55 protein-coding genes are annotated in these 54,951 nt (G+C 69.6%); 20 read left to right on the top strand and 35 right to left on the bottom strand.

Going from position 1 to position 54,951, the window contains the following annotated elements; translation table 11 throughout:
- Nucleotides 1–430: LacI family DNA-binding transcriptional regulator (locus AC3A46_RS06405; RefSeq protein ID WP_487664366.1), on the bottom strand; the 430-nt coding region annotated here is incomplete at its 3' end.
- 57 nt (nt 431–487) lie between these two features.
- On the opposite strand from AC3A46_RS06405, the gene AC3A46_RS06400 reads away from it, so the two are divergent.
- Together AC3A46_RS06400 and AC3A46_RS06395 are read left to right on the top strand one after the other, a co-directional pair.
- Nucleotides 488–1,339: an NAD-dependent epimerase/dehydratase family protein gene (locus AC3A46_RS06400; RefSeq protein WP_487664365.1), complete on the top strand. Its 852-nt coding sequence runs from the start codon at nt 488–490 to the stop codon at nt 1,337–1,339.
- A complete protein-coding gene (locus AC3A46_RS06395; RefSeq protein ID WP_487664364.1) occupies nt 1,336–1,932 on the top strand; it encodes a DnaJ family domain-containing protein in 597 nt (198 codons plus the stop codon). Before AC3A46_RS06400 ends, AC3A46_RS06395 begins: the two co-directional genes overlap by 4 nt.
- Nucleotides 1,933–1,954: 22 nt before the next feature.
- Here AC3A46_RS06395 and AC3A46_RS06390 read toward each other — a convergent pair whose 3' ends face one another.
- Together AC3A46_RS06390 and AC3A46_RS06385 are read right to left on the bottom strand one after the other, a co-directional pair.
- Nucleotides 1,955–2,245, bottom strand: a complete 291-nt coding sequence (locus tag AC3A46_RS06390; protein WP_487664363.1) for a DUF4287 domain-containing protein — start codon at nt 2,243–2,245, stop codon at nt 1,955–1,957.
- Nucleotides 2,246–2,255: 10 nt separating this feature from the next.
- The gene (locus tag AC3A46_RS06385) at nt 2,256–2,639 is read right to left on the bottom strand and encodes a cupin domain-containing protein (RefSeq protein ID WP_487664362.1); all 384 of its coding nucleotides are present in this window, start codon (nt 2,637–2,639) and stop codon (nt 2,256–2,258) included.
- 73 nt (nt 2,640–2,712) lie between these two features.
- On the opposite strand from AC3A46_RS06385, the gene AC3A46_RS06380 reads away from it, so the two are divergent.
- Together AC3A46_RS06380 and AC3A46_RS06375 are read left to right on the top strand one after the other, a co-directional pair.
- Nucleotides 2,713–3,702 carry an ArsR/SmtB family transcription factor gene (locus tag AC3A46_RS06380; RefSeq protein ID WP_487664361.1) on the top strand — a complete coding sequence of 330 codons (990 nt, stop codon included), beginning with the start codon at nt 2,713–2,715 and terminating at the stop codon, nt 3,700–3,702.
- A 243-nt stretch (nt 3,703–3,945) separates the two neighbouring features.
- Complete coding sequence (locus AC3A46_RS06375) at nt 3,946–5,193, top strand: MFS transporter (RefSeq protein ID WP_487664360.1); 1,248 nt, start codon at nt 3,946–3,948, stop codon at nt 5,191–5,193.
- 274 nt (nt 5,194–5,467) lie between these two features.
- Here AC3A46_RS06375 and AC3A46_RS06370 read toward each other — a convergent pair whose 3' ends face one another.
- The 7 genes from AC3A46_RS06370 to AC3A46_RS06340 all read right to left on the bottom strand — a co-directional run bounded on the left by AC3A46_RS06370 (nt 5,468) and on the right by AC3A46_RS06340 (nt 13,430).
- The gene (locus AC3A46_RS06370; RefSeq protein WP_056368620.1) at nt 5,468–6,484 is read right to left on the bottom strand and encodes a LacI family DNA-binding transcriptional regulator; all 1,017 of its coding nucleotides are present in this window, start codon (nt 6,482–6,484) and stop codon (nt 5,468–5,470) included.
- 94 nt (nt 6,485–6,578) lie between these two features.
- A complete protein-coding gene (yjfF, locus tag AC3A46_RS06365) occupies nt 6,579–7,616 on the bottom strand; it encodes a galactofuranose ABC transporter, permease protein YjfF (protein WP_487664359.1) in 1,038 nt (345 codons plus the stop codon).
- Entirely contained in the window at nt 7,613–8,659 is a 1,047-nt protein-coding gene (locus AC3A46_RS06360; protein ID WP_487664358.1) for an ABC transporter permease, read from the bottom strand. The genes yjfF and AC3A46_RS06360 overlap by 4 nt, the downstream gene beginning before the upstream one ends.
- On the bottom strand, nt 8,656–10,221 hold the full coding sequence (locus tag AC3A46_RS06355; protein WP_487664357.1) for a sugar ABC transporter ATP-binding protein: 1,566 nt from the start codon (nt 10,219–10,221) through the stop codon (nt 8,656–8,658). Before AC3A46_RS06355 ends, AC3A46_RS06360 begins: the two co-directional genes overlap by 4 nt.
- A gap of 121 nt (nt 10,222–10,342) precedes the next feature.
- Nucleotides 10,343–11,332 (bottom strand): ABC transporter substrate-binding protein, encoded by a 990-nt coding sequence (locus AC3A46_RS06350; RefSeq protein WP_056368612.1) that lies wholly within the window; start codon nt 11,330–11,332, stop codon nt 10,343–10,345.
- 220 nt (nt 11,333–11,552) lie between these two features.
- Nucleotides 11,553–12,587 (bottom strand): potassium channel family protein, encoded by a 1,035-nt coding sequence (locus tag AC3A46_RS06345; RefSeq protein WP_487664356.1) that lies wholly within the window; start codon nt 12,585–12,587, stop codon nt 11,553–11,555.
- A 90-nt stretch (nt 12,588–12,677) separates the two neighbouring features.
- Nucleotides 12,678–13,430 carry a DUF1684 domain-containing protein gene (locus AC3A46_RS06340; protein ID WP_487664355.1) on the bottom strand — a complete coding sequence of 251 codons (753 nt, stop codon included), beginning with the start codon at nt 13,428–13,430 and terminating at the stop codon, nt 12,678–12,680.
- 181 nt (nt 13,431–13,611) lie between these two features.
- Between AC3A46_RS06340 and AC3A46_RS06335 the strand changes: the two genes are divergently transcribed.
- Entirely contained in the window at nt 13,612–13,986 is a 375-nt protein-coding gene (locus AC3A46_RS06335; protein ID WP_378900814.1) for a PadR family transcriptional regulator, read from the top strand.
- 1 nt (nt 13,987) lies between these two features.
- Nucleotides 13,988–15,367, top strand: coding sequence for a permease prefix domain 1-containing protein (locus AC3A46_RS06330; RefSeq protein ID WP_487664354.1), 1,380 nt, complete (start codon nt 13,988–13,990; stop codon nt 15,365–15,367).
- Between the two features lie 44 nt (nt 15,368–15,411).
- On the opposite strand, the gene AC3A46_RS06325 is transcribed toward AC3A46_RS06330, so the two are convergent.
- The 6 genes from AC3A46_RS06325 to AC3A46_RS06300 are packed head-to-tail and all read right to left on the bottom strand — an operon-like array spanning nt 15,412 to nt 22,497.
- Nucleotides 15,412–15,873, bottom strand: coding sequence for a DUF3237 domain-containing protein (locus tag AC3A46_RS06325; protein WP_487664353.1), 462 nt, complete (start codon nt 15,871–15,873; stop codon nt 15,412–15,414).
- Nucleotides 15,870–17,303, bottom strand: a complete 1,434-nt coding sequence (locus AC3A46_RS06320) for an amidase (protein ID WP_487664352.1) — start codon at nt 17,301–17,303, stop codon at nt 15,870–15,872. Before AC3A46_RS06320 ends, AC3A46_RS06325 begins: the two co-directional genes overlap by 4 nt.
- The gene (gene nikE / locus AC3A46_RS06315; protein WP_487664351.1) at nt 17,300–18,991 is read right to left on the bottom strand and encodes a nickel ABC transporter ATP-binding protein NikE; all 1,692 of its coding nucleotides are present in this window, start codon (nt 18,989–18,991) and stop codon (nt 17,300–17,302) included. Before nikE ends, AC3A46_RS06320 begins: the two co-directional genes overlap by 4 nt.
- Nucleotides 18,988–19,851: an ABC transporter permease gene (locus AC3A46_RS06310; protein WP_487664350.1), complete on the bottom strand. Its 864-nt coding sequence runs from the start codon at nt 19,849–19,851 to the stop codon at nt 18,988–18,990. The genes nikE and AC3A46_RS06310 overlap by 4 nt, the downstream gene beginning before the upstream one ends.
- Nucleotides 19,848–20,807: an ABC transporter permease gene (locus tag AC3A46_RS06305; protein ID WP_487664349.1), complete on the bottom strand. Its 960-nt coding sequence runs from the start codon at nt 20,805–20,807 to the stop codon at nt 19,848–19,850. The genes AC3A46_RS06310 and AC3A46_RS06305 overlap by 4 nt, the downstream gene beginning before the upstream one ends.
- A 34-nt stretch (nt 20,808–20,841) precedes the next feature.
- Complete coding sequence (locus AC3A46_RS06300) at nt 20,842–22,497, bottom strand: ABC transporter substrate-binding protein (protein WP_487664348.1); 1,656 nt, start codon at nt 22,495–22,497, stop codon at nt 20,842–20,844.
- Between the two features lie 132 nt (nt 22,498–22,629).
- Between AC3A46_RS06300 and AC3A46_RS06295 the strand changes: the two genes are divergently transcribed.
- Nucleotides 22,630–23,241, top strand: a complete 612-nt coding sequence (locus AC3A46_RS06295; protein ID WP_487664347.1) for a TetR/AcrR family transcriptional regulator — start codon at nt 22,630–22,632, stop codon at nt 23,239–23,241.
- On the opposite strand, the gene AC3A46_RS06290 is transcribed toward AC3A46_RS06295, so the two are convergent.
- Both AC3A46_RS06290 and AC3A46_RS06285 read right to left on the bottom strand, forming a co-directional pair.
- Complete coding sequence (locus AC3A46_RS06290; protein ID WP_487664346.1) at nt 23,226–23,681, bottom strand: DUF3237 domain-containing protein; 456 nt, start codon at nt 23,679–23,681, stop codon at nt 23,226–23,228. The two genes, AC3A46_RS06295 and AC3A46_RS06290, sit on opposite strands and share 16 nt — an antisense overlap.
- Entirely contained in the window at nt 23,678–25,360 is a 1,683-nt protein-coding gene (locus tag AC3A46_RS06285; RefSeq protein ID WP_487664345.1) for a CocE/NonD family hydrolase, read from the bottom strand. The genes AC3A46_RS06290 and AC3A46_RS06285 overlap by 4 nt, the downstream gene beginning before the upstream one ends.
- A gap of 118 nt (nt 25,361–25,478) precedes the next feature.
- On the opposite strand from AC3A46_RS06285, the gene AC3A46_RS06280 reads away from it, so the two are divergent.
- The 3 genes from AC3A46_RS06280 to AC3A46_RS06270 all read left to right on the top strand — a co-directional run bounded on the left by AC3A46_RS06280 (nt 25,479) and on the right by AC3A46_RS06270 (nt 28,534).
- Complete coding sequence (locus AC3A46_RS06280; RefSeq protein WP_487664344.1) at nt 25,479–26,051, top strand: TetR/AcrR family transcriptional regulator; 573 nt, start codon at nt 25,479–25,481, stop codon at nt 26,049–26,051.
- A 270-nt stretch (nt 26,052–26,321) separates the two neighbouring features.
- Nucleotides 26,322–27,413: a DNA polymerase IV gene (locus AC3A46_RS06275; protein WP_487664343.1), complete on the top strand. Its 1,092-nt coding sequence runs from the start codon at nt 26,322–26,324 to the stop codon at nt 27,411–27,413.
- 224 nt (nt 27,414–27,637) lie between these two features.
- Nucleotides 27,638–28,534, top strand: a complete 897-nt coding sequence (locus AC3A46_RS06270) for a helix-turn-helix transcriptional regulator (RefSeq protein ID WP_487664342.1) — start codon at nt 27,638–27,640, stop codon at nt 28,532–28,534.
- A 130-nt stretch (nt 28,535–28,664) separates the two neighbouring features.
- Here the strand turns inward: AC3A46_RS06270 and AC3A46_RS06265 are convergent, their stop codons facing one another.
- The 5 genes from AC3A46_RS06265 to AC3A46_RS06245 form a co-directional block, all read right to left on the bottom strand.
- The gene (locus tag AC3A46_RS06265) at nt 28,665–29,039 is read right to left on the bottom strand and encodes a DUF2255 family protein (protein ID WP_487664341.1); all 375 of its coding nucleotides are present in this window, start codon (nt 29,037–29,039) and stop codon (nt 28,665–28,667) included.
- Nucleotides 29,036–29,455 (bottom strand): (R)-mandelonitrile lyase, encoded by a 420-nt coding sequence (locus tag AC3A46_RS06260; protein WP_487664340.1) that lies wholly within the window; start codon nt 29,453–29,455, stop codon nt 29,036–29,038. Before AC3A46_RS06260 ends, AC3A46_RS06265 begins: the two co-directional genes overlap by 4 nt.
- A gap of 14 nt (nt 29,456–29,469) precedes the next feature.
- The gene (locus AC3A46_RS06255) at nt 29,470–30,450 is read right to left on the bottom strand and encodes an aldo/keto reductase (protein ID WP_487664339.1); all 981 of its coding nucleotides are present in this window, start codon (nt 30,448–30,450) and stop codon (nt 29,470–29,472) included.
- A 115-nt stretch (nt 30,451–30,565) separates the two neighbouring features.
- Nucleotides 30,566–32,218 (bottom strand): FAD-dependent oxidoreductase, encoded by a 1,653-nt coding sequence (locus tag AC3A46_RS06250; RefSeq protein WP_487664338.1) that lies wholly within the window; start codon nt 32,216–32,218, stop codon nt 30,566–30,568.
- A 13-nt stretch (nt 32,219–32,231) separates the two neighbouring features.
- Nucleotides 32,232–32,579, bottom strand: coding sequence for a UBP-type zinc finger domain-containing protein (locus tag AC3A46_RS06245; protein ID WP_487664337.1), 348 nt, complete (start codon nt 32,577–32,579; stop codon nt 32,232–32,234).
- 82 nt (nt 32,580–32,661) lie between these two features.
- On the opposite strand from AC3A46_RS06245, the gene AC3A46_RS06240 reads away from it, so the two are divergent.
- Nucleotides 32,662–33,423 (top strand): MBL fold metallo-hydrolase, encoded by a 762-nt coding sequence (locus AC3A46_RS06240; RefSeq protein ID WP_487664336.1) that lies wholly within the window; start codon nt 32,662–32,664, stop codon nt 33,421–33,423.
- 20 nt (nt 33,424–33,443) lie between these two features.
- On the opposite strand, the gene AC3A46_RS06235 is transcribed toward AC3A46_RS06240, so the two are convergent.
- Genes AC3A46_RS06235 through AC3A46_RS06225 form a run of 3 tightly spaced genes read right to left on the bottom strand, consistent with a single transcriptional unit; the run spans nt 33,444 to nt 36,158 of the window.
- Nucleotides 33,444–34,316, bottom strand: coding sequence for a DUF6999 family protein (locus AC3A46_RS06235; protein ID WP_487664335.1), 873 nt, complete (start codon nt 34,314–34,316; stop codon nt 33,444–33,446).
- A gap of 1 nt (nt 34,317) precedes the next feature.
- Nucleotides 34,318–35,019, bottom strand: coding sequence for an iron-containing redox enzyme family protein (locus AC3A46_RS06230; protein WP_487664334.1), 702 nt, complete (start codon nt 35,017–35,019; stop codon nt 34,318–34,320).
- A complete protein-coding gene (locus AC3A46_RS06225; RefSeq protein ID WP_487664333.1) occupies nt 35,016–36,158 on the bottom strand; it encodes a 3-oxoacyl-[acyl-carrier-protein] synthase III C-terminal domain-containing protein in 1,143 nt (380 codons plus the stop codon). Before AC3A46_RS06225 ends, AC3A46_RS06230 begins: the two co-directional genes overlap by 4 nt.
- A gap of 181 nt (nt 36,159–36,339) precedes the next feature.
- Between AC3A46_RS06225 and AC3A46_RS06220 the strand changes: the two genes are divergently transcribed.
- Both AC3A46_RS06220 and AC3A46_RS06215 read left to right on the top strand, forming a co-directional pair.
- A complete protein-coding gene (locus AC3A46_RS06220; protein WP_311294895.1) occupies nt 36,340–36,786 on the top strand; it encodes a pyridoxamine 5'-phosphate oxidase family protein in 447 nt (148 codons plus the stop codon).
- Nucleotides 36,787–36,835: 49 nt separating this feature from the next.
- Nucleotides 36,836–37,063: an RNA-binding S4 domain-containing protein gene (locus tag AC3A46_RS06215; RefSeq protein WP_487664332.1), complete on the top strand. Its 228-nt coding sequence runs from the start codon at nt 36,836–36,838 to the stop codon at nt 37,061–37,063.
- Nucleotides 37,064–37,093: 30 nt separating this feature from the next.
- Here the strand turns inward: AC3A46_RS06215 and AC3A46_RS06210 are convergent, their stop codons facing one another.
- Entirely contained in the window at nt 37,094–37,963 is an 870-nt protein-coding gene (locus AC3A46_RS06210; protein WP_487664331.1) for a helix-turn-helix transcriptional regulator, read from the bottom strand.
- 190 nt (nt 37,964–38,153) lie between these two features.
- On the opposite strand from AC3A46_RS06210, the gene AC3A46_RS06205 reads away from it, so the two are divergent.
- Both AC3A46_RS06205 and AC3A46_RS06200 read left to right on the top strand, forming a co-directional pair.
- Nucleotides 38,154–39,407: a multidrug effflux MFS transporter gene (locus AC3A46_RS06205; protein WP_487664330.1), complete on the top strand. Its 1,254-nt coding sequence runs from the start codon at nt 38,154–38,156 to the stop codon at nt 39,405–39,407.
- Between the two features lie 55 nt (nt 39,408–39,462).
- Nucleotides 39,463–40,482, top strand: coding sequence for a zinc-dependent alcohol dehydrogenase family protein (locus tag AC3A46_RS06200; protein WP_487664329.1), 1,020 nt, complete (start codon nt 39,463–39,465; stop codon nt 40,480–40,482).
- Nucleotides 40,483–40,631: 149 nt separating this feature from the next.
- Here the strand turns inward: AC3A46_RS06200 and AC3A46_RS06195 are convergent, their stop codons facing one another.
- The 5 genes from AC3A46_RS06195 to AC3A46_RS06175 all read right to left on the bottom strand — a co-directional run bounded on the left by AC3A46_RS06195 (nt 40,632) and on the right by AC3A46_RS06175 (nt 44,686).
- The gene (locus AC3A46_RS06195) at nt 40,632–41,270 is read right to left on the bottom strand and encodes a hypothetical protein (protein ID WP_487664370.1); all 639 of its coding nucleotides are present in this window, start codon (nt 41,268–41,270) and stop codon (nt 40,632–40,634) included.
- Between the two features lie 456 nt (nt 41,271–41,726).
- On the bottom strand, nt 41,727–42,101 hold the full coding sequence (locus AC3A46_RS06190) for a cupin domain-containing protein (RefSeq protein ID WP_487664328.1): 375 nt from the start codon (nt 42,099–42,101) through the stop codon (nt 41,727–41,729).
- Nucleotides 42,102–42,219: 118 nt separating this feature from the next.
- A complete protein-coding gene (locus AC3A46_RS06185; protein ID WP_487664327.1) occupies nt 42,220–42,633 on the bottom strand; it encodes an ester cyclase in 414 nt (137 codons plus the stop codon).
- Entirely contained in the window at nt 42,630–42,935 is a 306-nt protein-coding gene (locus AC3A46_RS06180; protein WP_487664326.1) for an SRPBCC family protein, read from the bottom strand. Before AC3A46_RS06180 ends, AC3A46_RS06185 begins: the two co-directional genes overlap by 4 nt.
- Before the next feature lie 62 nt (nt 42,936–42,997).
- On the bottom strand, nt 42,998–44,686 hold the full coding sequence (locus AC3A46_RS06175; protein WP_487664325.1) for a LuxR C-terminal-related transcriptional regulator: 1,689 nt from the start codon (nt 44,684–44,686) through the stop codon (nt 42,998–43,000).
- 532 nt (nt 44,687–45,218) lie between these two features.
- Here AC3A46_RS06175 and AC3A46_RS06170 point away from each other — a divergent pair.
- The 4 genes from AC3A46_RS06170 (at nt 45,219) to AC3A46_RS06155 (ending at nt 50,083) form a co-directional block, all read left to right on the top strand.
- A complete protein-coding gene (locus AC3A46_RS06170; RefSeq protein ID WP_487664324.1) occupies nt 45,219–46,343 on the top strand; it encodes a M24 family metallopeptidase in 1,125 nt (374 codons plus the stop codon).
- A gap of 484 nt (nt 46,344–46,827) precedes the next feature.
- On the top strand, nt 46,828–48,291 hold the full coding sequence (gadC, locus tag AC3A46_RS06165) for a glutamate/gamma-aminobutyrate antiporter GadC (protein WP_487664323.1): 1,464 nt from the start codon (nt 46,828–46,830) through the stop codon (nt 48,289–48,291).
- 50 nt (nt 48,292–48,341) lie between these two features.
- Entirely contained in the window at nt 48,342–48,737 is a 396-nt protein-coding gene (locus AC3A46_RS06160; protein ID WP_487664322.1) for a hypothetical protein, read from the top strand.
- Nucleotides 48,734–50,083, top strand: a complete 1,350-nt coding sequence (locus AC3A46_RS06155; protein WP_487664321.1) for a M20/M25/M40 family metallo-hydrolase — start codon at nt 48,734–48,736, stop codon at nt 50,081–50,083. Before AC3A46_RS06160 ends, AC3A46_RS06155 begins: the two co-directional genes overlap by 4 nt.
- Nucleotides 50,084–50,098: 15 nt before the next feature.
- On the opposite strand, the gene AC3A46_RS06150 is transcribed toward AC3A46_RS06155, so the two are convergent.
- A complete protein-coding gene (locus AC3A46_RS06150; protein ID WP_487664320.1) occupies nt 50,099–51,328 on the bottom strand; it encodes a threonine/serine exporter family protein in 1,230 nt (409 codons plus the stop codon).
- Between the two features lie 136 nt (nt 51,329–51,464).
- Here AC3A46_RS06150 and AC3A46_RS06145 point away from each other — a divergent pair, with 136 nt between their 5' ends.
- Nucleotides 51,465–51,896, top strand: coding sequence for a hypothetical protein (locus tag AC3A46_RS06145; protein ID WP_487664319.1), 432 nt, complete (start codon nt 51,465–51,467; stop codon nt 51,894–51,896).
- A 1,266-nt stretch (nt 51,897–53,162) separates the two neighbouring features.
- Here the strand turns inward: AC3A46_RS06145 and AC3A46_RS06140 are convergent.
- Together AC3A46_RS06140 and AC3A46_RS06135 are read right to left on the bottom strand one after the other, a co-directional pair.
- Nucleotides 53,163–54,356: a Gfo/Idh/MocA family protein gene (locus AC3A46_RS06140; protein ID WP_487664318.1), complete on the bottom strand. Its 1,194-nt coding sequence runs from the start codon at nt 54,354–54,356 to the stop codon at nt 53,163–53,165.
- An 89-nt stretch (nt 54,357–54,445) separates the two neighbouring features.
- A complete protein-coding gene (locus tag AC3A46_RS06135; RefSeq protein WP_487664317.1) occupies nt 54,446–54,919 on the bottom strand; it encodes a heme-binding protein in 474 nt (157 codons plus the stop codon).
- Between the last annotated feature and the right edge of the window lie 32 nt (nt 54,920–54,951).

Below are 54,951 nucleotides of genomic sequence, written 5' to 3'. Positions count from 1 at the left end.
CGGTCTTGGCGAGCACGACGATGTCGCCCGTGATGGACCAGTTCTCGACGTAGTAGAGGTCCAGCCGCACGCTGTCCCCGTCGCGGACGGATGCCTCCACCGACGCGTCCGCGTAGGCCGTCGCGATCCACCGCCCCGCCTCGCGCGCGCCCGCCTCCAGCGCCGCGATGCCGACCGCCGGGCCGTACAGCGTCGCGTCGGACGCGATGACGCCGAGCGTGCGCGTGGTCCGCGTGCCGAGAGTCCGTGCGGCGTTGTTGACGCGATAGCCCAGGTCCTCGATCACCCGGAGCACGCGGTCGCGGGTCTCGGGTCGGATGTGCGGGTGCTGGTTGATCACGCGCGACACCGTCTGGGTCGAGACCCCCGCGGCACGCGCCACGTCGCGCACTCCCACCCGGGCGCCGGGCGCCGCGCCGCTGTCGTCCATCGCGGCAACCTTAGCCCTCTCGCCCCGCTGGCCCCCGCGCAGTGGCAGTCTGGAGTCATGCGCATCGCCCTCACCGGTTCGTCCGGAAAACTCGGAACCGTCGTCGCCCGCGAACTGCGCGCGGCCGGCTACGACGTCATCGGCATCGACGTCGTCGGCACGCGCGGCCCCGACTTCGTGCAGGTCGACCTCACCGACTACGGCCAGGTCGTCGACGCCCTCTCCGCCGTGAACGACCGCCACGACGGGTTCGACGCCGTCGTGCATCTCGGCGCGATCCCGGCCCCCGGCATCCGTTCCGATGTCGCCACGTTCCACAACAACATGAACGCGACGTTCAACGTGTTCTGGGCGGCCGTGCGGCTCGGCATCCGTCGCATCGTGTACGCGTCGAGCGAGACCGTGCTGGGACTCCCGTTCGACGTGCCCCCGCCGTACATCCCGGTCGACGAGGAGTACCCGCCGCGGCCGGAGTCCGTGTACTCGCTCGTGAAGACGCTCGAGGAGCGCATGGCCGTCGAGCTCGTGCGCTGGCACCCCGATCTGTCGATCACGGGCCTGCGGTTCTCGAACGTCATGGCGCCGGAGGACTACGAGGCGTTCCCGTCGTACGACGACGACGCTCTGAAGCGCAAGTGGAACCTGTGGGGCTACATCGACGCGCGCGACGGCGCACAGGCGGTGCAGCGCGCGCTCGAGGTCGCCCCGCCGGGCTTCGAGACGTACATCATCGCCGCCGCCGACACCGTGATGTCGCGCCCCAACGCCGAGCTGGTCGCCGAGGTCTTCCCCGGCGTCGAGACCCGAGAGCTCGGCGAGCACGACACGCTCCTGTCGATCGACAAGGCCCGGCGTCTGCTCGGGTACGAGCCGCAGCACTCGTGGCGGGATCACATCGCGGGCTCATGACCGAGAACCCCCGTGAATCCGCCGAGCGCTACCGCTTCGAGAAGTGGCAGCGCGAGCAGGGACTCGCGGGCGACGGGGAAGACGAGGAGACGGATGCGGCCGCGCCGGCGTCGAAGGCCGCTCGGGCGTACTCGGCGGCCGATCGCGCTGCTGTGGTCGAGACCGCGATCCAGCAGGCCATGCGGCGCGGCGACTTCGACGACCTGCCCGGTGCGGGAAAGCCGATACCGGGCCTCGGCGAGAGTCACGATCCCGACTGGTGGATCCGCCGCAAGATCGAGTCCGAGAAGCTCACCGGCCTCGGCCCGCCCGCTCTGAGGCTGCGGGTCGAGGATGCCGAGTTCGCCGCGCGGCTCGACGAGCTGTCGCGCGAGGTCGATGTGCGAGAGGCAGTCGAGGACTTCAACCGGCGCGTCGTCGAGGCCAGGCGGCAGCTGCTCGGCGGCCCGCCGGTGGTGACGCCCACTCGGGATGTCGAGGCCGAGGTGACCGCGTGGCGCGAGCGCCGCGCAGCGCGGGTGACGAGGGTTCAGCAGGAATCGGATGCCGCGGCCCGCCGTCGGCCCTGGTGGCGGCGACGGGGGCGCGAGTAGCGCGGCCCCGCCGCCAGGCGGGTCAGGGGTTCGGGTTCGTCGCCTTGCCGTCGAGCCACAGCGTGTTCGACGGGTCGGAGTGGGTGGTGTCGGTGCCCACGTGCTTGTCGCTGATCTGCGGACCCTTGGTGATGACGTGCACGATCGCCATCGCGTGGCCGCGGCCGAGGCCGTAGTCGGCGGCGAGCCACTCGACGATCGGCGTCGCCTTCGTCGTCTCGTCGAAGCCCTTCTCGTGCGCCTTCTCGATGAGCTGACGCGGGGTGAGCCCGGTCTTCGCCTCGACGTTGTCGAGATATGCCTGGAACGACATGTGGTTCTCCTCAGCTGCCGGTCGGGATGTCGAGTACTCCAGGTGCATCCTGCCACTCCTGGACGATGCGGTCGGAGGCGTGGATGCACAGCACCCGCAACCTGTCGGTGCCGCTGTTCTCGAAGCCGTGCCACGCTTCTGCAGGAGCGGTCACGGTGTCGCCTGCGACCGCGTCGAGCGTATCGCCGTCGATCGTGATACGCGCCTCTCCCTCCAGCACCACCCATGTCTCGGCATACGGGTGGCGGTGGATGTCGGGGCCCAGACCGGGCTCGGTGTCGGCGAAGAAGTACGACACGGCCGCGCCGTGCTCGGCGCCGATGAATCGACGCAGCCTTCCCGTGCCGACGACGAGGGCTTCGGCAGGAACGATCGCCGGGATCGTGGTGGTCATCGGATGCTCCGTTCGCATGTGGTGATGTGAAGCCAGCCTCGCCGCCGCGCTCTGCGAGCCCTATAGTTTCGATGTGGATCGAAAGTTCGTCGACTTCCAACTGGCTCCGGACGACCTGACGGCGATCCGTTTCGGCATCTCGCCCGGTCACGAGCTCTGCCACGCGGTGCGGGCGCTGCTCCGCCCCGACGAATACCCGCTGCAATGGGGATGGATGCGGGCGACCCGCGGAGCGATCCCCCGCGACGACTTCGACCTGCTCGCGCTTCTCATCCGCGACGACGGCTACTTCCCCGACTTCCTCACCACCACCCCGACCTGGGAACTCACTCCCGAGGCGGAGGCCGATCGGCTGCGTGAGATCGACGACGAGCGATTCGAGGTCGACATGACCAAGGTGCTGGTGCGCACCGACGGCACCCGCCGCGCCGCCGTGCAGCGCATGCTGGAGCGGCCCGACCGCGCCCGGGCGATGATCGCCGAGGCATGGCTGTCGGTGTGGAACGCCGGCATCGCGCCGGTGTGGACGCAGCTCGAGCGGCTGCTGCGGGCCGACATCGCGGTGCGTTCGCGACGCATCGCCGAGAGCGGCATCGGCGCGATGATCCAGGGCCTGCACGACCGTGTCGCATGGTCGGACGGAGCCGTGCGCGTCACGATGCGCATCTGGAGCGAGGTGGTCGACTGCCGCGGCAGCGGACTCGTGCTCGTGCCCTCGGTGATGGGTTCCACGGGATGCTTCGTCCTCACCGAACCGCCGGCGCAGCCGACGCTCTTCTACCCGGCGCAGGGGGTCACCGCCACCTGGGCGCGGGATCCCGCCGACGTGGCGTCGGCGCTCGGCGCCCTGCTCGGCCCGGCACGCGCGCGCATCCTGCTCGACGCGCACGAGCCGCGCACCACCTCGCAGGTCGCGCGCGACACGGCCCTGGCGATCTCCACCGCCTCACACCACCTCACCGTGCTCCGTGACGCGGGCCTGCTCGCGAGCACACGCGACGGCGCCCGGGTGCTGCACCGACGCACCCCGCTCGGCGAGGCGATGGTCGGCGCCGTGCTCTGACCGGGTCGGCCGGCGTTCGGGGCGCGCTCCATGTGTTCGGGGCGCGCGACGTGCGCCCCGAACGCGTGCAACGCGCCCCAAACCCTGAGAAGTCGGGGCCCAGAGCCCGGCCAGGTCCTGCCCAGGTCGGCCACGGTAGACTGGCAGTGCCCATTTCGATGTGCATCTACCTGTCTGCGGCTCCCGGCTGCGCACAAGGCGGCACCAACAGCCGCCGACCCCCGGCGCATGGCCAGGAGCAAGATGCACACGACACTCGTCGAGACCGACACCGCTGCGCGCGCCGCCGTCCGGCGCCCGAGCCTCATCCGCGAGGCCGGCTACGCGTACTTCCCCATCGCGCTGATCGCGCGCCTGCCGTTCGCGATGATGGTGGTCGGCATCCTGACCCTCGTCGTCTCGGCGCGCGGTTCGCTCGCGCTCGGCGGCGCGACGAGCGCCATGACCGGCCTCGGCACCGCCCTCGTCGGCCCGCTGCTGGGAGCCGCGGCCGATCGCTTCGGCCAGCGCCGCGTGCTGCTGATCGCCGGCGCGGCGAACAGTGCGATGCTCGCGACGATGGCGTGGCTGGCTTTCGCGCCGGTTCCGGATGCTGCGCTCCTCGCCGTCGCGTTCTTCATCGGCGCGACCATGCCCCAGGTCGCCCCGCTCTCCCGCAGCCGCCTCGTCGGCATCATCGGCCGCGCGTACCCGAAGGAGCGCCGGACGCCCGTCGTGAACGGAGCGATGGCGTACGAGTCCGCGGCCGACGAGATCGTGTTCGTCTTCGGCCCGGTGATCGTCGGCCTGCTCGCGACCACTCTCAACCCCGCCGCCCCGGTGGTCGGCGCCGCTGTGCTGGGCCTGATCTTCGTGGGCGCGTTCGCGCTGCATCCCACGGCTCGGACCGTGACGGCATCCGCCGGCGCCGCCCGGCCCGAGCAGGCACCGCTGCGCGAGCTGTTCCGACCGCGCGTGCTGGCCCCCGTCGTCGGCGCGCTGGGAATGGGCCTGTTCTTCGGCGCGATGCTGACCTCGCTCACGGCATTCATGGCCGAACGCGGCGTACCCGAGCAGGCAGGGCTCGTCTACGGAGCGATGGGCATCGGGTCTGCGGCCCTCGCTCTCGGCGTGGCGCTGTTCCCGGCGCGCTTCACGCTGCGGGCGCGGTGGCTCACGTTCGCGTCGATCCTGGTCGCGGGCACCATCGCGCTGCCGTTCGTCGGCAGCGTCGGCGCGATCGCGATCTGCCTCCTCGTGATCGGCGTCGGCATCGGCCCCACGCTCGTCACGCAGTACAGCCTCGCCGCCGCGTTCAGCCCGCGGGGCCGTTCCGCCACCGTGATGACGATGCTCGGCTCTGCCATCGTCGTCGGCCAGTCCGCAGCATCCGCTCTCACGGGTCTCGCCGCCGACGCCGCCGGAGCCGGCACCGCACTCGTCGCGCCCCTGCTCGCGGCGTCCGTCGTACTGGGTGCGGGCATCTGGAACGCGTTCGCCTCACGCCACTGAGGCTCGCGTTTCCCGTCCTCAACTGAGGACGAGAGCCGAGACGAGGGTCCGCACCGCCGTCCCGATCCGCATCCCGGCACGTTCCCTCAGATGAGGATGTCAGCCGCGAGAGCTGCGAGAGCCGCGAGCCAGCCGAGAGAGCCGCGAGCCAGCCGCGAGAGCCGCGAGCGAGCCGAGACGAGGGCCCGCACCGCCATCCCGGTCCGCATCCCGGCACGTTCCCTCAGATGAGGATGCGATCCCCCGAGCGAGCCGCGAGCGAGCCGCAGGGGCCTCAGACGGCGCGCGTGCTCGCCCGCACGATGAGCTGCGGCACGCGGGTGGGCGGCGGGGCCGTCGCCTCCTCGTCCTGCAGCTGGGTCAGGACCGCGGCCATCGCGTCGCGGCCGAGGCCGACGAAGTCCTGCCGGGCGGTGGTGAGCGGCGGCGAGAAGTGGGCGGCCTCGGGGATGTCGTCGAACCCGACGACGCTCACATCCCCGGGAACGGCGAGCCCCGCGTCGGCGAGCGCGTGCAGCAGCCCGAGTGCCATCTGGTCGTTCGCTGCGAACACCGCGCCGGGCGCGCCCTCGCGCACGAGCTCCGTGCCGATGCGGAACCCCGCCTCGGGTGACCAATCCCCCCGCGGTGCTTCACGCCCGATGAGTCCCCCCTCCGCGAGCTGATCGCGCCAGCCGCGCAGCCGTTCCTCGGCGTCCATCGATCCCACCGGGCCCGCGATGTGCACGACGTCCCGGTGGCCCAGCTCGAGCAGGTGCGAGACGGCCGCGCGCGCGCCCTGGTACTGATCGAGCGTGACACGGATGCCTCGACCGCGGGACTCCGACGCGATCGAGACGAGCGGCACCCCGAGCTCCCAGCCGTCGAACGCGTCGAGCGCCGAGCGCTCGGCGGCGAGCAGCACGATCGCCTCGACGTTCTGCCGGATGAGCATCTCGGTCGCGGAGCGCAGCGTCGAGGCCGCGGCATCCGCGGGATTGGTGGCGATGACGGCGTACCCCGCGTCGCGGGCGGACTCGTTGAAGTTGAGCACGACGCTCGACGGCCCGTAGTCGGGCAGCCCCGTGGCGACGAGTCCGATCGTGCGTGAGCGCCTGGTGACCAGCGCCCGCGCGGCCTGCGAGGGCACGTAGCGCAGCTGTTTGATCGCGTTCTCGACGCGTTCGCGCGTCGCAGGGCGCACATTCGGCAGGTCGTTGAGGACGCGCGACACCGTCTGGTGCGAAACACCGGCCAGGCGCGCGACGTCGAAGATCGTCGCGACGCGGTTCCGGTCGCCGTTCGCGCTCACGTGCTGCGCCCGCTCCCCTCGGGAACGTGGTGGCCCGCCCCGCTCCCCATTATCCCGACCGACGATTGCCCCAGCGTGCGCCCCACGCCCCGAGTCATCGCCGTCGCGCCGTCAGCACGCGCTGCAGCACGATGAACACGAGAAGCAGGACGCCGATGAAGATCTTCGTCCACCACGACGACAGCGTGCCCTCGAACGTGATGATCGTCTGGATGATGCCGAGCACGAGCACGCCGAGCACCGATCCGAGCACGAAGCCGTAGCCGCCCGCGAGCAGCGTGCCGCCGATCACGACCGCCGCGATCGCGTCGAGCTCGGTGCCGATCGCGGTGAGCGGGTAGCCCGAGAGCGTGTAGAAGGTGAACAGCACACCCGCCAGGCCCGAGCAGAAGCCGCTCACGACGTAGACGAGCACCTTCGTGCGCGCCACCGGCAGGCCCATCAGCATGCCGCTGTGCTCGCCGCCGCCGATCGCGTAGACCGTGCGACCGAAGCGGGTGCGGTGCAGCACCCACACGGCGACGGCGACGACGACCACCGCGATAATGACGCTCCACGTGATCGACATCCCGCCGCCGAGCGGCAGCCGGCTGACGGCGAGCGCGATGAACGCCGGGTCGGTGATCGAGATCGAACTCTGGCTGATCACGTAGCAGAGGCCGCGCGCCAGGAACATCGCGGCGAGCGTCGCGATGAACGGCTGCACTTTGAAGTAGTGGATCATGAGGCCGACGAGCAGGCCCAGCACGCTCGTCGCGACGAGGATGAGCGGGATGACGACGGCGGCCGGCAGCCCCGCCTGCAGCAGGCTGGCGGCGATCATCGTCGACAGTGCCACGACCGCTCCCACGGACAGGTCGATGCCGCCGGTGAGGATCACGAACGTCATGCCCACCGCCAGCACGATGAGGTACGCGTTGTCGACGAAGAGGTTGAGGAGCACCTGACCGCTGAGAAAGCCCGGGTAGCGGATGCCGCCGATCACGAACACCGCGACGAACAGCACCGCGGTGACGAGCACGGGACCGTACTTCGGGCTCGTGAACGCGTCGCGGATGCGGGCTCCGAGGCCCTTCGGCGCCTTGCGCGGGACGCCCGTCGTCGGCGCGGGCGCCGGAAGGAGAGTCGTCATGCGGATGCCACACCCTTTCCTGTGCGCACGGCGAGGCTTCGTCGCCATGAAGCGAGTGCCTGGTTCGTCGTCGGCGACTGCAGCAGGCAGACGACGGTGACGACGGCGGCCTTGAAGACCATGGTCGCGATCGGCGGGATGCCGACCGTGTAGACGGTCGTGACGAGCGTCTGGATCACGAGGGCGCCGACCAGCGTGCCCGCGAGCGAGTACCGGCCGCCGGCGAGCGACGTGCCACCGATCACCACCGCGAGGATCGCGTCGAGCTCGATGAACAGCGCCGCGTTGTTCGCGTCGGCCGCCATGGTGTTGGCCGTGAGGATCAGGCCCGCGATCGCCGCGCAGACCGCCGAGAACGTGTACACGACGAACAGCAGTCCGCGCGCCCGGATGCCCGCCTGCCGCGAGGCCTCCGGGTTGATGCCGACCGACTCGATCATCATGCCGAGCGCCGTGCGGCGGGTGAAGACGGCGGCGAGCACGAAGACGAACGCGGCGATGTAGACCGCGATCGGGATGCCGAGCCAGAAGCCCGATCCGAGCGCCTTGAACGGCGGGCTCGTGACCGTGAGGATCTGCCCCTCGGTGATGAGCATCGCGACGCCACGGCCGGCGGTCATGAGGATGAGCGTCGCGATGATCGGCTGGATGCCGATGACCGAGACGAGGAATCCGTTCCAGACGCCCAGCACGAGCGAGATGAGCAGGGCCACGACGATCGCGACGGCGACCGTGGCGGGATTGCCGGGATCGGGCGAGCCGAGCAGGATGCTGCAGGCCACCGCCCCGGAGATCGCTGCGACCGCGCCCACCGACAGGTCGATGCCGCGCGTCGCGATCACGAGCGTCATGCCGATCGCGACGATCAGCGTGGGGGCGCCGTTGCGGAGGATGTCGATCAGGCTGCCGTAGAGGTTGCCGTCGCGAATCGTGATCGCGAAGAAGCCGGGCACCGCGATCACGTCGATGATCAGCAGCACCGCGAGCATCACGATGGGCCAGAAAAGCCGGCTCGAGGCGAACCGGGCGAGGAGGGCGGTCATGCGGAGGCTCCCGTGTCGGTGTCGTCGCCGCTGCCCTCGGCGATGAGGGCGAGCAGGCTGTCGACGGTGAGATCATCGTTGACGAGGTCGGCCACTTTCTGGCGGTCGCGCATCACGATGATGCGGTGGCTGAGGCGCAGCACCTCTTCGAGCTCGGCGCTGATGTAGACGACGCTCATGCCGTTCTCGGCGAGGCTCACCACCAGCTTCTGGATCTCGGCCTTGGCGCCGATGTCGATGCCGCGCGTGGGCTCGTCGAGGATGAGCAGGCGCGGCGCCACGGCGAGCCACCGGGCGAGCAGCACCTTCTGCTGATTGCCGCCCGAAAGGTTGCGCACGATGGCGTCGGGGTCGGCGGGGCGGATGTTGAGCGCCTGGATGTAGCTCTGGGCGAGCTCATCCTGCCGCTTCTTCGGGATGGGCCGGAACCATCCGCGATCGGCCTGCAGGGCGAGCACGATGTTGTCGCGCACGGTGAGTTCGTCGACGACGCCCTCCGAACGGCGGTTCTCGCTCGAGAACGCGATACGCCGCGAGAGCGCCTGGCGCGGGGTGCGCAGCTTCGCCTGCTCGTCGCCGATGGCGACGCTGCCGCTGTCGACGCGGTCGATGCCGCCGAGGAGGCGCGCCACCTCGGTGCGACCCGAGCCGAGGAGCCCGGCGAAGCCGACCACCTCGCCCTCGTGGATCGTGACGTCGACGGGCGCGACCGCGCCCCGGCGCCCGACGCCCTGGGCGCGCAGGAAGACCGTCGGGTCGCCGGCATCCGCGTCCGTCTCGCGGACGCGCTGCTCGAGGTCGTCGAGCGCGGCGATCTCCTTGCCGATCATCTTCTGCACCAGGTCGATGCGCAGGAGCTCGGGCGTCAGGTACTCCCCCACGAGGCGGCCGTTGCGCAGCACCGTCAGGCGGTCCGCGATCTCATAGACCTGGTCGAGGAAGTGCGAGACGAACAGGATCGCGACACCGCTCTCCTTGAGCGACCGGATGATGCGGAAGAGCTCTGCGACCTCGTCGGCGTCGAGGCTCGAGGTCGGCTCGTCGAGGATCAGCACACGGGCGTCGATGTTGATCGCGCGCGCGATCGCGATGAGCTGCTGGATCGCGAGCGAGTGCGAGCCGAGCAGCGACGCGGGGTCGACCTCCAGCCCGAGGCCCTCCAGCACGTCGCGCGCCTGGAGACGCATGCGGCGCGTGTCGATCGCGCCGAAGCGGCGCGGCTCGCGACCCAGCATGATGTTCTCGGCGACCGACAGGTTCGGCAGAAGGTTGACCTCCTGGTACACCGTCGAGATGCCGGCGTCCTGCGCCTGCGCCGTGGAGTGGAACGACACCTCGTCGCCACCCAGGGTGATGGTCCCGGAGTCCGCCTGGTAGACGCCGGTGAGCGCCTTGATCAGCGTCGACTTGCCGGCGCCGTTCTCCCCCATGAGCGAGTGCACCTCGCCGGGGAACATGCGGAACGAGACGCCGTCGAGGGCTTTCACGCCCGGGAACGAGATCGAGATGTCGGTCATCTCGACGACGGGCTCGGGCGCGGGCGGGCGCGTGGTGTCGGTCATCCTGGGTTCTCCGTCGAACGAGGGGCGACGGCGTCGTCGCTGCGGACAGTGCGGGCGGGTCGAATCGAGGGTAGTGGCGGGGACGGATGCCGCGGCATCCGTCCCCGCCACGTTCCGGTGCTCAGTACTGCCGGTCGGGCAGCGCCTCGATGGCCTGCTCCTGGGTGAAGGTGGTCTCTTCGGTGATGATCCTCGGCTCGACGGTGCCGCCGTCATTGAGGGTCTTGATGATGTCCACCAGCTGGTTGCCGAGCAGCGGGGAGCACTCGACGATGAAGTTGATCTTGCCGTCGGCGAGTGCCTGCATGCCGTCGTGCACCGCGTCGACGGTGACGATCTTGATGTCCTCGCCGGGGACGAGGCCCGCGGCCTCGATCGCCTCGATCGCGCCCAGACCCATGTCGTCGTTGTGCGCGTAGACGAGGTCGATGTCGGGGTTGGACTTCAGCATGGCCTCCATGACCTGCTTGCCCCCGGCGCGGGTGAAGTCACCGGTCTGGCTCGCGATCACCTCGAGGTTCTCGTTCTGACGGATCACGTCGGCGAAGCCCTCGGCGCGGTCGATCGCGGGAGCCGCGCCGGTCGTGCCCTCGAGCTGGACGATGTTGACCTTCTCGGTGGTGTCCTTGTACTGGTCGAGCACCCAGAGGCCGGCCTTCTTGCCCTCCTCGATGAAGTCCGAGCCGAGGAAGCTGACGTACAGCGAGGTGTCCTTGCTGTCGACGGCGCGGTCGGTGAGGACCACCGGGATGCCGGCGGCCTTCGCCTCGTTGAGGACGGCGTCCCAGCCGGTCTCGACGACGGGCGAGAAGGCGATGTAGTCGACGCCCTGCTGGATGTACGAGCGGATCGCCTTGATCTGGTTCTCCTGCTTCTGCTGCGCGTCGGAGAACTTGAGCTCGATGCCCGCGTCGGCGAACGCGGCCTGGATGTCCTTGGTGTTGGCAGTGCGCCAGCCCGACTCGGCGCCGACCTGCGCGAAGCCGACGACGAGCTCGTCGAGAGCCTTCGGCCCCTCCGACTCCGTGCCGGTGCCGCCGCTGCCGGACGCGCAGCCCGCGAGGCCGAGGATCAGCGCGCCTGCGGCGGCGATCGAGAGCAGCTTCTTCATGTGAGTGAACCTCCTTGTTCATCCGGGCGCGAGGCTGGCCGCAGCGCTCTTGGTTCCGGAGCGGCCGACATGGCCGCGATTCAGGATGTTAGCGCTCACTGTTAGCGCTCACAAGCGGTTACGTGCCGTGATCATGCAACGAACAGATAACGGATGTGAGCGCGAACATTCCGTGCCGCCCACTGCCCGAGCCGTCGGTGGGCAGCAAGGCGTCCGGCGACTACCGCGTCGCGTCGGCGAGGAGACGGCGCATCTCCGCCATCGTCTCCTCGGACTGCGCGAGCAGCGCGCGGAGGCGCTCTACAGTGTCCTCGGGGTCCGCCTCGCGGACCTCGGGCTCGAGCTCGGGCGATTCCCGCGTGCCCGCGATCGGCGCACCCGGTCCGCTCCCCTGGCCCGCGGCGGCCCCTGCCTTGACGGCGCCCGCCACCGCCCCCGCCGCGACGCCGTTCGCGGCGTGATCGGCGATCGACGCCGCCTCGGTGGACGCGACGGTCGCGCCGTCGGTCGCTGCCGGGGTCTCAGCATCCGTCTCCGCATCTTCTGCGGCCTTGCGCGGACCGAGGAAGAGGTTCGCGAGGTAACCGGTGAAGGTGCCGAAGATGCCGACGCCGACCACGATGATCAGCGTGCCGATCATGCGGCCGACGTTGGTGACCGGGTACTGGTCGCCGTAGCCGACGGTGGAGATCGTGACGATCGTGTACCAGAGCGCGTCGGAGGCCGAGGTGATGTTCGCGCCGTCGGCGTCCTCTTCGACGTAGAGGATCGAGATGCTGCCGAACTGCAGCACCAGGATGCCCATCAGCAGCAGGGTCATCAGCGCACTGTTCGCGCGGTCGTGGATGAGGGTGGTCCAGACGGTCCGCGGGCCGAGCTCGCGCAGCAGCCGGAAGACCCGCAGCAGGCGGAACAGCCGCAGGATCTTGAACTGCGGGAACGGCAGGCTGGCCAGCAGGTCTGCCCAGCCGAAGCCGCGGAAGAAGTAGCGCGACGCCTTCGGTGCCGTCGAGATCCGGTAGATGAAGTCGCCGAGGAAGATCGCGCTGAACAGCGCGTTCATGACCGAGAGCACGAGCTCGAGCGCGGTATCGCCGACGATCGCATACATCAGCACGAGGTTGAGGATCGAAATGATCGACAGCACGCCGATGAAGATCTCGTACGCGGTGTTCTTCAGCTCGGCCCGCGCCTCGGCGCGGGCCTTCGCCCGCGCGCGGGAACGCTCGCGCATGTCGGAGAGGGAACGGGCCATGGCGAGGCTCCTCGTTTTGGGCGATGCCGGACGCGCTCCGACCGTGGCACCATTGTGCTCGCACCCCGCCCCGGGGTGCGAGCACCACTCTCACGCGAGTTCGGTCACCCGCTCCCCTGCTTCGACACGGACCGTGAGGCGGTTGTTCGCCGGCGGGAGCGGGCACACGTAGTGGTCGCTGAACGCGCACGGCGGCAGGTACGCCTGGTTGAAGTCCACGGTCACGGTGCCGTCCGCGGCCGGCGCGTCGATCTCGAGGAACCGGAACCGGTAGGCGTCGACGTTGCTCGTCGCGTCGGCGATCACCGCGCTGAGCCCCTGGGCGGGATCCCCCGTGACGGTGAGCTCGACCTGCGATCCGCCGATCTCGAGCGCGATCGTGCCCACCGCGGGCTCCTCGCGCTCGTAGCCGTCGACGCTGCGGATGACGTTGATCTCGCCCTCGGCCGCAGGGCGGAAGATCCCGGGGAGCGCCCACGCATCGTCGTGAGGGAACGACAGGATGCCGCGCAGTCGCGTGCGCCCGGGAGTCTCGGGGTCGAACACGCGCAGCGCCGGCGCGCCCTCGCGGCTGATGGCCTTGAGTCGGACGCCGCCCACATCGACGTGCTCGCCGGGAGCGAGCACGATGTCGTCGACCGGAGCACCGGCGACGTCGGCGCGAAGCCCCGTGCCGGCGACCTTGCCGTCGACCGCCCGCCACACCCCGGGTGCCCCGCCGTACGCGCGCGGCTCGGTGTCGAGCCAGTGCGTGTGGCGCAGTGCGGCGATGCCGTGCTCGCTCGACACGGCGCGCCAGCGCGCGTCGGTGACGGTGTCGGGGGTGCTCGCGGGGAGGGTCATTCGATTCCTTCGTCCGGGGACAGGGCGGTTCGCCCTTCCATCCCAACACGGCGTGGGCGACCGCATTCCCACCGTGCGACCCGCTGCGCCGCGCGGTGTCACGGGGCGTCACGATGTTTACCTTGCGGTTCTAGATAACTTGTACTTCTATGTACCTAGGACTTCTAGGTATGGAGGCGACGTGAAGATCGGCAAGGACCTGGTCGCCGCGGCGGCGACGCCGATGGTGCTCGGCATCCTCGCGGAGGGCGAGTCTTACGGCTACGCGATCCTGCAGCGGGTGGGCGAGCTGTCGGGCGGAGAGCTGGAATGGAGCGACGGCATGCTGTATCCGCTGCTGCACCGACTCGAGCGCCTCGGGCACGTCGAGTCGTCGTGGGGCGCGTCCCCCAGCGGCCGACCGCGTAAGCACTACCGGCTCAGCCAGACCGGCCGCGCGGCGTTCGCCGAGCAGCGGCAGCAGTGGGCGGTCGTGAGCCGCGCTCTGCAGCGCGTGTGGTCGGATCGCGACGGCGGCACCGACTTCGCCGGCGTCCCGGCGTTCGGAGGGGCCTGACATGACCGAAGACCTCGACCCCCGCATCGAAGAGCAGATCTCGACGTGGCGCGCATACGTCTCGCGCCCGGAGGCGATCGACGGCCGCGACGTCGACGAGCTCGAAGACCATCTGCGCGGCCAGATCGACCGGCTCGAGGCATCCGGTCTCGACGGCGACGAAGCGTTCCTCGTCGCGGTGAAGCGGCTCGGCGGCCTCGACGACCTGTCGCGCGAGTTCGCGCGTGAGCACTCCGAGCGCCTCTGGAAGCAGCTGATGTTCCACGACGAGCCGCGCGCCCCACGGACCGGCGGCGGGCTGCTGCTCGCGGTCGGGCTCGCGGTGGCGGCCGCGCTGGCGGTGAAGATCCCGTCCCTGTTCGGCATCCAGTTCGCAGAGGACGGAGACTTCTACGGCCGCTGGTACGCACTGCTCGTGCTGCCGTTCCTCGCGGCGTACTTCCTGGTCCGGCGCAAGGCGGCGCCCACGACCATCGCGATCGTGGCCGTGCCGTTCGTCGCGGCCGCCGTCGTGATGGCGCTCTACCCGTTCGCCCCGGGCGGCGCGACCCTCATGCTCGCGGCGACGCACCTCGTCGTGGTGCTGTGGCTCGTCACCGGCATCGGCTACGTCAACGGACGCTTCCGCTCGAGCCGCGCCCGCATGGACTTCATCCGGTTCACCGGCGAGTGGGTGGTCTACCTCGCGCTCATCGCGCTCGGCGGCGGCGTGCTGATCGCGCTCACGATGGGCGTGTTCGCGGCGATCGGCCTCGACGCGGGCTGGTTCGTCGAGGAGGTCATGGTTCCGTGCGGACTCGCGGGCGCCATCATCGTCGCGGCGTGGCTGGTCGAGGCGAAGCAGAGCGTCATCGAGAACATCGCTCCCGTGCTCACGAAGCTCTTCACGCCGTTGTTCACGCTACTGCTGCTCGCCTTCATCGTCGCGGGCTTCATCCAGGGCAGCCTCATCGACGACAGCTCGACCGAGATGTTCGGCCAGCGCGACCTTCTCATCCTCTTCGACATCGTGCTCGTCGTCGTGGTCGGCCTGCTGCTGTACGCCCTCTCGGCGCGTGACCCGCTGGCGCCGCCCTCGTGGTTCGACCGGATGCAGCTGCTCATGGCCGTCGCGGCGCTCGTCGTCGACATCATGGTGCTCGTCGCGATGATCGGGCGTATCGCCGAGTGGGGCGCGAGCCCCAACAAGCTCGCCTCGCTCGGGCTCAACGTCATCCTGCTCGCGAACCTCGCGGGTGCGGCCTGGCTCCAGCTGCGGTTCGCGATGCACCGCGCACCGTTCGAGCGCCTCGAGCGCTGGCAGACCGGCTTCATGCCCGTCTACCTCGGGTGGGCGGCGATCGTCGTGGTGGTCTTCCCGCCCGTCTTCGCGTACGCGTGACGGATGCTGCGACCCGGCGTCGATCGCCGGGCCGCAGCATCCAATCAGGTCAGTCGGAACACCCGGATGCAGACGTGACCGGGCTCCGGCCGCGCGTAGCCGACGAACTGCGCCTCGGTGAGCCAGCGGTGCGTGGCGGCGCCGGTCTGGAACACGAAGGCGGTCCGGTAGTAGAGCTCGTCCTCGCCGACCGGCTCGCCCGCGTGCAGCCGCCGCTCGACGTCTTCACCGGCGTGCCAGTAGCCGCGGTTGACCACGTCGATCGCCGCACCGTCGTCAGCCTCGATCAGATAGCGGGCGTCGAGCTGGGTGGTGGCCGCGCGCGTCACCCACCAGTCCGCGCCAACAGGGAGGACCCGCCCGGTCAGCCGCGGTCCTTCGATGGTGCCGCCGAGGATGGGCGTGACGTTGAGGTCCTCGGAGTCCGTGCGTCCGACCCGGATCGGGTCCGCCACTGCCACCTTCAGCTCGAAGACGAACTCGAGCCCGGGTGCGAACGCGCTCACGCGACAGCTCCGGCGACCGGCGTCTGCACCGGCGTCAGCGTGCCGAGGGCAGCCTCGACGTCGCGGGCCGCAGCGAGCGAGACGTGGTCGCCGTTGCGGGGGCCGATCAGCTGGACGCCCGTCGGGAGCCCGTCCTCGTCCAGCCCCGTCGGCACGGCGACCGACGGCAGGCCCAAGAAGTTCACGGTGACGAGCAGACGGTGGTCGCGCCAGAGCTCGGTGGTCGCGGCCGGGCCGGACAGATCGAATCCGATTTCGGGCATGCGCCGCGCCGAAACGGGGCCGAGCACGATCGGGTACTCGGCCTGGAACCTCTCCCACGCCGCCGCGATCACCGTGCGGCGTGCCCAGGCGCCGCCGTAGGCCTCGCCCGAGGCCAGCACCGCGGTCTCCCGGGCGTTGTCGAGGAAGTACTGTGTCGACCCGTGCGACAGCGGCGCCGGCAGCGCGCCGGGCAGGAACGCGCCGACCATCTCTGTCGTTGAGATCTGCCGCCAGAGGGTCGCGGCCTCTTCGATGAGGGGCGGCTCGACCTCGTCGACCTCCCACCCCGCGGCGGCGAGCGCGTCGGCGGCGCGGCCGATCGCGGCGGCGACCTGCGGATCGATGCCCCAGCCGAGCGGGTCGCGTACGACGGCGACCCGCTTCGGGCCGTCGTAGGAGGACGGATGCGGCACGGTCACAGTGGTCGGGTCGCTCCCGTCCGCCCCGTGCATGAGCGCGAAGGCGACGTCGAGGTCGTCGACACGGCGGGCGATCGGACCGTTGACGGCGAAGAACTGCAGCGACAGCGCCACCGGCTCGGTGATCTCCGCCATCGGAGCCGGGATCCTGCCCGCCGACGGTCGCAGTGCGCACACTCCGGCGGCGTACGCAGGAAGGCGCAGCGAGCCGCCGTAGTCGTTGCCGAGACCGAGCGGTGTCATGCCGGTGGCGACGGCCACCGCGTCTCCGCCGCTCGAGCCGCCGGGCACCCGGAACGGGTCCCACGGGTTCAGCGTGCGGCCGAACAGATCGTTGTCGGTGTCCCACCGCAGCCCCCAGTCGGGCATGTTGCCGCGTCCGACCGGGATGGCGCCGGCTTCGAGCAGGCGGCGGACCATCGTCGCGTCCTTCGCGGGAACCGCCTCGGCCATGAAAGGCCATCCGCTCGTCGACGCCGACCATGTCAGGTCGATGTTCTCCTTGACGGTGAACGGCACGCCCGCGAGCGGGCCGGCGTCCTCGCCGGCATCGAGCGCCGCATCGACGCGCTCGGCGAGAGCACGCGCCCGGTCGTGGAACACGACGGTGAGCGCGTTGACGGCCGGGTTCACCTCGTCGATCCGCGCGAGATGCGCGTCGATCACGGCGCGGGCCGTGATCTCTCGCGTGCGGACAGCGTCCGCGAGCTCGCGGACGCTGAGCTGCCAGAGCCGGCGATCGGTCATTTCTCTCCTCGGGGTGTGATGATCCGGGTGGTCCTCGTGGCTACCGCGGGCAGTGCAGACGTGCGGACGGGCAGCCGTCGGCGCGGCACCCATCCCGCGCGCGGGATGGAGTCGAGGAGGGTGCGGGTGTACTCGGCGCTCGGGCGATCGAGCACGTCGGCGATGGGGCCCTGCTCCACCACGGCGCCCGACTTCATGACCACGACGTGGTCGCATAGCCGCCGCACGGTGGTGAGATCGTGCGAGATCATCAGCAGCGCGACACCGGTCTCCCGACGGATGGCGTCGAGCAGCGTCAGGATCTCGACCTGGGTCGTCACGTCGAGCGCCGACACCGCCTCGTCGAGCACGAGGATCTCGGGGTCGGCGGCGAGCGCCCGCGCGATCGCGACGCGCTGACGCTGGCCGCCCGACAGTGATCGCGGCCGCTGAGCCGCGAGCGCGGGATCGAGCTTCACCGCTGCCATCAGATCGTCGACGCGGAGGTCGAGCTCGGCGCGGGCGATGCGGCGACGGTGCACGGCCACCGCCTCCGCGAGGCACAGACGCACCGTCTGTCGAGGGTCGAGGGACTGGTAGGGGTCCTGGAAGACCATCTGGGCGATCCGTGCGCGAGCGCGGCGGTCGGAGGCACGCCGTGCGGGCGTGGTCCAGTCCTCGCCCTTGACCGTCACCGTTCCGGCGTCGGCCTTCTCCAGACCGCAGATGATGCGCGCCGTCGTGGACTTGCCCGAGCCCGACTCCCCCACGACGCCGAGCGAACCGCCGCGCGCCAGGGCGAAGCCGACGTCGTCGACGGCGACGAACTCCTCGCGACCGCCGCGTGGCGAGCGCACCTGGAAGGTCTTGCGCAGTCCTCCGACCTCGAGCACCGGTGCCTCCGCAGCGGTCCGCTCGGCGATCAGGTCACCGGGGAGCGTGGCCGAGAGCAGCCGCTGCGTGTACGGGTCCGCAGCATCCGTCCTCATCGTCGCGGCTCGCAGCGTCTCGATCGTGCGACCGTGCTGCATCACCGCGACGCGGTCGCACACCGCGCCGGCGAGGGCCAGATCGTGCGTGATGAACAGCAGAGCGAGGTCTCGGTGGCGCCGGAGGTCCGCGATGACCGCCATCACCTCCTCCTGCGTGGTGACGTCGAGGGCCGTCGTGATCTCGTCGGCGAGGAGGACCGGCGGGTCCATCGCGAGCGTCGCGGCGATCATCACGCGTTGCAGCAGTCCGCCCGAGAGATCACCCGGCCGCTGCCGCATGCGACGCGCGGGGTCGGGGATGCCGACCTCGGCGAGGAGATCCTGCGCGCGCCGGTCGGCGGCATCCGGCTTCTCCCCCGCGACCGAGATCAGCGCCTCGGTCATGAAGTCCCCGATGGTGCGCAGCGGGTTCAGGTGCGCGCGCGGCGTCTGGAACACCATGCCGAGGCGGCGGGCGCGGATCTCGCGCAGCCGCTTGGCGGGCAGCGCCGCGATGTCCTCCCCGTCGATGCGGATCGTGCCACCCACGGTGAAGCCCTCGGGGAGCAGGCCCGCGACCGCACGCACCGACAGGGTCTTGCCCGAGCCGGACTCGCCGACCAGGCCCAGCGCCTCGCCCGCCTTCACCTGGAGCGTGCAGTCGTGCACGATGGCGCGCGGTGCCTCGGTGCCGGGGGCGGAGATCGAGACGTGATCGAGTTCGAGGACGGAGGTCATCGGTCGGCTCCTTCCGCCCACGTGGTCACGCGGGCGCCGAGGATGTTCACGGCGAGAACGGTCACGACGACCAGCGCGGCAGGGAACAACGACTGCTCGGGCGCCCCGACGAGCAGCGACGGCTGTCCGGCTGCGATCATCACGCCCCAGTCCGCCGACGGCGGCTGCGCGCCGAGTCCCAGAAACGAGATCGCGGCGAGGTCGAGCATCGCGTAGCCGAAGCCGACGGTCGACTGTGCGAGCAGGGCCGGCAGCAGGGCGGGCACGAGGTGCCGGAAGCAGATCGCCAGGGATCCCACGCCCTGGATGCGCAGTGCCGCGATGTAAGGCTTCGCGAGCTCGCTGCGAGCCGAGGCGCGCATCAGGCGAGCGACGATCGGGACGTACGCGATCGACAGCGCCACGATCGGCGCGATGAGCCCCTTGCCGAACATCGACACGGCGAGGATCGCGAGCACGAGACCCGGGATCGCGAAGATCACCTCGATGAGCCGCGAGCTCACGCCGTCGACCCAGCCGCCGAACCACGCCGAGACGATCGCGATGAGGGCACCGAGGAGCGACGACGCGATCACCACGACGATGGGCGCGAACACGCTCGGCGCGGCGCCGACGAGCACACGGGACAGGATGTCGCGACCGAGGTCGTCGGTGCCCATCCAGTGCTCGAGCGACGGTGGAGCCGAGATGGGTCCGACGTAGAGCTGGTTCGGGTCGTACGGCGCGAGCCACGGGCCGAACAGCGCCATCGCGAGGATGCCGATCATCACGATCCCGGCCGCGATCAGCAGCGGGTCGCGCACGGAGAGGCGGCGAGCGAACGTGGGCACGCGGCCGCCGGCCAGCTGGGCGACGCTCATGCGGTCCTCCTGGGCTTCACGGAGTCGGGGTCGATCAGCGCGATCGCGACGTCGGCGGCGGCGTTGAGCACGACGAAGAGGATCACGAGCAGGAGCGAGATCACCTGCACGACGGGAATGTCTTTGCGGGCAGCCGCCTCGGTGAGCAGCGACCCCATCCCGCCGATCCCGAACGCCTGCTCGGCGATCGCCGATGCCGCGAACAGCCCCGCGACCGTCGCGCCGGAGATCGCGAGGATCTGCGGCGACGCGTTCAGGAACACGTGGCGACGGAAGATCTGGGAGCGAGGGATGCCGCGCACCCGGGCCGTGTCGACATGCTCGGAGTGCAGCTGCCCGACCACGGCGCCGCGCGTGATGCGGCTGAGGTACGCGATGTAGAGCACCGAGAGCGAGATCGCCGGAAGAGTCAGGTGGTACAGGTTGTCGAGCAGTCCCTCGCCGGCCCCGTAGACCGGGAACAGCCCGAGGACCCGCCCGAAGACCCAGATCAGCAGGATCGCGACGACGAAGGTCGGCAGCGCGACCCCGAACGACGTGGTCACGAGCACCGCCCGGTCGGTTGCGCGGCCCCGCGTCGCCGCGAGGATGCCCGAGCCGACGCCGAAGATCGCGATGAGCACGATCGTGTACAGCACGAGCAGAAGGGTGACCCCGAAGCGCGGGGCGATGAGCTCGGTGACCGGTGTCTTGTACACGAACGATGTGCCGAGGTCGCCGGTGAGCACCCCGCCGATCCAGTACAGGTACTGCACCCAGACCGGCTGGTCGAGGTGATGCGCGGCCTTGATGGCCTCGATCATCTCCGGCGTGGGCCGCACACCCCCGGCGAGCGCGACGACCGGGTCGCCGGGGGTGAGCAGCACGGCCGAGAAGATGACGACGCTCGACAGGAACAGCGTGAGGAGCAGTCCTCCGAGCTTGCCCAGCAGCTGCCGGGCCACGCTGGCGTTCATCGTCATCCTCCTCCGACGTGGTGGTGCGGGCGGATCACTTGCCACCGAGACGCAAGGCCCACGGGCTGGCGTACGCCGCCACCGAGGTCACGACGCCCGTCAGGTCGTTGCCGAGGAACGTCGTGTGGTACGAGCCAGCGAGTGTGACCTGCAACTGGTCGGGAGCGAAGACCTCCTGGGCGCCGACGTACGCCTCGGCGGCGCCGTTCGCATCGGGCGTCGTGCGCGCCGCCTGCACACCGGCGGTGACATCGGCGTTCGCATAGCCGGTCCAGTTGAAGATCCCGCCCTGGTCGGGCGGCAGCACGAAAAGCTGCGGGTAGGTCAGCACGCCCGGGGTCTCGGTGTAGCCGGTGGTCGCGACGAAGTCGATGCTGTCGCGGGGGCCGGGGTCAGGCAGGAAGATGGCCGCGAAGTCGGCGGCCTGGCGCTCGTCGATCTCGATGGTCAGGCCGATCTGCGAGGCCGCGCTCTGCACGATCACCGCGGTCTGCGACAGCTCCTTGTTGCCGGCCGGGATCGCGAGGCGCAGCGGCACCGAGGTGTCCTCCCCCGATTCCTCGACGAGCTTCTTCGCGGCATCCAGGTCGACGTGGGGCGCCTCGAGGGCGTCGTAGCCGGCCTGGTAGACGTCGGCCGCGGCCGCGCCCGACCACGAGAACGGCGCCACGAAGGTGCTCTGCGGCTGCGCGAGACCGTGCAGGACGGTCGCGATGTACTGCTCGCGGTCGATCGCGAGGCTGAGCGCCTGGCGGATCTTCGGGTTCGCCCCCGCCCCGGCCTCGCGCGTCGGGCCGAACGAGAACGAGGCGGTCGAGGGCCCGATCACGAACTGCCCGGTGTCGGAGGAGGCGAACGCGTCACGGCTGGCGGGCGCGACGTTGAACGCGCCGTCCACTTCGCCCGCGAGGAGGGCGTTGGTGAGCGTGGTGCCATCCGGGATGAACTTGTAGGTCAGCTTCTTCACCAGCGGCGCGCCGTCCCAGTAGTCCTCGTTGGCGACCGTGACGATCTCGCTGCCGGGGGTCCAGCTTTCGAGCTTGTAGGGCCCGGCACACATCAGCTCGCCTCCCGACGTGCCGAGCGCATCGCCCTGCTCCTCGCTCACCGCCTTGCTGAGCACTGCTCCGGCGCCCCCCGTCAGCGCGTCGCGGAAGGTCGTGTCGGGTGCGACGAAGTGCACGGTCACCTGGTTGTCGCCGGTGACCTCGATGCCGTTCTCGGGTGCGACGAGCACGAACGCGCCGTAGAACGCCGAGGTGATGTCGCTGTGGTGTCGTTCGAGGCTGTACACGATGTCGTCGGGGGTGACCGCGGAGCCGTCCCAGAAGGTGACGCCCGGACGGATGTCGATGACGAACGTCACCGGGTCGACCCAGTCCGCGTTCTCGGCGATGCCCGCCGCGACCGAGAAGTCGGGCTGCACGGTCAGCAGGCTGGTGCAGAGGTTGGGCTGCACGAAGTTGTAGTCCGCACCCGGCACGAGCGAACGCGGCTCCCCCTCGACGAGCGCCCAGGTGACCTCGTCGACTTCGGTGGTGCCGGCGGGCAGCGCGTCGACGAGTTCGACGGGCGCGAACGTCGCGTCGCCGGTCGGCGACGTCTCGGTGTCGCGGGGTGTGCACCCGGCAAGCAGCACGAGCGCTGCTCCGGCTGCGACGACCGCGGCAGCCTTGCCTCGGATTCTCATCTCGTTTCCTTTCGGGTCGGTCGAGGGAGATCGTCGATCGCGGCAGCGTCGCCGCGATCACCCTCAGGGTAGTACAACACTGTTGTACATCAACGTTGCATTTGTGTTACGAGCCTGAATAAAGTGGGTTGCATGCCCCGCGAGGTAGACGCCGAACAGCGGCTCGCCGACATCGCCGCCGCGACCATCCGCGTCGCGCGCTCGGCGGGCTCGCATGCCGTGACCATCCGCTCGGTAGCCAAGGAGCTCGGAGGTTCGACGACCCTCGTCACGAACTACCTCCCCTCCCGCGCCGCGCTCATCCTGAACGCACTGGACCGCGGCCGGGACCGCTGGCAGGTCGCCCTCGACGAGTCGCTCGCCGGGGCCGCGCCCGTGGACCGGTTCGCCGTCGTCATCGAGTGGTCGCTGACGACCGGACCGGACGAACCGGTGCTGCGTGCGCTGATCCTCGAGATCGTGGCGAACGCGGACCGCGAGCCGGACCTCCGCACGGCCCTCCATCGCGAGAGTTCGGCGTATCAGCAGCTGCTCGTCGAGGAGGCGCGGGGCGCGGGCTATCTCGAGCCCGAGCACGTCGCGGGCCTGGCGTACCTGCTGGTTCGCGGGTCGTACGTCGCGAGCGCGGAGGATCCGGCCCGCTGGGACGAGGCCCAGCTGCGCGAGGTCATCCACGCGACGCTCGCCGCGCAGCCCCGCACGCGCGTGGACGCGGACCTGAACGCACATCAGCGCACCACGTAGACCCGGACGCACACCTGGCCGTCCTCGTCGCGCGCGAGCCCGATGAACTGGTGCTCGGCGAGCCAGCGGTGGGGCGCAGCATCCGTCTGGAACACCGGCGCGGTGCGGAAGTAGTACGCGTCCTCCGGCACGTTCTCGCCCGCCTCCACGCGGGCGATCACGTCGTCCGACGCGCGGTAGTAGCCGCGGTTGAGGATGTCGATGACCGCGCCGTCGTCGGCGCGCAGCAGGTAGCGCGCCTCGAGCTGCGCCGTTCCAGATCGCTCCACAGCCCAGTCCCCGCCGCCGGCCAGCACCTCTCCGTTCAACAGCGGGCCCGCCACGGTGCCGCCCGAGACCGGCGTGAACGTCAGCTCCTCGTCGGCGCTGCGACCGATGCGGAAGTGCGGATCGATGTCGACGCGGATCTCGAACGCGTACTCCAGGACCGGTTCGTTCATGAGCGAGCCTCCTCGGCTTCGGCGGTGGGCAGGACGGTGAGGGTGACGCGCAGCGCCTCGTCGCCGCCGAGTGCGATCCGCTGCCGGTTGACGGCGGTCTCGACGGCGCCCCACGGCTCCTCTCCTGTGCCGGGCTGCGGCAGGAATTCGGGGAAGTCGCTCGAGTGGATGTGCAGGCGGAGGCGATGCCCTGCACGCACGCGGTACCCCAGCTGGCCCAGGTCGATGTCGACGGCGGCCGGGTTCGCAGCATCCGTCACGTGCACCTGGCCGCGCGCGATGCGCAGCGCCCGGCCGTCGGGGGCCACGTCGAGCAGCCGCGCGAACACGTCCGTCACCGGGCCGTCGGACGACACGGATGCTGCGACCCGCACGGGTCCCACGAGGTCGACGTCGCGCTGGAACACGTCGGTGGTGAACGAGAGCACATCGGCCCTTGCGCCCAGCGCGGCTTCATCGGGGGCGTAGAGGAGGAACGCGAACGCGTTCGGGACGCTCGACGGCACGAGGTCGGCCGGGTCGTGCAGCCACTCGAGCCCGGACGCGCCCTCGGGCGCCTCGGGCGAGAGCCCTCCGGCGGCGTGGGCGTACAGCGTGCAGCTCTCCACCTCCCGCGGCGGCCACGTGTCTGCGGCGCGCATGCCGGACGTGCCGGCGAGATTCCAGCTCACCCGAGGGATGTCGGCGGCGCGACCCCTCCCCCGCACGAACACCTCGAAGAAGCCGACCGCGGGCTGCAGCATCCGTGGCAGCTCCGCACGGATCTGGTCGAGGCTGCGCTCCTCGACCCGCGCTGTGGCGGGGTCGTCGAGGTAGTACGACTCGTGGTCCATGGACTCGATGCGGAGGAAGTGATTGAGCGCCCAGGCCGGTCGCTGCTCGATCTCGGCGACATCCGCCCATGAGAGGGGCGCGCAGTTGTCCCACCAGCCGATGGTGTGCAGCGTCGGCACCGGACGCGCGTCGAAGGGGCTGGCGAGCGGGAACCGCGGCAGGTGCACGGCGCGCGGGTACCACTGGTCGTACGAAATGGAACGGGCGCCGAGTTGCGCGACGACCTCCTCGGCCTGCGCGCTGAAAGGTCGGCGGGAGGTGTCGAGGTCCCAGAAGAAGCCGTCCTGCGAGTGGAAGTAGGTGAGGGGGTAGAGGTAGGTGATCGCCCACTCCACCCGGCGGGTGCGCTCCCCCGGGATCACGCGCACCGGCTCGCCGAGCATCGTGCCGGTCACGCGTGGGGCGATGGCCTTGAGCGCGGGATGCTGCGACGCGACCGCCGCCCACTGCGTGTAGCCGTAGTAGCTGTCGCCCCACATCGCGACCCGGCCGTTCGACCACTCCTGGGCAACGATCCAGTCGATCGTGTCGTAGCCGTCGTCGACCTCGTTGACGAACAGCAGCGCGTCGCCCTCGGAGCGGAACTTGCCGCGCACGTCCTGCGCGACGACGCGGTAGCCGCGGGCCGTGAAGTACTCGGCGATGAGCGGGATGAATGTGTACTCGCCGCTCTTGTCGTACGGCAGCCGGATGAGCACGGTGTCACCCGCGCTCGCGTCGGGGTCGGCGGGCGCACCGGGGAGATAGACGTCGGTGGCGAGGCGCACGCCGTCACGCATGCGCACGCGCTCTTCGCGGGCGGCGGGACTGACGGGCGCGGGCCCGACATGCACGATCTCCGGCACAGCTGCCTCCTCTTCGAGCGGGTGGATGCCACGGTAGGGACTTCTGTGTTGTTAGTCAAGTCTGACTAGACAATAAACTGAGCATGAACGTACCGTAGGGTGCGACAGGGAGGTACCGATGGCCCGACCATCCGTCGCCGAGGAGCGCACGCGGCAGATCGTGGATGCGACGATCCGCACGATCGCCGCGCACGGCATCACCGGCGCGAGCCTGGAGCGCATCGCCGAAGAGGCCGGCATGTCGCGCGGCCACGTGCGGCACTTCGTGGGCAACCGTGAGGAGCTCCTGCGCGAAAGCGCCCGTCGGTTCTACTACGAGGACGCCGAAGGCGAGTCCATCCTCCCCCTCGGCACTGCCGACGTCTCCGGCGCGCTGAACTTCCTGTTCGGTGACGAGTTCGCAGCGCCCGGCAACGAGAACGCCGTCGTCCTCGGCTTCGTCGAGGCCGCCCGCACCGATCCCGTGCTCGCCGGACTCCTTGTGTCGGCCTATCAGGGCACGCACGGCGCACTCGGCGCGCTGCTGGCCACTGAGCACCCCGACGCCGACACCGAGGCCTGCGCCTCCGTCGCCTACGGCGTCGTGGGCATCGCGCTCCACAACGTCTTCCTGAGCGACATCGCGTCGGCGGCGACGGGTACGGCGACTGCCCGCGCCGCCGCCGAGCGTCTCATCGCGACGCTGGACTGACCCCGCGAACGCGGAACGGGACGGATGCCGCGGCCCGCAGCATCCGTCCCCTCCGCGATCGCGCACCTCCACCGCCTCGCGGCCTCACGTCCTGTCCCGGTCGGGGCGCGAACTCTCCGTTGGGGCGCACGTTCTGCGCCCCAACGGAGAGAACGCGCCCCGAACCAGGCAGACGACGGTGTCGGGGACACAGTGACACCGGCGAGCACGCGCGGGTGTCGGCGCGGACGCCTAGTCTCGTGTCATGCGCCGGACGCGACGGGCGGGATCGTGAGCGACCTCGCCGCGCCCGCGCCCCGGCGCTGGGTGCTCCACGTCGACCTCGACCAGTTCATCGCCGCTGTCGAGATCCTGCGCAACCCCGAGCTCGCGGGCAAGCCCGTCATCGTCGGCGGCCGGGGCGACCCCACCGAGCGCGCGGTCGTCTCCACGGCGTCGTACGAGGCGCGCGCGTTCGGGGTCGGGTCGGGGATGCCGCTGCGCATCGCCGCGCGCAAGATCCCGGGTGCCGTGATCCTGCCTGTCGACGCGCCGCTCTACCTCGCAGCATCCGAGGAGGTCATGGCGACACTGCGCGCGCAGCCGGGAGCCGTGGTGCAGGTGCTGGGGTGGGACGAGGCGTTCGTCGGCGTCCTGACCGACGACCCCGAAGGCTACGCCCGCCGGCTGCAGCAGGACGTGCTCGACCGCACCCGCCTGCACTGCAGCGTCGGCATCGGCGACAACCTGATCCGGGCGAAGAACGCCACCGACTTCGGCAAGCCGCGCGGCACCTTCCACCTCACCGCCGACAACTGGCTCGAGGTCATGGGCCACCGCCCGACGATCGCGCTGTGGGGCGTCGGCTCGAAGATCTCGAAGCGGCTCGCGCTGCTCGGGATCGAGACGGTGTCCCAGCTCGCCGTCGCCGACCCGGACGCCCTCACCCACGAATTCGGGCCCAAGATGGGCCTCTGGTACCTCCAGCTCGGCCGCGGCGACGGGTCGAATGTCGTCGACGACACACCCTGGGTGGCTCGCGGCCACAGCAAGGAGACGACGTTCCAGGTCGACATCGTCGAACCGGCCGAGATCGAGGGCGCGGTCCGCAGACTCCTCGGCGAAGTGCTCGACGAGGTCGCCGCCGACGACCGCCCCGTCGTGGGACTCGGACTGAAGGTGCGCTACGCGCCGTTTCTCACCAAGACGTTCACGAAGAAGATCCCGGCGACGTCCGACCGCGAGGTCGTGCTGGCCCGCACGATGGAGCTCGTCGCGAAGATCGAGCCCGGCAGGCCCATCCGCCTCCTCGGCGTGCGCGCCGGGATGGCGATGCCCGACGATGCCCGCGACGGCCACACGCCCACCCGCGGCGGCTGGTGACGGTCGCACCGACATGACCCTGCAGGGTCATGCGTTCCGTCCCCGTCCCCGGCGCGACCGTTCTCAGGAGCGTCCTCGCCCGGCGCCGCCGAGCCCCCGTCGTTCTGCGACTGCGGCCTCGCGCACTCGAGGGTCGTCCTGCGAACGGTCGCGACGGGGTGACCACGGATGACGGGCACTCGCAGAGCCTGTCAGCACGGGGGTCCGCGACGTAGCGTGGAGTCATGGCTGACATCCGCGCCGAGGTCAAGGAGTTCCTGAGCTCCCGTCGCGCCCGGCTCACCCCCGAACAGGCGGGACTGCCCGCATACGGCGGCAACCGACGGGTCGCCGGCCTCCGCCGCGAGGAGGTGGCGATGCTCGCCGGCGTGTCGGTCGACTACTACGTGCGCCTCGAACGCGGCAATCTCGCCGGCGCGTCGGAGGGCGTGCTCGACGCCGTCGCCCGCACGCTGCAGCTCGACGAAGCGGAGCGCGAGTACCTGTTCGACCTCGCGCGCGCGGCCGGCCCTGGCCGCAAGCCCGCCCGCCGCGCCTCGCCGACGGTGCGGCCGGCCGTGCAGCAGGTGCTGGACGCGTTCACCGAGGCTCCGGCCTGGGTGCGCAACGGCCGCCACGACATCCTCGCGGCGAACCTGCTCGCCCGCGCGCTCTACTCCCCCGTGTTCGACGATCCACGCCGGCCCGTGAACACCACCCGGTTCGCGTACCTGAACCCGGCCGCGCGCGACTTCTGGCGCGACTACGACCAGATCACACACGACTCCGCCGCGATGCTGCGGATGGAGGCGGGCCGCAACCCGCACGACCCCGACCTCATCCGGCTGGTCGGCGAACTCTCCACGCAGAGCGAGCTGTTCCGCGAGCGCTGGGCCTCGCGCGACGTGAAGTTCCACCGCAGCGGCCTCAAGCGCCTGCATCACCCCGTGGTGGGCGACCTCGAGCTGACCTACGAGTCGATGGACCTGCCGAGCGAACCGGGCCTCGTGCTCAACGTCTACACAGCGCCGGCGGGTTCTCCGTCGGCCGACGCCCTCACGCTCCTGGCGTCGTGGGCAGCGACGCAGGCGGCGGAGTTCGCCGCACACGACGCATCCGCGACCACCGCCTCGCCGCGCTGAGCGCTGCCTGCACCTCTGTGCGTCGCTCCGAGAATCGGACGAACGACGCGTTTCCGGACCCGCGGCAGCCGCAGCATCCGGAAAGCGAGCGAAAGTCCGAATTCCGGATCGGCGACGTCAAGATGCGGGATCAGACGGGCAGGACGACGAGTGTCGTGGCCGCGGCATCCGTTCCGGTGATCGGCCTCACGTACGCCGCACCGTAGCGGTCGTACTTGGCGTGCAGCTCCGCGTCGACGTCAGGCGCCACGGCGGGGTCAGCGAGGCGGAACGTCACGTCCTTCTCGACCCCGCCCGCCGTCACGCGGCCGGTGCCCGATCGCAGTGCGCGGCGGAACCAGCCGTTCTCGGGACCGTGCGCCGACCGGATGTAGAGGGCGTCGCCGACGGCCGCGTGCCAGATCGTGACGGCGGGGCGCAGCGTCCCATCTGGCCGCCGCGACGAGATGCGCAGCTCGGTGGCCGCGCCGATGCGGCGCAGCTCCGTCGCATCCCAGGCGGTCACGACGCCCCTCCCGAGGGGTACTCGGCCTCGGTGAGCTTGTCGCCCCACTCGGTCTCAGGCTCGTCGGCGTCAGGGGCGGGCGCCTCCCAGAGAGCGAGGTGGCACATGAACTGATCGGCAGCGGCGCCGTGCCAGTGCCACTCCCCCGCGGGCGTGTACACCGTGTCGCCGGGGCGCAGCTCGATGAGTTCCTCGCCGCGCGTCTGCACCCAGCCGACGCCCTCGGTCACATGGAGCGTCTGCCCCACGGCGTGCCGATGCCACGCGGTGTGCGCGCCGGGCGTGAACCGCACCAGGTTCAGGCGCATGCGCGAGGGTTCCTCACCGCGGTAGTAGGCGTTGAAATAGACGTCGCCGCTGAACCACTCGGCGGGCCCCTTGGCCGTCGCCGCCTGCGGCTGCCTGCTCGTGCTCATCGTGTGCTCCCTTCTCAGAGCCCGACCATCGCCATGCCGGAGTCGTCGTAGCGGTTGCCCGCCACGACCGCGGCGAGCGCGTCGAGCGTCGCGATGTCGTCGGCCGACAGCGCCACAGTGGTCGAGCCCGCGTTCTCGTCGACGCGCTCCCGACGGCGGGTGCCCGGGATCGGGACGATCGACGGATGCCTCGATAGCAGCCACGCGAGCGCCACCTGGCCGGGCGTCGCCCCGCGCGCTGCGGCGACCTCGCGCACGCCGTCGACGATCGACTGGTTCGCGCGGAGGTTGTCGGGCTGGAAGCGGGGGACGCGGCCGCGGATCTCGCCCGAGTCGAAGGTGGCGTCCGCCGAGACGGTGCCCGTCAGGAACCCCTTGCCCAGTGGGCTGAACGGCACGAACCCGATGCCGAGCTCCGCGCAGGTCGGCAGCACCTCGGCCTCGGGGTCGCGCGTCCACAGCGAGTACTCGCTCTGAACGGCCGTCACGGGGAACACCGCGTGCGCGCGACGGATGGTCGCCGCACCGGCCTCGGAGAGACCGAAGTGCTTCACCTTGCCCGCCGCGACGAGCTCGCCGACCGCGCCGGCGACGTCCTCGATGGGCACGGCGGGATCGACGCGGTGCTGGTAGAACAGGTCGATCGCGTCGACGCCGAGGCGCTGGAGCGAGGCGTCTGCGACGCGCCGGATCTGCTCGGGGCGCGAGTCCGTCCCGACCATCTTGCCGTCGACGATCTCCCAGCCGAACTTCGTCGCGACGACCACGCGGTCGCGGATCGGGGCGATGGCCTCGCCGACGAGCACCTCGTTGTCGTACGGTCCGTACACTTCGGCGGTGTCGATGAACGTCACGCCCTGGTCCACCGCGTAGCGGAGCACGCCGATCATGTCGTCGCGGTCGCCGGGGTTCGGGCCGTAGCTCATCGACATCCCCATCGCGCCGATGCCGATCGCCGAGACCTCGAGCCCCTGGCCGAGCTGCCTGGTGTGCATGGTTCCTCCTCGCGCCGCACAGCGTTCGCCCGCGGCATCCTCCATCCCACTCCTCCCAGCCTGCGCGCGGGAGACCCCGGTGTGCCAGGTACCGGGAGAACCCCTCGGGACGCGGTCAGCGAAGGTCGGCGAGTGCGCGATGGACCGACGCGACCGCGCTGGATCCCTCTCCCACTGCCGCGGCGACGCGCTTCATCGATCCGCGGCGCACGTCGCCGGCGGCGAAGATGCGGGGCACGGAGGTCTCGAACGGCAGCGGTTCACGGCCCATGCCCTGCCAGCGCTCCAGCGACTGCACCGACACGTCCGTGCCGGTGCGCAGGAACCCGTCGGCGTCGCGATCGAGTTCGGCGAGCCAGGATGTCGCCGGCTCCGCGCCGATGAAGCAGAACAGTCCGCGCGCCGCGACGTCGCCGATCGAGTCGATGCTCACGCTCTCGAGGGCGGCCCCTCCGCCGAGCGCGGTGACGCGGGACCCGGTGTGCACGTCGATCCGCGGGTCTTCGAGCAGCCGGTCGACGAGGTACGACGACATGCGGCTGCCGAGGTCGGAGCCGCGCACCACGAGGTGCACGGGGCACCCGTTCGCAGCGAGGTACAGCGACGCCTGCCCGGCGGAGTTCGCGCCGCCGACCACCACCACCGGCGACTCGAACACCTGCCGGAGCTCGAGCGGCGTGGCCGCGTAGTAGATGCCGGCGCCCTCGAACTCGTTCCACCGGTCGAGGTCGAGCGTGCGGTAGGCGGCTCCCGAGGTGACGATCGCGGTGCGCGCGCGGATGACGCGGCCGTCGGTGAGCGTGACGTCGAGGTCTCGCCCCGCCGGCCGGAGGTCGGCCGCCTCGCACGGCGCGTAGACCCGCACTCCGAACTTGAGCGCCTGGAGCGACGCCTGGCCGATGAGGTCGCCGCCGCTCACGCCGAACGGGAAGCCCAGGAAGTTCTCGATGCGCGACGTCGCCGCCGCCTGCCCGCCCGGGGCCACAGCATCCAGCAGCACCGTGCTCAGCCCTTCGGAGGCGCCGTAGATGGCGGCGGCGAGGCCCGCGGGTCCGCCGCCCACGACGACCAGGTCGACCACCTCGTCGGCGCGGCCCTGGTAGCTCAGCCCGAGCCGCTCGGCGACCATGCCGGGGGTCGCGTTCTTCATGGCCTCGCCCTGGATGAAGGCGACCGGCAGGTCGTCGAGGCCGATGCCGTGCTCGCCGAGCGTCCAGAGGTCGCCCGGCGCGAGCTCGATCGCGGTGTGCACGAGGTCGACCCGCTCGGCGAAGCGTCGCAGCGCCAGGAAGTCGCGTGAGGAGCGGGGTCCGACGAGCTTGAGCGTCAGCGCGGCGGGCCCGGTGCGGAGGATCTCGCGGCGCGCCCACAGCGCGTGCAGGATGATGTCGCACAGCTCGTCGTCCTCCGCCATCAGTGCGCGCAGGCGCGCGCGGCTGACCCGCAGCATCCGTCCCGCCTTCGTCGCCCGCGCCGACAGGAACGCGCCCTGCCTGTTGAGCAGGCCGAGTTCGCCGACGAAGCTGCGCGGACCCATCGTGCCCACGTGGGTCTCGCCGACCCAGCCGAAGGCGACGCGGACGATCTCGATCTCTCCGGTGTCGACGAGGATCAGGTCGTAGTCGAGGTCGCCGGCTTCGAACAGGTACTCGCCCGCCTCGACGTCGTGCGGCTCACCGAACGACAGCAGCCGCTCCCACTGCGCGTCGGTGAGCACGGGCTTCATCATGCGCTCGAACTCGCGCTGCGTGATCTTGGCGTTGCCCATCGCAGTCCCCTCCTCAGCGGTGGATCAGCTCGCGCCAGTCGGCCGGGACACGGCCTTCCGGCCCCGGCGACGGCTGCGTGTCGGGCCGCGACGCGGGCGGCGAGAGCTGCGGCCCGTTGACGTAGTCCTCCGCGACGTAGTCCCAGAACCACTCTTCGCCCGGCTCGAAGCTGCGGACGTAACGGTGACCCGTCGCGCGGAAGTGCGCCGTCGCGTGCTGCGCCGGCGAGGTGTCGCAGCAGCGCACGTCACCGCACACCGCGCAGCGCCGCAGGTGCACCCACCACCCGCCGACGTCGTCGCAGTCGGCGCAGCCCTCGCCTGAGGGCGGCACGGTGGGGTCGATCTCGCTCAGGCTCATGCGCCTGCCTCTCATCGCACGCGTTCCGTCGGTGCGATGCTAACGCGCCGGGGCGGGGGCCGGGCCGTTAGAGTGGGCCGCGATGATCGAGGTTGCGGACGGCGTGCTCGTCGCCACGAGCCGCGTGATGTCGACGACGTCGACGGTGCTGTGCGGCGACGGCGAGGCACTGCTGATCGATCCGGCGTGGATGCCCGACGAGCTCGACGCCCTCGCCGACGAACTGGACGCCCGCGGCCTCCGCGTCATCGGCGGCTTCGCCACGCACGCCCACCACGACCACCTGCTGTGGCACCCGCGCTTCGGCGCCGCGCCGCGGTGGGCGTCGCGGGCGACGGCCGCGCTCGCCCGCGACGAGCGCGACGCACTGGTCGCCGCGCTCGGCGCAGAGTTCCCGGAGCCGCTCGTCGAGCTGATGGGGGCGGTGGAGGAAGTGGATGCTGCGCTCCCACCCGCGTCGGTTCCCCGAGGCTTCGCCCCCGAGCTGGTGGTCCACGACGGCCACGCTCCAGGTCATACCGCGGTGTGGCTGCCCGAGCAGCGGGTGCTGATCGCCGGCGACATGCTCAGCGACCTCGAGCTGCCCCTTCCCTTCTTCCCGGACGACCTGCCCGCATACCTCGCGGCGCTCGACGTTCTCGCGCCGTACGTCGCCCGGGCCGACGTCGTGATCCCGGGTCACGGAACCCCGGGGTCCGATGCGGTGGCGCGCCTGGACGCCGACCGGCGTTACCTCGACGACGTCGTCGCCGGACGTGTTCCGAGCGACCGGCGCCTCGCGAATCCGGGAATGCCGGACGAGTACGCGCACCTCAAGGCGATGGTCGCCGACGCCGGCTGCTGACGTCGCATGGCCGCGACGGATCAGTCGAGTTCGACCGCGGTGTCGCGGGGGTAGGCGCCGCCGGCGAGCTTCACCAGGTGGGCGTGCGCGTACTCGCACACCAGCGCGTGCCGGTAGACCATGCGCGGAACGTCGACGTTCGAGTCCATCCAGAGGCTCATGCCGGCGAGCTTCCAGTGGCGGAACGTGTCGTCGCCGGTGACGAGCGCGAGGATCTCGAGGAACGAGTCGTCGAACCGGATCGAGTGCACCGCCCGCCGGTACTCCTCCACGGTGAGCGCCATCGAGAACGGGATGTTCATGAAGCACAGCGCGGTCTGGATGTCGAGCCGGAGGTAGCGTCGACGCGGGCGCTCGGCATCGATCGGCGGGATGTCGAGCTGCGCGAAGTCGAGCGCCTCCGGCCGCGTGAGCGGCACGCCGTCGAGGGCGATCAGGACGTCGTAGACGTTGACGTCGTGCTCGACGACGGCCGAGTCGCCGAGTCCTGCGAGGGTCTCGGGCCGGAGCGTCACCGGCGCCATGTCGACCGCGGTGTTGCGGATGATGAAGTTGACCAGGTTCGTCTCGACCACGAAGTGCCGGATCAGCAGCTCGACCGCGCCGGGCGAGACGAAGCGGCGCAGGAACCACACGCACAGCGCGTCCATGGTGCTCAGCGGCATCCATCGGAACGGCAGCACGCGCTTCACGATCGAGATAATCGCGACGAGCACGCGCGAGACGATCCGCGCGATCGGGTAGAGCCAGCGCCGCGACAGGCGCCGCTGGTCGTTGATGATCTGACGCACCAGCGCACGGTCGAGCGGGACCGAGGGATCGGCGTACACCGCCTCCCACATGCTCGGGTCGGAGCGCACGAACTCCGGGATGCTCGGCCGCGGCGCCGCCACGTCAGCGGTCCAGTTCCTCGAGCTGCAGCGCGTACAGCCGCGCCACCACCTGCGCGCAGCGGACGATGTCGTCGGCATCGCGGTCGTCGATGATGCCCGAGGTCAGGATCGCCTCCATGTCTCCGGTGTGCCCGGCATCGGCATCCTGGTGGTACCGCATGAAGTGCACCTGGTTGTCGGCGAGACCGAGCACCTCCTGGAATCGGGCCGCCCAGCCCGCCGCGCGCTTCGCGCCCAGGCCCTCGATGATGAACATCGCACCCAGCAGCCCGACGGGGTTCGGCTGAGCCGCGTAGTGGAACATGTAGCCCGACAGCGCCTCCGACCCGATGTTCTTGCGCCCGCGGCGGAGCTCCTCGAGCGTGCCGCCGATCGCCACGTAGTCGCGCTCGAGCATCAGGTAGTCGCGGTGCTCCTCCTCCGCGTGGCGGATCGCGGCCGCACGCAGCTCGAAGTGCTCGATGTCGAAGCTCGACGCCGCCCTCGAGATCCACGGCGACCCGTCGACCACCTGCTGGCGGAGGTTGAAGAGCAGTCGCCGGTAGTCCTCGAGCGTGACCGTGCCGTCGGCGAGGCGCTGCAGGATGGGCACCCGGTCCAGCCGGTCCTCGAGCTCGGCCCAGACCTCCGCCAGGCGTTCGAACAGCGTTCCGGCGCCGTCCTCGGGGGCGATGTCGGCGGAGACGGTCGTGGTGCTGCTCATGTCGATGCTCCTTGCCGGTCGCTCGGTGCGACCACGGTGAGATGGGCGAAGGCGAACGAGAACCGGCCCGACTCGGGCACGGCGAGAAGGACCGTCTCGCCGGGCGCGAAGCGCCCCGTGTGCCACGCTTCCTCGAGCGCGATGAAGATGCTCGCGGAGCCCGTGTTGCCGCGGGTCTCGAGATTGGAGAACCAGCGGTCCGTGTCGAGTGTCGGGATGCGACGCCGGAGAGCCTCGAACGCGACGTCGCGGAACATGTTCGTGCTGTAGTGGCAGACGACGTGGTCGAGGTGGCGCACGTCGACGAGCCCGATGTCGACGAGCTCCTCGAACTGGCGGATGCCGGCATCCGCGAGATCGTCGAGCATGCTCACGTCCTGCCGCAGCAGGAACATGCCGGCCGCGTCCGCCTCGGCGATGCCGACGTCCTGCCAGGTTCCGCCGACCTCCGGTTCGGCGCCGACCATCCCGGCGCGCATGCACACGTCGTGCTCGTGAGCGAGCGAGACGTGCCGCACCCAGTCGACCCGCAGCGACGGCTTGCTCGGGTGCGGCTGGAACTCGACGACGACCGCACCGGCTCCGTCGGACAGCATCCACCGGAGGAAGTGCGCGTCCATGCCGGCACGGATGCCGTCGTACCGGCGCTGCCTGAGGCTCCGGCTCGCGAGCTCCGAGCCCACCACGGCCGCACGCGGGTGGTCGCCGAGCCGGATCTTGCTGACGACCGCGTCGAGCGCCGCGAGGCTGGACGCGCACACCCCGGACGCCGACAGCAGCTGCATCGGCCCGCCGCCGAGTCGCCCGTGCACCATCGACGCGAAACCGGGAACGAGCACGTCGCCCATCGTCGTCGCGCACGCCAGCATGCGGATGTCGTGGGCGTCGATGCCGCGATCGTCGAACGCCGCCCGGAGGGCCTTGACCGCGAGCTCCTCGTTGAGCTCGGTGGGCTCGCCGTGCTCGTCGAGCGCGTAGTGGCGCTGCCGGATGCCGTTCGAGTCGAGGATGCGCCGCCGGATGCGCTGGGTCACCGCGTCGTCCCCGCCGAGGCGCGCCACGATGCCGTCGTTGTCGACCGGCTCCCCCGGCAGGTACCGGCCGAACCCGGTCAGATAGGCATTCGCCGTCGCGCCCATGGTGAGAAGACTAGAGGGAAGACATGGATGCTGTGCCCCGCAGCATCCCTCATCCCTTCCGCCCCATCCGATTCGGTGTCGCATCGCGTGCGCTCGGACCTGGTCCGCTTGCGCCGGGAAGAACTAAGGTGTGCGCAGAAGGGTCGTGCTGCGGCGGACGAGTATCGACGGAGATGGCGCCATGGAAGACACGAATGAAGCGGTCGTGACACTCAGCGAGGAGCAGTGCTGGAACATGCTCGCGCGCGGCGAGCTGGGGCATCTCGCCCTGGACGCGGGCGGCGAGCCCGACATCTTCCCGGTGAACTACGTGATCGACGGACCCCGCGTGCTGTTCCGCACCGCTCCGGGCTCCAAGCTCGCGGAACTGTCGCAACACCCTCGCGTCGCGTTCGAGGTCGACGAGTACGACGACACGTACGCGTCGAGCGTGATCGTCAAAGGCGTGGCCGAGCGGCTCGAACTGCAGCGCGAGATCGACGAGGCCGACGCACTGGCGCTTCGTCCTTGGATCCCCACCCTCAAGTACCGGTGGGTGCGCATCGTGCCGACCCAGATCTCGGGCCGGTGGTTCGCACGAACGCCGGAGCCCGACCGCTACAAGGCGTCGTCGAAGGAAGGCGCGTAGGCACTTCGCGAGGCTCGGGCGACCTGCGTGCGTCGGCTAGCATTCGGGGATGACGAACGCGGGGCCGATCGATGACGTTCCGATCGGCGGCGAGAGCATCCGCCTCGGGCAGTTCCTGAAGTTCGCCGGGGTCCTCGACTCCGGTGGCGAGGTGAAAGAGGCCATCATCGACGGCTTCGTCCTCGTCAACGGCGAGGTCGATCGCCGCCGCGGGCGGCAGCTGCAGGTCGGCGACATCGTCAGCTTCGATGGGCGCAGCGTGCGCGTCTGCCCCTGACCGACCGTATGAGAAGACCCCGGTAGCCGTCTAAGCAGGATGGGGGACGGCCGCGGCCCACGACGCCAGCAGGCGCAGGCGTTCGGCCGACGGCGAACCGGGTTCGGCGGTGTAGACGAGCAGCACCTGCCCGGGTTCGGCGGTGATCGCCATCTCCTCGTAGACGAGGGTGAGGTCGCCGACCACGGGGTGGTGGAATCGCTTCGTGCCCGAGCCGTGAACGCGGACGTCATGCGCTGCCCACAGCGTGCGGAACAGCTCGCTGCGGGTGGAGAGCTCCCCGACGAGGTCCTGGATGCCCTTGTCGTGCGGGTCGCGGCCGGCCTCGGCGCGGATCACGGCCACGCACATCTCGGCGAACAGGTCCCAGTCGGGGTAGAAGTCGTGAGCGGCGGGGTCGAGGAACTGGAACCTCGCGAAGTTCGGGGTGCGGCCGCCGTCGCCGATGAGCGGGGAGTAGAAGGCCCGCCCGAGGTCGTTGGCCGCGACGAGGTTCTGTCGCTGATCGCGCACGATCGCGACCGCGTCGGTCATCGCCGACAGCGCCCATTGCAGGCTCGGTCGGGGCGGTCCGGACGTGGTGGCGCGGCGACGGGAACGACCCGATGACGAGGCGCCACGTGTCGCGGCGCGAGCAAGGTCGAGCAGGTGGGCGTGCTCCGCGTCGGTCAACTGGAGCGCACGCGAGATGGAGTCGAGAACGGATGCCGACGCCCCGGCTATCGCTCCGCGCTCGAGCTTCGCGTAGTACTCGACGCTCACGCCGGCGAGCACGGCGACCTCGCTGCGACGCAGGCCGGCGACACGGCGATTGGGGCCGGGAGCGATGCCGGCGGCATCCGGGGTGAGCCGTGCGCGGCGGGTCATCAGGAACTCCCGCACCTCTGCTCTGTTGTCCATGCGCTCAGGCTAGGCCGAGGCAGCACGACGAGGGAGGCTCTCTCAGTGCACCCCTCATGTGGGTCGCTGATGCCGGTGAGCTCTTCGCCGGTGTGGAGCACGGGAGCGGCTCGACCCGCGAGGGGTGCCCTGCCGGTACACCCTTCGTCAGTGACTCCCCCGCGTCGCAACGGGTGCCGAGACTGGACTCATGCCGCAGACCCCGCCCTCCACCGGCAACCCGACGCGACCGCTGCTGCCGGCGCTGCTCCTGCTGCTGACGGTGTTCGGTCCGATCTCGATGGACCTGTACCTGCCGGCCCTGCCGGCCCTCACCGTCGAGCTCGGCGCAGCCACCTCCATCGCACAGCTGACCGTCACCGCATGTCTGGTCGGACTGGCAGGCGGGCAGCTGATCGCCGGCCCTGCGTCCGACCGGTTCGGGCGGCGCGGCATCCTGCTGGTCGGCATCGTCGCGTACGTCGTCACGTCGGCGCTGTGCGCGCTGAGCCCCTCGATCGAGCTGCTCATCCTCGCCCGTCTCGTGCAGGGGCTGGCCGGCGGAGTCGGCATCGTCATCGCCACGGCGGCCGGGCGCGACGTGTTCTCGGGCGCGGCGCTGATCCGCTTCTACGGCAGCCTCACCGTGATCGGCGGGTTCGCCGCGATCGTCGGGCCGCTGCTCGGCGGCGTGCTCAACACCTTCATGGACTGGCGCGGCCTGTTCGTCTTCCTGGCGATCATCGGCGGCGCGATCCTCGCGATCACGCTGTGGGCGTTCAGCGAGACGCTGCCTCGCGACCACCGGACCACGGGTGGATTCAGTCAGACCCTGCGCGACTATCGCACCTTGCTCGCCGACCGCATCTTCCTCGGCGCGGTCCTCAACCAAGGGTTCCTCTACGCCGCGCTGTTCGCCTACCTGGCCGGCTCCACCTACGTGCTGCAGGACATCTACGGTCTCTCACCGCAGTGGTACGCCGCCGCTTTCGCGCTCAACTCCGCGGGCCACATGGTCTTCGGCTACCTCGCCGGCCGCAGCGCCGAACGCTGGAGCATCCCCGGCACCCTCGCTCTCGGCGTTGCCACCACCGGCCTGGGCGCGGCCGGACTGCTCGTCGCGGGCATCACGCCGATGCCGCTGTGGGTGGTCGTCGTGTCGCTCTTCGCGTTGTCCAGCGGGGTCGCGATGTCGGCACCGCCGGCCACGACCCTCGCGCTGTCGGACTACCCGCAGATGGCGGGCACCGCCTCGTCCTTGCTCGGGGTGGTGCGGTTCGGGTTCGGCGGCATCGCCGCCCCGTTCGTCGGAGTCGCCGGCGCGCTCAGCATCCTCCCCCTGGGGGCGACGACGACCATCGCGGTGCTGCTGGCCGCGGCGTCCTGTCTCCTCCTCATGACACGCAGGGGAACGGATGCCGCCGCCCCTGCCGGCGCCGCCGTCACCGCTGCGCACACCCCGTAACCACCGAACAAGCCCCGTAACCACCGAACAAGCCCCGAAGAGGAAGGACACCACGATGCGTGGAGTCATCATGCACGCCCCCGGCGACGTCCGCGTCGAAGATCGGGAGAACCCGACGATCGTCGAGCCCACCGACGCCATCATCCGCCTCAGCGCCAGCTGCATCTGTGGATCAGACCTGTGGCCCTATCGCGGCGCCGAGCCGGTCGACCATGCGCCGATGGGCCACGAGTATGTCGGCGTCGTCACCGAGATCGGCTCCGAGGTGAAGAACGTCAAGGTGGGCGACTTCGTCGTCGGCTCGTTCTGGGCATCCGACAACACCTGCGAGATCTGTCAGGCCGGCTACCAGTCGTACTGCGTCCACCGCGTGCTCATGGGCGTCATCGGCACGCAGGCCGAGTACGCCCGCATTCCCCTCGCCGACGGCACGCTCGTCGCCACCCCGGGTCAGCCCGACCCCGATCTCATCCCCTCGCTGCTCGCGGCATCCGACGTGCTCGGCACCGGGTGGTTCGCCGCCGTCGCGGCCGAGGCAGGCCCCGGCAAGACGGTCGCCGTCGTCGGGGACGGCGCGGTCGGACTGCTCGGCATCCTCGCCGCCAAGCAGCTCGGAGCCGAGCGCATCATCGCGATGTCGCGTCACCCCGACCGGCAGGCGCTCGCCCGGCAGTTCGGGGCCACCGACATCGTCGAGGAGCGCGGCGAGGCCGGCGTCGCGCGGATCAAGGAGCTCACCGACGGACTCGGCGCGCACTCCGTGATCGAGGCGGTCGGCACCCAGGAGGCGATGGAGCAGGCGATCCGCGCCACCCGCGCCGGTGGCCACACCGGCTTCGTCGGCGTCTCGCACGACGTCTCGCTGGACGGCCTCGAACTCTTCGGGGCCGGCATCCACCTGCATGGGGGCGCCGCGCCCGTTCGTCGGTTCCTTCCGGAACTGATCCAGCTCATCTGGGACCGCAAGATCGACCCGGGTGTCGTGTTCGACCTCATCCTCCCCCTGGAGGACGCCGCGGAGGGCTACAGGGCTATGGACGAGCGCCGCGCCACCAAGGTGCTGCTCACCGTCTGATCGCCCCGGGCGGCCGGGTCGAAGCATCCGGCCGCCCGCTTCTCATCGCCCGGACCGGAGCCTCGTCACGGGGTCCGCGCTGGTCACCCTCGGCGCAACCTGGCGTGAGCGGGGTCAGCCGTCGTCGTGTCCGCGATCGCCGCCGCAGGTCAGATCTTGATGGGGAAGGTGAGCATGATGGCGATCCCGACGATGGCGACGAGGATGCCCATACTGAGGAGTGCGCGTCGCACCCAGGCCGTGATGTCTCGTTGGGACATCGCCGTGAGGAAGAGCACCAGTGCGAAGAGCACGGTGAGCAGCGAGTAGTTGTCGCCGCGCTGGTTGTTCTCCAGTGCATCGTTGAACTTCGCGTCCGCCTGCGCAGCGAGCTCGGCAGCCTCCTCGGTTCCGGGTGGGACGTACTCCTCCATCGCCATCGGGCCCTGCTCGGTGCGGCCACCGGCTTGCCACGCGTCGAACGCGACCCTGAATTCGGGTGTGAATCGGGCTTCGATGAACTGTTGAAGATCGGTTCGACCGTCCGCGACAGCGAGAACCCATTCGGTGTAGATGGTGAGGTCGTACAGCCGGGCGTCGCGTGCCGCTCCTTGCGCGGCGGTCGCCTGGATGCGGGAACTGGACGCCTGGCTGAACGCGATCGACATCTCGCCGCCCCACTTGGACGCTTCGAATCCGCACCAGGCAGTCAGGACCGCGGTGATGGAGAGAACGAACACGGTCACCACGTCGAGCACCTTGCTCTCGCGGTCCGCTGCGGACGGCCCGTCCGTCGTCGCTGAGTTCATCACTTCCCTGAATCTCTCCGGGCCACCCGGTCGGGCTGTGTGCGGCGAGTCCCGAAAGCCGATATGTGACGTCGCTTCATGGTCACGATTCCCCTCGCAAAGGCACACCTGTGGTCAGCCTAGGGGCAGGTCAACGGGCAAAACTAGAGCTCGCAGTGGGGTGCGAGTGAAAAATGTGACTCGAGGAGATCGACTCGGGAGCGATCGAGATCATCGTGCCGGAAGTGCTCCTGGAGCACGCCGTCTCCGAGAGCCTTCACGACCCGGCTGATGCGCGTGTTCAGGGTGCAGCGCTACGGAGTTGTCATGACGTGATGCCCGTCGACCGTGAGAACCGGGTGAAGATGCCTGTCACGGGGCTGCGGGGGCGTTGATGACGTCGACACTGATGTGCCCCCGGCCGCCGGTAGCGATTGTTCACACCTCGCTTTCCTGTCGACGCAGCGGCTTCCCGCGTCAGCCGGCGGTTTCCATGTTCTTCGTGACCACGGCGAGCGTCTGCTCGAGTTGCTCGGTGGGGCTGAACTCGACGACCTCGGTGCCGGCGTAGAGCACCGGGGTGTGACCCGGCGGGACGTAGTAGGCGTCGCCGGTCTCGAACGTCTCCTCACCTGCAGCGCCCTTGAACGTCACCTTGCCGGTCAGCACATACCCCCAATGGGCTGACTGGCATTGGTCGTCCGGCAAGCCCTTGAAGAACTCCGCGAGGTCGGCGTCGGCGGTGTACTTCTCAAAGGCCACCGTGTAACCCCCCTCGAGTTTCTCCAGATGACCCTCATAACCCTCCACCTCAACGGTTTCTGAAGCGCTGATCTTCGATGTCTTAGGCATGTCTCCCTTTCCTTTCAGCGACCGCTCGAGAATGGATCCCCGAGACGCTTCACCTCTCTCAGAGGTTGCGGCGCAACAGCGCCTGATGTACTTCAGCTCCCTGCAGCGCAGGTATCTGCTACGCCGGCGTCGAGGTTGCCAGCGCCCCGATCTGGTTCATCAGGGTGAACAGATCGCAGGCCTCGGTGATCTCGACTATCCGCCCGTCCTGGATCCTGAGGAGGTCCCAGGCCCGGAACCGCACGTGGCGGCCGGTACCGGCTACTCCCGCGTATTCGCCGGCGTGGATTCCCTCGTAGGTCACCCAGGTGCTCACGAAGTCGCCTTCGCGGATGATGTGCCGCGGGGTGGCTTTCATGCCCGGGAAGGCTTCGAGCAGGCTGCCGATCGATTGCTTGAGCTCGGTCAGGTTGGCCCCGGCCCCGGCATGGCCCCGTAGGTCCGGAGCGCAGATCTCATCGAGCCGCTCGAGGGACCCGTCGTTGATGGCGTCGTAGAACGTCTGGGCGACCGCCTTCGGATCGTCGTTCATGTCCTGGCCTCTTCCTGGTTTGAGTCCACGGTCGCGCCTCGCGACTCGAGGATCTGCTTCAGCCCGAACTCGAGGACCACGCGGTCAGGCCGTTCGTACTCCGTCGCGGTCCATGGCAACCGGAACTCCTTGCTGCCTCTCCGCCGGGTGTCCACACCCGTCGCACCTACCCGCAGTTCGCCGTCGTAGGCGACATCGACGAGCTCGGTCGCCCACTCCTTCGCGTTCCGGAGGTCAGTGAGGTAGTCGAACGTCTCCTCCTGCGGCCTGCCGATGGCGATTGATGTCCTGATGTGCACCATGACCTTCTCCTTTCACCTTCCAGCGTGCCCCTCGGTCGGGCAGGGAGGATGGGGAGACCTCCCTATCTTGCGACTCGGTCTGGCCCGAGGCGAACGGCGGCGAAGGCAGCGGCCTCGGTACGGCTGCGCAATCCGAGCTTGGAGAGCAGGTTGCTCACATGGTGACCCGCCGTCTTCGGGCTGATGAAGAGGCGGTCCGCGATCTCCGCATTGGACAGCCCACTGGCCACGAGCTGCAGCACCTCCACCTCCCGCTTGCTAAGGAGCTCGAGGTTCTTCGGGCCGGTCCGCCCCTTCACCCCGAGTTCGCGCAAGAACGCGGCGGCCTCATCGGCATCGGGCACCGCTCCGAGCCGATCGAATGCTGCGAGGGCGGCACGGGCCTCCGAGATCGCGACGGGTCGGTCACGCGCGACCAGCGTGCGGGCCAGCTCCATCCGCGCGCGGCACGCCTGCAGGGCCATGGAGGCCTCGCTGAAGGCATGGGCGGCCTTGCGCAGCAGTGACGTCGCCTCCGCGCGCCCCTCGGCCGCAGCCACCTTTCCCTCCGCGAAGAGCGCGTCGGCGTGGTGGCGGCGACTCTTCGTCAGTGCCGCGGTGGTCCTCAGTTTCGAGGCTGCGTCGGCGGCCGCTGCGGGATCTCCCCGCCGGAGGTCCGCGTCGACCAGGACCGTGAGCAACGGGAACGCGGCGACCGTCAGTCGCCCGAGCTCCCCGATGCGTTGTGTCAATCGGTTCGTCGCGGCCCCGGGCGATCCGACGGCCAGATCGAGCACCGCGAGCGGGCGGACGGACTCCGGCAGGTCCTCGTAGCGACCGAGCAGCTCGCGTGCCTCCTCGAGGCGGCCCTGCAGCACGCGAAGCTCCGCCAGTCGGGAGATCGGATGCACGCATCGCATGCCCATGCCGCTCGACTCGAGATCAACGACAGCGGCCGTCAGCTCGTCCTCCGCTTCATCGAGCCGCCCCGTGACGAGGTACAGACCGCCGCAGCACGCCCCGCAGAACGACGACAGTGCGCCGTAGCCGGCGGTGGAGCCGAAGCTGTCGAGCGGACCGAATCCCTGGTCCCCCCGCAGCCCCTCGAGCACTGCGGTCCATTCCGCAAAACGGGCATCGTCTCCGAGCAGCTCCCCCATCTCCATGAGCGCGCAGAACACCATGCCGACGCTGGCCAGGTCCCCAGCCTCACCCGCGCTGACCGCGGCCATCGCCTCATCCAGATGCGTGATGGCCGCGTCGACGTCGCCCGCCGCGACCTGGAGCACGCCCAGCCGCGCCAGGGACTCGATCTCCAAGTCCGGATCGTCATACCGCCGCGAGGCTTCCAGCGCGAGCCGAGCGTGCGCGACCGCTTCAGCGGCATCCGACGTGGCCTCCGCGCGCGCGAGCGAGACCCACCCCGGAATCGATGAATCTTCCGCCCTCGATGCAAGCGTCTGGGCTCTGGCCAGCCATCCATCCGCTGCCGCGTCGGTGCGCAGTGTCGGCCGGAATTCCCTTGCGAGCCACACCGCGACCCCCGCGGCCTCGATGAGGCGTCCGTCGTGCTTGTACCCGCGGTGCGCACGTGTGCGGGTCTCCATCGCGGTGCGGACATCCTTCAGCCACCACTGCGCGCGACCCAGTCCGTTCAACGCGTCCGGCGAACCGGTCTCGGCGACGGCCGCGGCAAAGCACACCCTCGCCAACGCCCAATCGCCGGCAGCGAGCGCGTCATGCCCCCGGCTCAGGGAATCGCGCACGGCCACGTTGCCATTGTGACGCTCAGGCGAGTGGCGTTCTACGGGGTGCTTGTTCGGCGGTGAGTCGTGGCCCTCACGTCCAGGGAATGGTGGCGGTGCTCGTCGATCCCGGGCTCTCCGTATCAGCCCGACTATCACCGCGCACATGCCAGGGCGGGTACGGCGCGATACGTGACCTCCGTCGTGCACGCGGCCCCGCGCTCAGGCTCGGGTCGGGGGAAGTCCCATACTCCTCAGTCGACACCCTCCCAACAGCGATCGATGACGGCACCGCCCGCGCGCACTGAACCCGAGGCTCGCGGAGGTGTGTGAGCCCGCGGCGCGTCTCGCGGTCTGGCATGGGCCTGCCGCGAGATGGTGCCTTGCGTCGCGTACGTCGCCGCGGTCCAATGGTGTCGTTCGCATGGTCTCCGCTTCTCGGGCTCGACGCCAGTCGGTCGGCGCGGAGGACCGACAATGGGTGATCGTCGACGGGCGCGGATTCGTCGATCCGAAGAAAGTCAGGCGGCGCGCGACGCCGCGAGGGCGAGGAGGACGCATGGATCGTGTGCAGGCTCCGTTCACAGCGGACGACTTCCGCAACCGCATGGATCGGGCGGCGCGCGATGCGGCCGCCGAGGGCCTTGACGGACTTCTCGTGACGCCCGGACCTGACCTGCTCTGGCTGACCGGCTACCAGCCGACCGCGATCACTGAGCGGCTCACCCTTCTCGTGCTCCGCAGCGACGCCGAGCCGCAGTTGTTGGTGCCGATGTTGGAGCGGCCGGATGTGGAATCAGCGGCGGGTGCGGAGAAACTGACGATCAGCGATTGGCGGGATGGCAGCGATCCCTACGAGGCTGCTGCACTGTTGCTTCGGACGGACGGAACCTACGCGGTGTCGGACGCGGCGTGGGCGCTGCATCTGCTGGGACTCCAAAGGCAGCTTCCGGAGAGTCACTACGAGTCGGTCACTGAACAGCTGCCGATGCTTCGAGCGGTCAAGGATGCCAACGAACTAGCCCGGCTGGAAGCGGCCGGCGCAGCTGCGGACGCGACCTTCCTCGAGATCGTGAAGGTCCACTTTGCCGGGCGCAGGGAGACCGACGTCGCCGCCGACCTCGCCCGGCTGCTCCGTGAATTCGGGCACGAACAGGTCGACTTCACCGTCGTCGGGTCAGGGCCCAACGGCGCCAACCCGCACCACGAAGCGGGCGACCGCACGATCCTCGCCGGAGACTTGGTGGTTCTGGACTTCGGCGGCCTGATGGATGGATATGGTTCCGACACCACCCGTACGGTGTGCGTAAGCGAACCGACCGCGGAGATGAGGGAGGTGCACGACATCGTGCGCGTCGCCCAACAGACAGCGTTCGAGGCGGTGCGCCCCGGCGTGGCCTGCCAGGACGTCGATCGCGCGGCTCGACGCGTCATCACCGACGCCGGCTACGGTGACCAGTTCATCCACCGCACCGGCCACGGCATCGGGACGACCACCCACGAACCGCCCTACATGGTGGAGGGCGAGTCGCGGCCGACCGTGCCGGGGATGTGCTTCTCGATCGAGCCGGGAATCTACCTGGCGGGGAAGTTCGGCGTTCGTATCGAGGACATCGTCACCGTGACCGAGGACGGCTGCCGCCGGTTCAACAACACCGACCACGGACTCGCCATCGTCGAGTGACGCCCCGCTGACATCATCTCGACTGGAGACGAGGGACGGAGAGGATCTCCTGCGTCCCGGGTCTGCGCGGTCAGACGACCTCGCCGGGCCCCGAGGCGGTCGTCGGGAGTGTGTGAGTGTGCGCGGCGGCCGATGCGGCGGCATCCTGGAGGGTGCCACGCGCCATCTGATGACGTTTCATGAGACGCGGGCGGTGGACTCGTCCGCAGCTGTCGACTCACGCGCCACCGGCATCCTCCTGCACTTGTCGGCGTTTGCCGCAAAGCTATCCATGAGCGTGGTGCACCACAATGCCCTGTCCACGGGACAATCGCATGCTGGCCCGGCCAACGCGTTGGGTGGGGAATCCCTGGCCGCGCGCCTATGTCGCGCGGAGTCGAACAGCGCTATCTTCGGCATTGACTCAGTTCTGTAGTGGTCTCGCCGCCAGCGACGGAAGGGGATGCGCGATGCTGCAATCGTCGATTTGCCGAGGTGATTCCCGATGAGCGCGGCGGAAGGAGCGAACCGCGGGGGCGACGCGGTTCGGGCTCGCGCGAAGGCGATCCCGGCGCCGGTATGGATCTCCTGGATCGCGTTGGCGCTGATGACGACCAGCTCGGTCGCAAGTCTTCGGCCGGCCCCCACGATGGCGGTGTACGGTCTCGCCGCCGTCTTCCTCTACCTGGTCCCGGCGATCGTCTTCCTGCTGCCCACATCGCTGGTCGCCGCAGAACTCGCGTCCGGGTGGAAGGGGGGCGTCTACAAGTGGGTGTCCGAGGGGATCTCGAAGCCCATGGGGTTTCTGGCGATCTGGTGCCAGTTCGCGATGACGATCTTCTATTACCCGACGCTGCTCGGGTTCGTCGCATCCACGCTCGCGTACGTGATCAACCCGGAGCTCGCATCGAATGGCGTCTGGACGGCGCTCGTGATCATGGTCTGCTACTGGGCAGGCGTGTTGGTGTCCTCTCGAGGCACGAAGGGTGTGGCTGGCCTCGCGAGCTGGGGGTTGATCATCGGCACGCTCATCCCCGGCGCGGTGCTGGTGATCCTCGGCGCCCTCTTCCTCGGGCAGGGAAACCCCTCGGCGGCCCCGATGACCGTCGACAATCTGCTGCCGCAGTGGGCGGGTCTTGCCAGCCTCGTGCTCATCGTGAACAACTTCCTCTCGTACAGCGGCATGGAGATGAACGCGGTGCACGTGTCGTCGCTGAAGAACCCCGGTAAGGAGTATCCGAGGGCGATCTTCCTCGCCATGGGGCTCGTGCTGCTGATCTTCATCCTCCCCGCGCTCGCGATCAGTTGGGTCGTGCCGGCCGAGCAGATCTCTCTCACCGCGGGAATCATGCAGGCGTTCGAGGCCGTGTTCGCCACGTTCGACATCTCGTGGCTGACCCCGATCGTCGGGATCATGCTGGTCGCGGCGTCGCTGGGTGGCATGCTCACGTGGCTCGCGGGTCCGTCGAAGGGCCTGTTGCTCATCTCGCGCGAGGAGGGCTACTTGCCGCCGTTCCTGCAGAAGCTCAACAAGAACGGCGTGCAGCAGAACCTCCTGGTCACACAGGGCGTCATCACGTCCATCATCGCGCTCGGGTACGCGCTCATCCCGAACGTGTCCAGCGCCTACTGGATCTTCTCCGTCATCACGACGCAGGTCTACCTGATCATGTACCTCCTCATGTTCGTGGCCGCGGTGCGGTTGCGTCGCCTGCATCCCGACCACCCGCGCGGATATCGCGCGCCGATGCTCGTCGCGCTGTGCGGGGTCGGCTTCGCCGCGTCGCTCGCCGCCCTCCTGGTCGGATTCATCCCGCCGTCTCAGTTCGGCGGTGAAAGCCCGTGGATCTACCTCGTCATCGTCGGTGGCGGCGCGCTCGGGCTCGGCCTCCTCGTGCCGTTCCTCTTCTACCGGTTCCGCAAGCCCTCCTGGAAGCAGCCGGCTGCGACATCCGGAGGTGAATCATGAGCACGGATGCGGAGACCCAGAGCACACGCGAGCGCTCGGTGATCGGCATCGTGGCGATCATCGTGCTGGTCGTTCTCGCAGTGATCGCGACCGTCATATTCGTCGGGGCGCGACAGCAGGCGAAGGACGTCGACAAGGCGCAAGAACTGCTCGATGCCTTCACCGAAGCGGGCATCGCAGTCACCTTCACCCCGGAGCAGGTCGCGGCGGTGCTCGGCGACGACGGCGGCGCGACCTGCGCCGATCCGAACTCCGCGCTCGCGCGCTCGACGCTGCTCGCCGGGCTGTCCAACGGCGCTGGAGGTCCGGGGCTGCGACCGACGCTGGTGGAGTCGAGGCTGCTGCAGGGACAGCTTCTGATCATCCAGACCTACTGCCCGGACGAGGCCGAGGAGTTCCAGGAGTTCGTGGACAGCCTCAACACGGTCGACGGCGACGGCTCGTGAGCGACGACATTCGCGCGCGGGTCCGCACGATGATGCCCGCTGCGCGTGGGGAGCTCGCCGAGCTCGTCGCGCTTCGTTCCGTCGCCGACCCGCGGCAATTCCCGCCGGAGGAGTGCGCCCAGGCGGCGGAATGGGTTCGCGGTCGATTCGCGGCTCTCGGCTTCGCCGACGCCCGCCTCGTGCGCACGCCCGACGGCAGCGACGCAGTCATCGGCAGTCGGCCGGCGACGGACCCGGACGCGCCGACGGTGCTGCTGTACGCCCACTACGACGTGCAACCTCCCCTCGAGGAGACCGCGTGGCGGACTCCGCCATTCGTGCTCACCGACATCGACGGCCGATGGGCGGGCCGAGGCGCTGCAGACTGCAAAGGCAACATCCTGATGCACCTGCTCGCGCTGCGCGCCCTGCAGGACGAGATCCCCGTCCACCTGAAGCTCGTGGTCGAGGGCAGCGAAGAACAGGGAACGGGCGGGCTCGAGCGCTACGTCGCGGACAACCCCGACGTGCTCTCCGCGGATGTGATCCTCGTGTGCGACACGGGCAACGCCGCTGTCGGCCGCCCCGCCGCGACAGTCTCTCTGCGGGGCTTCGCGAACGTCGTCGTCCGGGTCGAAGCGCTCGCGTCGGAGATTCACTCCGGGATGTTCGGCGGCCCGGCGCCCGACGCGCTGGCCGCGCTCGTCGCGGTGCTCGCCTCGCTGCGTGACGATGGCGGCGCAACGACGATCGACGGACTGCACCACGACGGCACCTGGACAGGCGAACCCTATGACGCGGAGCAGTTCCGCACCGACGCCGGCGTGCTCGACGGCGTCGGTCTCCTGGGCGACGGAACGGTGGCAGACGAACTCTGGTCGCGGCCGGCGCTCACCGTTCTGGGCATCGATTGTCCGCCGGTGGTGGGCTCCTCAGCATCCATCGTCCCGCGCGCAGCGGCGCGACTGAACCTGCGCATCCCACCCGGCCTGCCCGCGCAGGACGCGCACGACGCACTGGTGGCACACCTTCAGAATCATGCTCCGTGGGGCGTGCGGGTGGACGTCGAGACCGAGGCTGTGGGCGAGGCGTTCCGCGCTGCCACCGACGGCCCCGCGTTCCGTGCCTTCGCCGGTGCAATGCACTCCGCGTACGGGATCGAGTTGACGAGGCTGGGGCAGGGCGGCTCGATCCCGCTCTGCAATGTCTTCGCCGACACCTACCCGAAGGCCGAGATCATCATGATGGGCGTCGAAGAGCCGCTCGCTCTCATCCACGCACCCAACGAGAGCGTCGATCCGACCGAGATCGAGAACCTCGCGGTCGCCGAGGCCCTCTTCCTCCGCTCCTACGCGAAGACCACCTGACCGCGCGGACCCCGCTCACCGGGACTCCGCCGCCGCGTCATCCATCCATTCCGCAGCGGGCGCACTGGGGAATCCTCGTGCCGAGCCGGATGCGACCAGCCCGAGCAGCACACCCAGCGCGATCGACACCATCGTGGCGATTGTGGTGATGATGGCGTTCGCCCCCTGGCCGTCCAACGCACTCGCGACCCCGATGAGCCCGAGGGCGCCCGGCACGAGCAGCCAGAATGCCGGAAGAAAGCTCACCAGCGCCGGTGGCCCCGTGCGCTGACGTGCGACGACCACCGCGACGGGGGTCATCGCCGCCGCACCGACCAGCGCCGACAGCACTCCGTCGAAGAACACATCGCCGAGCACCTGCGCGCCGTAGGCGACGTACAGCACGACCAGGATCCAGAGGATCGACGAGGCACGCGCGCACTGATAGACGCTGATGCCGAGCCCGAAGACCGCCACAGCCATCCACGGGGCGACCGGCCCCAACGGCCATCGCGCCGCGGTGATGGCGGGCACTCCGATGAGCGCAGCAGCCGCGACGATTCCCGTCGCCAGCAGGAGCAGCCGGATCCCTCCCGCAGCCACGCGAGCAGCGCCCGACACGATATGCCCGGTTGCCAGTTCGATCACGCCGATCGTCAACAGACCGCCCGGCAGCAGCATGATCAACGGTGCGACGATCGCCGGCAGCACCCCGGGGTCGATCAGATGCGCAACCGCGAGCATCACCACACCCACGCCGAGAGATACGGCGACCACAACCAGCGCCTGGTACGCCGCCTCGAGTCGCTCCGTCCCCAGCAGGAGCGCCCCCACCCCGATGCCGAGCACCCCCGCCGCGATCACGCCGGGCCACGACGAGCCCAGCAGAACACTGAGCGCCGCCGACAGGAGGCCGTACGCCACGATCCGCTGGGGGCGCGTGAACGGCGGGTCCAGATCCATCACGTGAGCAAGTTGCCGGCGCACCCAGCTCGCACCGTTCGGCCGGCTGCGCGCCACTCCCACGATGCGATCCACGGCATCGACTTGGTAGAGCAGCGAAGCGCGGTCGCCGGCGGCCACGGCACGCGTCTGAACCGAGCCGGCGTCTCCCGATGACACCAGGATGGATGTCGGGAACACGACGGCTTCCGCAGATGTCAGACCGTTCACCTTCGCCATGTCGTCCAGTGCGCTGCGCACCTGGCCCACCGGGTAGCCACTGTCGATCATCGCGGTGCCCAGAGACGCCATCGCATCCAGCACGACCGGTGCCGACTCGGTGCCCGCTGGACTGGCAACGGCGTCGGAGCCAGCTCGTCGTGGCTCGCGACGTGCCAAGAGCAACAGCAGAACGCCCGCCGCGACAACCACCCCCAGCGCCGCAATGAGCGTCGGCAGCGTGGTGGTCGACCCTGTCACCGCGGGCGGGATCGCGGGAACTGGTGTCGCCGTCGGCACGGGGGTGGCCGTCGGTTGCGGCGAACCGGTGGTGGTGGGCGTCGGCGTCGCGCCGGAAGAGGCCGTCGGCTCGGGAGTCGGAGTGGGACTGACGAGCGACGTCGGGGACGGGGTGGGCGTCGGGGACGGGGACGGCGTCGGCGTCGGCGTCGGGTCTAAGGGCGTCGGGGTCGGAGCATCCGCAACAGCTGGCGAGGCAGGGCTGCTCGCGAACGACGGGAGGGTCGATGCGAGGCCGCCAACGGCGAGCAGGAGAAGGAAGGTCGTGCTTGCAGCAATGCGCGCGAAAGGCCCGCGCCACCGGCGCCTTGGAATCGTCCGAGACCACGCCATCAACCACTCATGTTGGCATCCCTGGAAGCCGGGGCGATAGGGGCGGCGCGGTGGATTCGAGGCAGTGCTGACGAGCTTCTGAACTCAGGCAGAGGCTTCCGAGGACCCGCCTGAGCGCGGACCATTTCTGGGCGCCGAATCGCGGGGCCCGCGAGAAACGGATGTGGGAAATCCATGGGCACGAGCCCGAAATCGGACGCGCTGATTGCTTAAGAACCCCGGAAAATCAACGAAGTTCGAGAGGGAGGCAGTGCGGAGACGGAGGGATTTGAATTCCGCCTAAAGCGATCCGGCTCGATCCGTCTGGGCCCGTCTCGGGCGAGAACCCGAGCAATCATGCGGAACCCGATCAGTGCGATTGCATCAGCTTCGGTCCTGAATCCACCTCATTCCGCGTCGGCCGTGGGCACCACGTGGGCAGGAATCGGTGCGACCGATTCGCACCTCGCAGTTGCGGTACGTACGCACGCCATGATGATCCCGCATGCACCCTTTCGAGGCAAGACGGAATGTGCCCCCGGCATTGGATGCTAGGCCGCCTCGAGCGCGACGTCAGGGGGACGAGTTATCGTGACGCCCGTTGCGATGGCCTGGTCTCAACCGTCGCCGACACGCGGCATCACATCCGGGCGCACAATAGACAGCCACGTTCTCGATAATCTCCTTCGCGCGGCAGTATTTCGTCATGCCGTCGATGCCTCAGAGGCAGACGATCTTGCCGGCTGGCTGGCGCGACCTAGCGCCCGCTGACGTCGCCGACGTCCTCGGGTTGGCGACGCTCGCCGAATCACTGAGATCGACGGCGTTGACCTCGCGTCTGTCGCTCAACCATGCCTTCTTCTTGCGGGAGCCGAAACTTCTTGGCCTCCCGTCCCGAAGTTTTGATCAGAGAACTCCCGAACCTTAGATAATCATCTCGTCCGCGCAGCGGTGATGGCGTTCCTGAGCGGAGGGGCGAGCTGGAGCTGATCGGCGAAATCGCAGACATTCGCTTCGTCGCTTCCGGTGGCAATGCCGTCCGAGCACAATCGGCCTCCCGAAGCTTTCGCGGACGACAACGGCTCTCGCCCCGCTGCTGTGCGCAGCGCTTAGGCGACATGCGCACTGTGAGCAATTCCCACCGTCGAACATCAGCATCCCGTGCCATAGGTGTCCGGCTTCAAGAGTCATCTGGACCCTCACATCCGATCTCGAACGCCGCGATCGCGGAGGGTTCAGTAGCACCCTGGGTTTACACCGCATTCGCGGGAACGAGATCCACCGTGGGGAGAAAGTGCGACGAATGATTCGACGACCATCGGCTACCTCATCGATCTAGTGCAGGCGATGTCTCCGCCACGCTGGCCTGCTCGACGGGCACCCAGTTTCCATTGGATATCTCGACCGCGCGAAGAATCCTCTGCACCGCAAGGCCGTCGGCAAAGGACGGCTCCGGATCCCGGCCTTCGACGATGTCTGCGACGAAGTCTCTCGCCTGGTGAGTGAACGCGTGCTCGTATCCAAGTCCGTGGCCGGGCGGCCACCAGGCGTCCACGTACGGGTGCTGCGGATCCGTCACAAGTATGCGCCGGAATCCTGCCTCCACCGCAGGCAGGTCGTTGTCGTAGAACTCCAACTCGTTCATGCGCTCGAAGTCGAACGCCAAGGAACCGCGAGAGCCGTTGAGCTCGATCCGGAACGCGTTCCTCCTGCCCACAGCGAAGCGGGTGGCTTCGAACGTGGCGAGCGCACCGCCATCGGTGCGCCCGACGAAGACCGCGGCGTCGTCGACGGTGACCTCACCCCGTGCACCAAGACCCCGCGCCGTAAGTCCGCCAGTTTGTTCGTCGAGCAGGGGCCGACTCGTGACGAACGTCTCCGTCAGCCCACTGATGCCCGTCAGGCGGTGCCCGGTGAGAAAGTTCGCCAGATCGATGATGTGCGCGCCCACGTCGCCAAGCGCACCGGAGCCGGCAGCGTTCCTGTCGAGCCGCCAGACAAGGGGAAAGTCAGGGTCTGCGATCCAGTCCTGCAGATAGGCGGCCCGGATATGGCGGACGTCACCGATCCGACCTTCGCGCACGAGCTGGCGCGCGTAGGCCAGTGCGGGGACCCGGCGATAGGAGAATCCGACCATCGATCGGATCCCACGTGCGCGTGCCGCTCCCGCGGCCGCGGACATTCGTTCGGCCCCCGCCACCGTGTTGGCGAGCGGCTTCTCGCACAGCACATGCTTTCCGGCATCGAGCGCTGCCACGGCGATGTCCACGTGGCTGTCGCCGGGCGTGCAGACATCGATGATGTGGATGTCTCGATCGGCAACCGCCTCCCGCCAGTCCGCGACGACGGTCGGGACACCGAAGGCTTGCGCAAAGGCAGTGGCCTTTTCGCTGTTGCGGCCCACGACTGTTGTGACGTTGACCGGAGTGCCGAAGAATTTTGCGGCCTGTGCCCATCCCGCGGTGTGGATGCGACCCATGAATGCGTAGCCAACGACGGCGACGTTGAGCGTTTCTGTCATCTCGGCTTTCTGATGTGGGCGAAGAATGCGTGAACGGCACGCAAGGGCGGGGCTTCCACCGCAGGTGGAGGAAACCCCGCCCGCCTGGTTTACGCGCTGGCGACCGCGGTGATGGCCGCTACGGCACGCTCGTGGTCTTCCTCCTGCGTCAGACCCGAGACGATCACGAACCCGAGCGGTGCACCGCCGGCTGTCGTGCGCAGAGGAACCGCACCCCCGAATGGCGCATACTCCGGAAATGCGAGCCCCGTCTCCTCCTCGAACGTGGTGCCGGCCGCGAGCCGGACGTTCCGCTCATACAGGCTGGACCGTCCCCCTCGACTCGCCACTCGCCACTTCGCCTGCAGAACGGTGTCGTTCATCGAGTCCGTTCCGGGAAGCCCGACATGGAAAACCTCGCGGTCTCCCAAGTACACACTGACAGCGATCGGATCGCCGTTCTCGACGCCGGCGTCGACGAGGTGCCTCCCGATGCTGTACGCGGTGCTCTCATCCAAGGCCTCGACCACGAGGGAGTTCTCCTCCTCCAGGAGCACCTCGGGTGCGGTGTAGTCGTCGGTCATGTTCATGATTCCTTTCTCGTGGATGTGAATTG

This window comes from Microbacterium sp. Soil_C_42, from assembly GCF_057656735.1.
This window is presented reverse-complemented; position numbering and strand designations above follow the sequence as displayed.

Coding starts and splice junctions, on each gene's coding strand:
- AC3A46_RS06400 (WP_487664365.1), top strand. CDS start 488: ATGCGCATCGCCCTCACCGGTTCGTCCGGAAAACTCGGAACCGTCGTC.
- AC3A46_RS06395 (WP_487664364.1), top strand. CDS start 1,336: ATGACCGAGAACCCCCGTGAATCCGCCGAGCGCTACCGCTTCGAGAAG.
- AC3A46_RS06390 (WP_487664363.1), bottom strand. CDS start 2,245: ATGTCGTTCCAGGCATATCTCGACAACGTCGAGGCGAAGACCGGGCTC.
- AC3A46_RS06385 (WP_487664362.1), bottom strand. CDS start 2,639: ATGACCACCACGATCCCGGCGATCGTTCCTGCCGAAGCCCTCGTCGTC.
- AC3A46_RS06375 (WP_487664360.1), top strand. CDS start 3,946: ATGCACACGACACTCGTCGAGACCGACACCGCTGCGCGCGCCGCCGTC.
- yjfF (WP_487664359.1), bottom strand. CDS start 7,616: ATGACGACTCTCCTTCCGGCGCCCGCGCCGACGACGGGCGTCCCGCGC.
- AC3A46_RS06360 (WP_487664358.1), bottom strand. CDS start 8,659: ATGACCGCCCTCCTCGCCCGGTTCGCCTCGAGCCGGCTTTTCTGGCCC.
- AC3A46_RS06355 (WP_487664357.1), bottom strand. CDS start 10,221: ATGACCGACACCACGCGCCCGCCCGCGCCCGAGCCCGTCGTCGAGATG.
- AC3A46_RS06350 (WP_056368612.1), bottom strand. CDS start 11,332: ATGAAGAAGCTGCTCTCGATCGCCGCCGCAGGCGCGCTGATCCTCGGC.
- AC3A46_RS06345 (WP_487664356.1), bottom strand. CDS start 12,587: ATGGCCCGTTCCCTCTCCGACATGCGCGAGCGTTCCCGCGCGCGGGCG.
- AC3A46_RS06340 (WP_487664355.1), bottom strand. CDS start 13,430: ATGACCCTCCCCGCGAGCACCCCCGACACCGTCACCGACGCGCGCTGG.
- AC3A46_RS06330 (WP_487664354.1), top strand. CDS start 13,988: ATGACCGAAGACCTCGACCCCCGCATCGAAGAGCAGATCTCGACGTGG.
- AC3A46_RS06320 (WP_487664352.1), bottom strand. CDS start 17,303: ATGACCGATCGCCGGCTCTGGCAGCTCAGCGTCCGCGAGCTCGCGGAC.
- nikE (WP_487664351.1), bottom strand. CDS start 18,991: ATGACCTCCGTCCTCGAACTCGATCACGTCTCGATCTCCGCCCCCGGC.
- AC3A46_RS06310 (WP_487664350.1), bottom strand. CDS start 19,851: ATGAGCGTCGCCCAGCTGGCCGGCGGCCGCGTGCCCACGTTCGCTCGC.
- AC3A46_RS06305 (WP_487664349.1), bottom strand. CDS start 20,807: ATGAACGCCAGCGTGGCCCGGCAGCTGCTGGGCAAGCTCGGAGGACTG.
- AC3A46_RS06300 (WP_487664348.1), bottom strand. CDS start 22,497: ATGAGAATCCGAGGCAAGGCTGCCGCGGTCGTCGCAGCCGGAGCAGCG.
- AC3A46_RS06295 (WP_487664347.1), top strand. CDS start 22,630: ATGCCCCGCGAGGTAGACGCCGAACAGCGGCTCGCCGACATCGCCGCC.
- AC3A46_RS06290 (WP_487664346.1), bottom strand. CDS start 23,681: ATGAACGAACCGGTCCTGGAGTACGCGTTCGAGATCCGCGTCGACATC.
- AC3A46_RS06280 (WP_487664344.1), top strand. CDS start 25,479: ATGGCCCGACCATCCGTCGCCGAGGAGCGCACGCGGCAGATCGTGGAT.
- AC3A46_RS06270 (WP_487664342.1), top strand. CDS start 27,638: ATGGCTGACATCCGCGCCGAGGTCAAGGAGTTCCTGAGCTCCCGTCGC.
- AC3A46_RS06260 (WP_487664340.1), bottom strand. CDS start 29,455: ATGAGCACGAGCAGGCAGCCGCAGGCGGCGACGGCCAAGGGGCCCGCC.
- AC3A46_RS06255 (WP_487664339.1), bottom strand. CDS start 30,450: ATGCACACCAGGCAGCTCGGCCAGGGGCTCGAGGTCTCGGCGATCGGC.
- AC3A46_RS06250 (WP_487664338.1), bottom strand. CDS start 32,218: ATGGGCAACGCCAAGATCACGCAGCGCGAGTTCGAGCGCATGATGAAG.
- AC3A46_RS06245 (WP_487664337.1), bottom strand. CDS start 32,579: ATGAGCCTGAGCGAGATCGACCCCACCGTGCCGCCCTCAGGCGAGGGC.
- AC3A46_RS06240 (WP_487664336.1), top strand. CDS start 32,662: ATGATCGAGGTTGCGGACGGCGTGCTCGTCGCCACGAGCCGCGTGATG.
- AC3A46_RS06230 (WP_487664334.1), bottom strand. CDS start 35,019: ATGAGCAGCACCACGACCGTCTCCGCCGACATCGCCCCCGAGGACGGC.
- AC3A46_RS06225 (WP_487664333.1), bottom strand. CDS start 36,158: ATGGGCGCGACGGCGAATGCCTATCTGACCGGGTTCGGCCGGTACCTG.
- AC3A46_RS06220 (WP_311294895.1), top strand. CDS start 36,340: ATGGAAGACACGAATGAAGCGGTCGTGACACTCAGCGAGGAGCAGTGC.
- AC3A46_RS06215 (WP_487664332.1), top strand. CDS start 36,836: ATGACGAACGCGGGGCCGATCGATGACGTTCCGATCGGCGGCGAGAGC.
- AC3A46_RS06210 (WP_487664331.1), bottom strand. CDS start 37,963: ATGGACAACAGAGCAGAGGTGCGGGAGTTCCTGATGACCCGCCGCGCA.
- AC3A46_RS06205 (WP_487664330.1), top strand. CDS start 38,154: ATGCCGCAGACCCCGCCCTCCACCGGCAACCCGACGCGACCGCTGCTG.
- AC3A46_RS06200 (WP_487664329.1), top strand. CDS start 39,463: ATGCGTGGAGTCATCATGCACGCCCCCGGCGACGTCCGCGTCGAAGAT.
- AC3A46_RS06195 (WP_487664370.1), bottom strand. CDS start 41,270: ATGAACTCAGCGACGACGGACGGGCCGTCCGCAGCGGACCGCGAGAGC.
- AC3A46_RS06190 (WP_487664328.1), bottom strand. CDS start 42,101: ATGCCTAAGACATCGAAGATCAGCGCTTCAGAAACCGTTGAGGTGGAG.
- AC3A46_RS06185 (WP_487664327.1), bottom strand. CDS start 42,633: ATGAACGACGATCCGAAGGCGGTCGCCCAGACGTTCTACGACGCCATC.
- AC3A46_RS06180 (WP_487664326.1), bottom strand. CDS start 42,935: ATGGTGCACATCAGGACATCAATCGCCATCGGCAGGCCGCAGGAGGAG.
- AC3A46_RS06170 (WP_487664324.1), top strand. CDS start 45,219: ATGGATCGTGTGCAGGCTCCGTTCACAGCGGACGACTTCCGCAACCGC.
- gadC (WP_487664323.1), top strand. CDS start 46,828: ATGAGCGCGGCGGAAGGAGCGAACCGCGGGGGCGACGCGGTTCGGGCT.
- AC3A46_RS06140 (WP_487664318.1), bottom strand. CDS start 54,356: ATGACAGAAACGCTCAACGTCGCCGTCGTTGGCTACGCATTCATGGGT.
- AC3A46_RS06135 (WP_487664317.1), bottom strand. CDS start 54,919: ATGACCGACGACTACACCGCACCCGAGGTGCTCCTGGAGGAGGAGAAC.